A 57,055-nucleotide genomic window follows, 5' to 3' on the forward strand; every position below is an offset into this window, starting at 1 on the left:
GGCCAGACCTTCCCGACGTCGACCACCGGCGGGACGTTCTGCACCGTGATGAGCCGCGCGGCCGGGCGGACACCCCAGTCGGTGTACCAGCGCCGTACGGTCGTGTCCCGATGCACCATCGAGAACTCGATCTGATAGTCGACACCGGCCGGAGTGCCGGCGAGCCGGCCGACATTGACATCGAGATTGATCTTGCCGCCGTGCGGAACGCTCGTCGTGACCGGAGTCTGCAACTGGTTCACGCTCACGGCCTGACCGTTCTTGAAGACCCGGTAGCTCATGTAGTCGTCGCTGGGGATCCACGTGCGACCACCAAGGTTGGTGATCGTCATCGGGAACTTGCCGTCCTTGTCCTGCGTGACGTAGTCGGCCGGCTTCTGCGCCCGGAAAGCGTACGCCGCGTGGTACGGCGAGTGCGTGATCGCAAGCTTCGGCGGGTTGGCACCCCCGGTACCTACCAGCGTCTTCCAGGAGTACTTGTCCGCCCGCTGCCGGGCGAACAGCGCGAACCCGTAGTTCGAGATCCGGTCGTCGACGATCCCCTGCAGCCAGGAAAGTCCTGCAGCATTGAACGGGAGCGCGTCATACCGCGGGGCGCAGGCCGTCGTCGCGTTACTTCCCACATAGCCACGGGAGAAGCCCTTGGCGGCGAGAATCGAGCGGCCCGTCGCCGGTCCCGGGTACTTGATCTGGTCCAGCGGCGTTTCCCGCCAGTTCTGCGTGACGCCGTAGACATCGAGGTCGCGTGCCGCGCAGGTGTCAGCCTTGTAGTTGTACACCTCAAGCTGCGCGGCGACGATCGTGTCGTACATGAACGGCGCTCGCTCGAGGATCGGGAAGTCCAGCAACGTGGTGTACGCGTTCCATCCCGAGGTGGACGAGCAGTTCGCTCCACCCGCAGGCGGACGGCAACCGATCTGCAAGTCGCTCGCGCCGCTGATCGCGCCATTCAGTCCCGCACTCACAGCTCGCCCCGCCGTCGCGCGGTCGGTGGGGATCACCGTCGGGTCGATCCGCACCGGATATACCCGGGCCGGGTCGTCCAACCACGCGTCGTCCGCTGTCACCTTCAGCGTCTGGCGGCCGTTGACCGTGAGCAGCTCGTACGTCACGGCGTTCGAGGTAGCCCGCACCTGGGTCGTGTTGGAATCCTCCATCGTGCCCGCAGGGATGCGGGCACGCTCGATCCCGTCGACGTCCTTCAACACGATCTCGCGGCCTTGGAGCGCAGCGGTCAGGTTGCTGAGGCTCAGCGGGAACGTGTACGACCGCGCGGCAGCCGGCGAATTCAGGATCACCGTCTCTTTGATCCCGCGAGGTTGCGACACCAGCTCCAGGTCTGCGTTCGGCAGGAATCCGGGATAAATCACCGTGCTGCCCGACATCTGCCCTGCAACGGCGGACGCGCCAGAGACGCCCCAGCCGATGCTGCGCCCGTCGCCCAGGTCGATCCGCGCTACCGGGTCGGCGTCGGCGTGCGGCGCCATCCACGAGTACACCTCGGTGGAGATCGTCTCCCAGCCGCCCGGGTCCGCCGGCTGCAGGTTCGCATTGATCTGCGCCCAGGATCCGTCCGCCTTCTGGAAGTTCAGCGGTGCCACGGACGTCACGGTCGTCTCGGTGCTGTCGGCGTTCGTAAAGGTCTGCGTGAACCGATCACGCTTGCCGGGGACCTCGCGGCTGGTCTTCGCGTCGAATCCCTTGACCGGTGCCTGGTCCGACGGCAGCGCCTCGGCGGGCTTCGGGGCCGGCTGCTCGCTTGCGGCGTCCTCCGGCTTCGTCTCACCCACCGGGAATCTTGACCGCAGCGACGGCGGCTTCACCTTGTTCCCGCCCGGCACCGCGGCCGGCAGCTTCCCCGAGCCCAACTGCTGCTTCGGAGCCGACGCCTCGCCCTTGCCCGACATGGCAGCCGGCGGAACAGGCGGCACAGCCGCCGCGGCAACCGTCACCGGCGCGGCCGGACCGATTCCGGCCAGCGGCACCGCCAGCGCGGCAGCGATTGCCACCGCCTGCGCGATGCGGATCCGCCGCTTGCGGGCACGAGAAGACAACCGGGACATAGGCATGCGAAATCCCCCTGGGGCGTGGATGACCTGACCACAGACCCTGGAGTCCCCCGACTCCGCCAGCGCCGCCGGGACCCTAACATCCGGTGACCACCGAAATCCACAAAGTTGCACGAAGCTGCAACGGGGCGGAGTCGGACGCTCCTGGGAACTCACCGGATCTATATGTTGCGTAAGGCAACTGTCACGGGGAGCTATCGACTCCCTGTGCCTGAAGGGGCATTGAGATATTCCTGTACTGGCAATCGCGCCAGAACTCGCAACATCGGCTGTGGTTCTCCGGTACCGTCGAACGGCAGGACGACCAGAGGGCCGGTGAAAGGGTGGCAGTTCGCGGGCGGATGACGCTGCCGGGCGCGGCAGTGGCCGCAGCGGCTGCGGTGATCCTCGGCGGTCTGCTGCGCGGGACCTATCCGTTCGGGTCGCAGGGCCGCAACATTCTCGATCTGCGCCAGCAGTTCATCCCGATGCACGCCTACTTGCGTGACCTGATCACCGGGGGCGTGCCGGGCGACTTCTTCTTCAACTGGTCCAGCGGGTACGGCGTCCCGTACATCGGCGACTTCATGGCGTACAACGGGGCCGCGTTGTCCTGGATCGTGCTGCTGTTTCCGCGGGACAAGATCGACCTCGCGCTGTACGTGATCATGCTCGCGGCGATCGCAGCCGCGGCCGCCGCGATGACGGCGTACCTGCGGAAGCTGCGCCCCAACGCGCCGGGCTGGCTCGCAGCGCTCGCGGGTGTCTCGTACGCGACCTGTGGCTGGGCGCTCGACGACGGCGGCTACATGACCGGCTGGCTGTACGGGCTGATCGCGTTTCCGCTGATCTGCCTGCTCTGCGAGTGGACCCGGACGAAGCGAACCGTCGTACCGATGCTGGTGGCGCCGTTCGTGATCGCGCTGTTCTGGTACTCGCATTTCTACACCGTCTACATGGCCACGCTCGGCGCGGGACTCGTCCTGATCGCGCGCGTGCTGTCCGACCCCGATGGCGGCTCGTGGTGGAACCGGTTCACCGGCGCCCTGCGCTGCCTGGTGGTGGTCGTGATCGGCATCGCACTGTCCGCTCCACTGCTGGTGCCGACGTTCAAATCGGTGGGGTATGCCCGACCGAGTCCCGACGAGACCTTCCACCCGATCGGTTGGCTGTCGTTTCTGGGCCGGCTGCTGCCGGCCTCCGAGGGCGTCGGGCAGACGCCAGGGCTCGCGATCGGAACGGTCCTGCTGCTCGCCGCGTTGAGCTTCCCCTTCAATCAACGGATCGTACGGCGGGAGCGAATCGTCTGGTCGGTTGTCGTGCTGCTGACGCTGAGCAGCATGCAGCTCCGGATCACCCACGAGATCTGGCACGGCTTCGACGCGCCGAACGGCAACCCGTTCCGGCAAGCGTTCATCGTCGCCGGGATGTGTGTGATCACCGGCTGGCTGTCGCTGGCCGCGGGAGTGCGGAACGTGCTGGCAGTCGCCGTACCGGTGGTCCTCGTCAGCGCTCTGTACGGCGCCGCCTTCGGCGCGTCGTCGACGACTGCGGTCACGCACGTGGTTGTCCCGGTGATGGTGGTCGTGACCGCGCTGGTCTGGGCTGCCTGGCGCTGGCGGCCGTCAGACCTGGTCAGCCGGGTGGCCGCGGCAGTCCTCGTGGTGGCAGTGCTGGCCGAGGTGGCTGCCTCCACCTATGCGGTCGACCAGGCGCGGGGGGAGCGGTACACCGCCGCCCAGCCCTGGGGGCCGAAACAGGCGCAGGCCCGCGCGCTGGTCCTGTCGGCGCAGGACTGGCCCCGGCAGCGGGTGTCTCCAGGTGCGTTCAGCACCGTGAACGATCCGATGCTGATCGGTGGCCAGGGGCCGGAGTACTACAGCTCGACGATCCCGGACGAACTGTCGGACGAGCTGATCAACCTCGGCTTCGGCGTCTCGGCGTTCGGACGAGCTGTCGTCGATCCGGTCAACCCGGTGATCGACGCGACCTTCTCGGTCGGTGCACGCCTCCGGGCCGACGACCAGGGTGAGCTGTACCTGACGCGAAGCCCGGCGTCGCCGTTCGTCACGGTCCGGCCGGGCAAGACCTGGATATCGGCAAATCCCGGAGCCTTCGGATTGCAGGAGACTGCGCTCGGCGCAGACGTTTACGCGATCCCGAAGCTGACTGTCACGCCTGCCGTCGGTTCCCGGCTGGCGATCAGCGACCGGCGCCCCGGCCTGCTCACGATCGCGTTGCCTGCGGGAGCGCCGGCTCCGGCAGAGTTCCGGCTCGCCGGGCGCTGCACGCCCGGGTCCCAGCTTTATCTGTCCGGGCCCCGGTTCGCCGGGGAAGCCTTGGTGAATGGGCAATGGACATCGCTCCTGCCGCCACAGGGTAAGCGCCTGGGGACGTATATCGGTGCGCTGATGTCGGCCGGCCCCGCCGACGCGAACGGTGCCTTCGACCTACGGCTCCGAACGTCGGTCTCGACTCAGTTGCCGGTCGGAGCCATCGGCTGTCTCGACCGCGGCAAACTCGACAAGGCCATCGCCCGGCTCGGACAGAGCCAACCGGCCGCCGTACACGTCGGTGGGCACAGCATCGACGTCAAGCTGACGCCGGGCACCACGGGGCGGGTCGTGATGGGAGTCGTGCCGACCCCCGGCTGGCGGTGTCAGGTCGATGGCCAGACGGCGCGCAAACCTACCCAGGTGGGCGGCCTGATGGCTGTCACTGTCGGCCCGCGGGCCACCGAGGTCACCTGCGCTTACCGGCCGGCGGGACTCCGGCTTGGATTGCTGGTGGGAGCCGCCGCCCTGTTGTCGCTCCTGGGGGTGGCAGCCCTCCTCATACTTCGCGAACGCCGTAGTTCCACGCCTCCGCCGCCGGTCGACCAGGGAACGGTCCGGTAGGCTCCCGCCGTCCGCGAGCGGTCGCGGCGGTAGGAGAGGGCAACCGGAGATGCACGCACACGCTGCGACGGCGCCGAGTGGTCGGACGTGGGCTGTTGCTGCGCGGCTCGCGTGGCCGGCGGTTGCTCTGTACGCCGTGACACGCGTGCTGACGTTCGTCGTACTGGCTATCTGGAGCCGGAGCACTCCGGAGAGTCTCGGCAAGGTGCTCGGCGACTTCGACGGCGCGCACTATGTGTTGATCGCCGACAAGGGGTACGACGCGGTTGCCGGTGGGAAGGAGATGGCGCTCTTCCCGCTCTATCCGATGCTCGTTCGGGGGCTGGGGTGGGTGTCGCCGCTGTCGACGGCACAGAACGCGATTCTGATCAGTGTGGTGGCCTCGCTGGTTGCGGCCTGGGGGATCTTCGCCGTCGGCAACCACCTGGCGGACCGGCGTACCGGGATCTTGCTTGCAGTGCTGTGGGGCGTCGTACCGCATGCGTTAGTCCAGTCGATGGCTTACACCGAGTCTCTGTTCACTGCGCTGAGCGCGTTTGCGTTGCTGGCGCTGCTGCGACGCAACTGGGTGACTGCGGGCGTTCTGACCGCGGTAGCGGGATTGACGCGGCCCTCTGCGATCGCACTGGTCGGCGTGGTCGGACTGGTGGCGCTCATTGCAGTCGTACGACGACAGGACGGCTGGCGGCCGTGGGTTGGCGGACTGCTCGCGCCCCTGGGGTGGCTGGGCTACATCCTGTGGGTCGGCAACCAGACTGGGCGCATCGACGGCTGGTTTCAGATCCAGAAGACCATCTGGCGCTCGTCATTCGACTTCGGGAGCTCCGCGTTCCGGGTCGCCAAGAAGACCCTCAGTACCGCGTCAGCGCTCGACTTCACGGTGGTCACGTTCGTCCTGGTCGCAGCGATCCTGTTGCTGGCCCTGAACGTGGTCGACCGTCTCCCCTGGCCCCTGATCCTGTACAGCGCGCTGATCTTGATCTCGGCGATCGGCGCCTCGAACTACTACAACGCCAAGGCCCGCCTCATCCTCCCGGCGTTCCTTCTCCTGCTCCCGGCAGCCCGCGCATTGGCGCGAACGCAAGCCTCCAAGGCAGCGCTGATCCTGACGTTCCTCGCTGCCACCTCGGTGACCTTCGCGGGCTACCTGGCCTTCATTTGGAAGCTGTCGCCCTAGGCGCGCCAGGGCATGTGTTGGAGGGCCCAGGTGTTGCCGTCGGGGTCGGCGAAGTGGGCGTAGAAGACGCCGCCTAGGTCTTCGATCTCGCTGACTTCTACGCCGCTGTCCACCAGTTGCTGGCGGGCGGCTTCGAGGTCTTTGACGACCAGGTGGAGGCCTCGTTGGGAGCCGACTGGCATGTCCACCTGGGGTAGGCCGGTGGAGAGGAGGATGGAGCAGTAGGAGCCTGGTGGGGTGAACTGCGCGATCCGTACGCCGTCGGACGGGTTGATGTCGACGTCGCAGATCCAGCCGAGTTGGTCGCCGTAGAAGGCTTTGGCGCGGTCTATGTCGGCTACGGGCATCGGGATCAGTTCGAGCAAGAATGCCCCGGGCACCACCAGGGGGTGGGCCGGGTCTACCGGGATCTCGGAGAGGTCCTTGGGTACTTCGGTTCGTTCGGTCATGGTGGTCCCCCCATGCCGCGCTAGGCGGACTTTTTGGTGGCTTTCTTGGTGGTTTTCTTGGCTGCCGTCTTTTTGGCGGCGGTCTTCTTGGCTGGAGCTGCCTTTTTGGCCGGGGACTTGGCGGCGGCCTTCTTGGCGGGGGTTTCGGTGGCGCCGGCTCGGCGGGCCTTGGCTGCTTCGACCGAGGCTCGGAGGGCGGCTACCAGGTCTACTACCTCGGCGCCTTCGGTCTCTTCCTCGTCGGACTCGGGGAGGGGGACGCCGGCGGCCTTGGCTTCGACGACCTGTTCGAGGGCGTGGCGGTATTCGTCGTGGTACTGCTCAGGGTCGAACTCGCCGCGGAGGGTGTCGATGTACGACGAGGCCATCGCCTTCTCCTGGGTGCGGATCTCGACGTCTTCGGGCGGGGCGGCGAAGGAGGCGTCGCGGATCTCGTCGGGCCAGAGCATGACCTGGAGGATCAGGATGTTGTCGACGGTACGGAGCAGTCCGAGGCTTTCACGCGACCTCAACGCGACCTTGACGAGGGCGTAGAGCTCCGAGCCTTCGAGGGCGTCGCGGAGCAGCACGTAGGGCTTGGCGCCGGGGCCGCCGTCGGCCTGGAGGTAGTAGGACTTGCCCAGGTAGAGCGGGTCGACCTGGTCGGCAGGGACGAACTCGAGGACGTCGATGACCTTCTTGCTGGTCAGCGGGAGGTCGGCGAAGTCGTCGGGTTCGAGCACGATCATCCGGCCGTCCGGCATCTCGTAGCCCTTGCCGATGTCGGAGTACGGCACTTCTTCGCCGTCGATCGAGCAGATCCGCTTGTACCGGATCCGGCCGCCGTCGGCGACGTGCACCTGACGGAAGGAGATGTCCTTCTCCTCGGTCGCCGAGAACACCTTGATCGGGATCGTCACCATCCCGAACGAGATGGCGCCTTTCCAGATGGCCTGCATGGTCATCAGCTCCCTAAAGGTCTGCCGCGGGGTCCGTCCGCGGCGAGCAGATCGGGGATCTCCTGGGTCGCGTACCACATCAGATCTTCACCCTCGCACGAGTCGAGGGCAAAGAGGGCGTCGTCGTCGCCGTTCTGCGCCGCCGACCACAATTCTGCGGCCTTTCCGACGATTTCGGCGGCTCCGGTTTCGTCTAGATGCACCGAGGCCACCGAGCGCCACGGGATCACCACGCTCAGCTGCAGGCGGGCGTCACCGAGCTCGGCGGCACCGTCGGCCGGCGGTACGGCGCTCACTTCCGCGGAAACGACCACGCGGCGGCGCGGCGTACCGGGGTCGTCGGCGAGGAGGCCGACCGAGGCTCGGGCGGCCTGCGCCATCGCGGCGTACTCGAGCTCTTCATCGTCGCCCTCGGCGTACCACTCTCGCAGGGCCGGGGTCACGGCGTAGACCGTGAGCGGCTGCGGGCCGAACTCGCCCGCGTGGCAGGCGTCGTCGAGCAGCCGCAGCGTGGATGGAATGTAGACCCTCATGTTCCCGCCTTTTTCGTCGTGCGGGGCTTCTTCCGCCCCCGGGAAGCCCGGTTGCGGCTGCCCTTGGTGGTGTCGACCAGCTCGTCCAGCGCATCGGTCACGCATTGGGCGAAAACGGCCAGATCGGGCATCGCGGTGCGGTCCGCGTTCAGCCCGTAGAACACCTTGCCGTCGTACGACGTGACGCCGACGGACAGGCCTTGTCCGGGCATCAACGGCACGACCGGGTACGACGCCAGCATCGGAGCGCCCTGAGCGTAGAGCGGGAACTGGGGTCCGGGCACGTTCGTGATCACCACGTCGTCGATCGGGCGGACCGTGGCAGTCGCAACCCGCGCGGCGAGCGCGTGCAAGGTGGTCGGCGCGAATCCGGCGATGCCGACCAGCGAGCGAGCGCTGACCGCGCGACCGGTGTCCTTGTGCACCTTGGTCTGGTACGAGATCTGGTGCAGCCGCATGACCGGGGAGTTCTCCCCCACCGGGAGCGTCACCGCGGAGGCGATCACCCGGGAGCCGAGCGAGGTCGGCTCCTCGTCATCGTCGTCACGGATGCTGACCGGTACGACGGCGCGCACGCTCCGAGTCGGGCCGACGCCCTCGCCGCGCGTCATCATCCAAGCCCGTACGGCGCCCGCGACGACCGCGAGGACCACGTCGTTGACCGTGCCGCCGTGCATCGCGCGGACGGTCCGGTAGTCCTCGAGGTTGGTTTCGACCGTGGTGAAGCGGCGCTGGCCGGAGGTCTTCACGTGCAGCGAGCTCTCCTGGGCGTGCCGCTGCGCGGCCAGCGAACCGACCACACCGCCGAGGACCTCGCGAACCGAGGTCGATCCGGTCAGGCTGGCCATCTCGGCTCGCGCCAGCTCCAGCGCTGCGGTCGGGTGCCGGGTTGCGTCGGCGAAGACGCCAGCCAACAGCTCCAGGGCGGACGGCGGGTGCTCGGGCTGCCACGTGTCGGTCGGCGTCTCCTTCGGCTCGGCGGTCGCGTCGAGCACGACCTGACCGATGTCGACCGTGCTGTTGCCGTCGACAAGCGCCTGGTGCGACTTGGCGATGATCGCGAACCGGTCGCCCTGCAGCCCCTCGACCAGATACATCTCCCAGAGCGGCCGGGCCCGGTCCAGTCGCCGGGACATGATCCGGGCGACCAACTCGAGCAGCTGGGCGTGCGTCCCCGGTCGCGGCAGCGCAGAACGCCGTACATGGAAGGTGATGTCGAACTCTTCGTCGTCCACCCAGACCGGCCCGGCGAACCGGCCGGGCACCTGCTGCACCCGCTGCCGGTACCGCGGTACGAACGCGATGCGGTCCCGGATCAGCGCGACCAGGCTCTCGTAGTCGAACTCGTCGTCACCGTGCACCGGCGGCTCGAAGATGTCGACGGTGCCGACATGCATCGGGGTGGCCGGTGACTCGGCCTTGAGGAAGGTGAGATCCAGCGATGACAGGCGGTCGGGCATTTGGACATCACCTTTCCCTTCCGGCGGCACAGTCTCTCTGGCGGATAGCTTTCCGTCACCCTAGCCGCCTCCACGGACAGTGGGCTGCGACACTGGCCATACGGGAACACTGAGTCTTCGGTGTTCGTCAGGCAAGAGGGTGCATCCCGCGCCCTGAGAACTGAACAGACCCTTTTGAAAGGCCCCTCGACCCATGCGTTCGACGATCGCTCGCGGCACCGCCACCGCACTCCTGCCCGCTCTGGCCGTGTTCGTCCTGGCCGGCTGTGGCAGCGACTCCAGCAGTGGCGGCTCCCCCAGCACCCCGACGACCGCGCCGACGACGGCACCGTCCGACGTACCGACGAACACACCGACGCCCGGCAAGCCGAACAGCGAAACTCCCTCGAACACCACGGACCCGTCCGGTGACCAGGCTGACGTGACGCTGGCGATCACCGTTGCCAACGGCAAGGTCAACCCGAGCGGCGCGACCGTCAAGGTCAAGGCCGGTCAGTCCGTGCTGGTGACCGCGGTCAGCGACGCCGACGAGGAACTGCACATCCACGGGTATGACAAGGAGCTCGAGCTCACCCCGGGCAAGCCTGCGCAGGTGAAGTTCACCGCGGACATGAAGGGCACCTTCGAGGTCGAGACCCACAAGAGCGGCAAGCTGGTCGCGAAGCTCGTAGTTTCGTGATCCCGCTTCATGGGATCGGCGGTCGCCAAGACCTGCCGATCCCCTTCGGCCTGGCCGTCGGCGGCGCGGCGGTTGCTGTCGCGGTGTCGTTCGTCGTGCTCGGGCTGGCCTGGCGGTCACCGAAGTACCAAGGCAACAAGTCCGGGAAGCCGTTGCCTAGTGCAATCACCCGGACGGTCGACGCGGGCTGGTTCCGCTGGATCGTCCGGCTGGTCGGGCTGGCGATCTTCCTGTACGCGATGGTCGCGCTGGTGTTCGGTGTGGACCGGCTGACGAACCCGATCTTCGGCTTCATCTACATCCTGCTCTGGGTCGGCCTGGTACCGATCTCGATCGCGCTCGGCCCGGTCTGGCGGACGCTGAACCCGCTCCGCACGCTGCATCTGCTGCTCTGCAAGTTGCTGCGGCAACCGCCGTCGAAGGGCATCCTGACGCTGTCCCCGCGCCTAGGCCTCTGGCCGGCCGCGCTCGGCATCTTCGCATTCACCTGGCTCGAACTCGTCGCACCGGATCGCGCCACCATCCCAGTGCTGCAGGCGTGGATCGCGCTCTACGTGGTGATCACCTTCTTCGGTGCGGTCCTGTTCGGCGACCGATGGTTCGAGACCGGCGACCCCTTCGAGGTCTACGCGACGCTCATGTCCCGCCTGTCCCCGTGGGGCCGCCGTACCGACGGCTCTTTGGTGGTACGACGACCACTCGAGAACCTGGACGGCCTGAAGGCCCGGCCGGGTCTCGTCGGCATGGTCGCCGCGCTCCTGGGATCGACCGCGTATGACGGCTTCTCGAACTCGTCGGCGTGGGTCGGCTGGGCACAGAACCAGGACATCTCGATGACCTGGCTCGGTACGGCGGCCCTGATCGTGTTCATGCTCTTCGTCTTGATCACGTACTCCGCCGCCACCCTGGTCGCCGGGCGGTTGTCGGACAGCTCCCGTACGACGTTGCCGGGCCTGTTCGCGCATTCCGTCGTACCGATTGCCCTGGGCTACGTGATCGCGCACTATCTGACGCTGTTCATCCTGGAAGGGCAGCGGACGCTCATCTACCTGAGTGATCCACTGAGCAACGGCGCCAACGTGTTCGGCACTGGACTGCTCGCGGTGAACACCGGAATCACCAACCACAGCACGGCAATCTCGGTCATCCAGGTGCTGGCCGTGGTCGGCGGTCACCTGCTCGGTGTCATCTCCGCGCATGACCGTGCGGTCGCACTGTTCCCGCGTCACAAGGCTCTGGCCGGTCAGCTCCCCCTGCTGATCGTCATGGTCAGCTACACCGCCGGCGGCCTGCTCCTGCTCTTCTCCAGCTAGTCGCTGGCGCGAGTGAGACCTCGGCTCGTGATCGCGAGCACGATGAACGCGATCAGGCCGAGGATCAGGTGCGAGTTGCCCGGGATCGACTGCCAGAAGGTCCACGCCAGCTCGCGATCGTCGCGGTACGGGACCCACCAGATCGAGCGCAGTACGAACAGGCCGTACCAGAGGACGCCGGCGACGACGGCCGGGTTGAGGCCCCAAACGCGGTTGACGCCGCGGATCACGCTGATGCCCAGCGGGATGACCCAGACCCAGTGGTGGCTCCACGAGATCGGCGAGGCGTAGAGGACGGCCAGCGCCATCACGGCGATCGCGGTGACGCGCTCATCGGCCAGCCAGTACTTGCGGGCCAGCCAGAGGACCGCGAGGCCAACGATGACCGAGGCAACGAACCAGGTCGGCTGCACCCAGCTCGCGGTGTTGCCGAGGCGGTGTAGGAAACCGTTGATGGACTGGTTGCCGGTGAACGCGATCCCGCCGACGCGGTTGGCGTCGAAGACGACCTCGGTCCAGTAACGCCAGGACTGGCGCGGGGCGAAAGCGAAGCCGATCGCGATCGTGGCGAGCAGGCCGAACACGGCGTTCCGCAAGGCCTTCCACTGCTTGGTCACGAGGAGCAGCGCGAGGAACGGCAGCGGGGTGAGCTTGACGCCGATCGCGACACCGAGCCAGAACCCGCGCAGGCGGGCGTCGTTCGGCCGGACCAGATCCACCAGGATCATTGCGGTCAGCAACAGATTGATCTGGCCGAACGAGATGGTCTCCCAGACCGGCTCGAGCGCCAGCGACAGGATGGTCAGCAAGATCAGGACCGCGGTGCGCTTGCGCTGGGTGACGAACGACCAGAACGTCTTCGTCAGGCTGGTGCGCCAGAGCGCGGTGATGCAGAGCACCGAGGCGGTCGTCCAGAGGACCAGGGCCACGCCCCAAGGCGCGAGCGCCAGCGGGACCATCGCGATCGCCGCGAACGGCGGGTACGTGAACGGAAGCCCGACCCCCGGCAGCTTGGCGTCGTACAGGGCCGGGCCGTGCAGCAGGGCGTCCCCACCGAGCCGGTACACGCGCAGGTCGATCATGCCGCCGTACATGCTGCCGATCCACGCGCCGAGCGCGACCAGGACCGCCGCGGCGACGATCCAGAGCAGGGTCCGGCGCCGGTCGAGCGGCTGGGATGCGGGGGTGGTGGTGGAGGTCACGCTCACGTCAGGTCTGCTCCGAACAGGGACTCCAGCTCGCGCCGGGTCTCGTCGTACGAGGTGTGCAGGATGCCGGTCATACCGACGGCTCGGGCGCCGTCGACGTTCACTTGCAGGTCGTCAACAAAGACGCAGGCCGCGGGTGGAAGGTTCACCCGGTCGGCCGCGAGCAGGAAGATCTCCGGCTCGGGTTTGCGCAGCCCGACCTCACCGGAGATCACGATGTCGTCGAACATCCCGTCCCAGGTGTCACGCGGGTAGGTGTTGCCCCAGGAGTTCGACAGCAGGGCAGTGCGGATGCCGAGCGCCTTGGCCCGGCGGACCAGCGCGTTCATCGCCGGCTGGTGCTCGAAATGCGCGAACATCCGTTCGATCAGGCCCTCGGCCGGCACCTGGCTGCCGTCCGGCCGGATCAGGATGGTGGCGAGCTTGCGCTCGAAATCCGGTACGGCGATCTGTCCGCGCTCGAGGGCGTGGACCGGGTTGAGCTCGGCCGCCTCGGCGGTCTCGACCGGCAGCCACGCCATCACGGCCTGCACGTAGGAATCGAAGTCGAACCCGTCCAGCTCGGCCCAGCGCCGCAACGCCGGATCCAGTCCCGAGGTCAACACGCCACCCCAGTCCACCAGCAACCCACGGGGTACCGCGTCGACCTCTGCCATGGCGGCAAGACTACTCAGGACAAGATCGCGTCACCGACGTGGTCCTGGTCGTCACTGTCAGTGGCTGTACTCCAGGTCGATGTCGCCGGAGGAGGTCTTCACGTGGATCGTGCGGGTGGCGGACGGGTCCTGCCGGAGCTCCGGGCTGTAGTCACCTGACGAAGTGTCGGTCTCGATGAGATAGGTCTCCGGCCCCGACGGAACCGTGATCTTCACATCACCCGAGCTGGACTTCGCGTCCACCGAGGCCGGCGCGGTGGCGAAGGCGAGCTCCGCACTGCCCGAGCTGCTCTTGGTCGTGACCGAGCTCGCGTTCAGCCCGTCGCCGTCGATGCTGCCGGAGCTGGACTCCAGCCGGACGATGCCGCCGAGGTCGTGCACCTCGATGTCGCCCGAGCTCGTCTTCAGCTCGGTGTCGGCGGTCATCCCGGAAACCTTGATCGGGCCGCTGTTGTTCTTCACCGTCAGCTTCACGTCGCGCGGCACAGTCAGCACGTACGTCGTCTTGCAGCCGAAGGAGAGGAATCCGCAGTTGGTGTCCTTGAGCTGGAGCTTGCCGTCCTTGAACGTGTCGGTCGGGTCGGACCCGAGGGCATTGCGCTCGAACTGCCGATCCACCTTCAGCTCGGTGCCGTCACCCGGCCGGATCTCGACACTCGTCGAACCGCCCTCGACCACCAGCGCCTTGTCGTCCAGCTTGTAGGTGCTCTGGCCGCTCCGGGTGCCCTCGGTCAGCCCGGTCAGCGCCCAGTAGATCCCACCCAGGATGAGCGCGACCGAGATCGCGATCCCGTACCTACGCTCGGCGCTCATCGTGCTCGCCGGCCGCCGCTGCCCGTCGGACATCAGACTCCTCCCTCTCCCCCAGCAGCCTGACACATCGCCGGGCCGCTGTCGGTGGGGTTAACCCCCATATCCCCCTGGGCCGACCCCTGGCTACCGAACTCTGGGCTACCTCACGACCGGCTGGCGATCGAACGTCCGGTCGATCGAGGTGGCGAGCTGCTGCAACGACTTGCGGAGCTTGCTGGACTTCGCGGCCTCGGCGAGGCTGCGGCCGTGCGCCATCGCCGCGTCGACCGCGCCCAGGTCGTACGGAAGCAGGGCGGCCGCCTGGAGACCGGCGTACTGACCGAGGGCGTCGGCGATGGCGTCGGCCGGTGAGCTGCCGAGGGAACCGGAGCGGACCCGGTTCACCACGACGCGGAGGTTGACCGAGGGCACGAGCCCGCGCACCTCGTGGATCGCACGGATCAGCCGGGTCAGGCCGACCGGGTCCGCCGACCCGACCACGATCACCTCGTCGGCCTCCTCGAGCGTCGCGACCGTCGCGCCGTTGCGCCGCGGAGCGAGCGAGTCGAACGAGATCTCCTCGTCGGTCTCGATACAGAACCCGAGATCGACGATTGTGCACGGCGACAGCAGCCGGGCGGATGACCAGATCGACTCGACCGCGGCTGGTCGTAGCTCTGTCCAGCGGTCGGCCCGGCTCAGGCCGGTCAGCACCATCAGGTGCCGCTCCACCTGCCGGGCGTGTTTGGCGAGCGTCATCATGTCCAGCGTTCCGCTTGAGGCGGAGCGGGCCGCGGCGGCCAGGCCGGAGGTCTCATCGAGCATCCCGAGCTGCTGCGCGACAGTGCCGCCGTACACATCGCAGTCAGCGAGCAGCGTGGGCAGGCCCTTGGCTGCGAGCTCGGAGGCCAGGCCGACCGCGACCGTCGTCCGGCCGGGTGCGCCGGTGGGGCCCCAGATCGCGAAGATGCGGCCGGTGCCTGGCGCGTACTCCGTTTGGGTCGTCCTGTGCTCGGGCGGTCCGCCGGTCGGTACGAATCCGCCGGCGAAGTGCGACATCGCGATCGGCGGACCGGCGTCGACCGCGTCGCTGATCGCGCGGCCCAGGTCCTCCGGGCTGACATCGGCCGGCAGGATCCGCTCGATCCCCATCCGGCCGAGCCGATCCTCGGGACCGAACGCCTCGCCGGTTTCACTCGGATCGACCAGAGCCAGTACGGCGATGCCTCGGGCGTGCAGCGCGGCTACCGCATCGGAGGTCAGCCGCGCGAGGTCATCGGCGACCAGGACCGCCCGGGCCTGACCGCTCGCCGCGGCCGCCATCACATCGGCGATGTCGACACAGCGCCGGACGACGCGAATCCCCGGTGCGCGCTCGGTCCGGCGTACGACGTCTGCCTCCCACGGCGCGCCGGTCACCGCGAGCAGGACCGGAATCGCCATCAGGCCGCCCGCCGTACCAGAGTCGGCTCACCTTGACTCATCGCGGTCAGCGCGGCCGGGAGCTTCGGGAGGTCCTTCGGGGTCAGCGCGACGAGCACCTGTCTGCGTGCGGAACCGCCTGCGACGCCCTTGACCGAGTCGATCTGCAGGACGCGGACGTTGCTCCAGAGCAGCTTGGCCGCCTGCCCCTCGTCCTTCGGGACCACCCAGATGTCGACCTTGTCGCCGTTGGCGGTGTCCGAAGGGAGTCTGCCGGTCGCCACTGACAGGGGCAGCTCGGTGCGGTCGCTCTCGGCCTGCGGTACGGCGGCGTCGCGCGGAACGAACTCACCGGCATCGATTGCGCGCGCCACGACCAGGCCCTTCAGCTCCGCGTCAGCAGCGACGTACTGCTCCGCGTCCTGACCGCTGGTGAAGCGGACGCGGACGGTGGTGAGGTCCTCGCCGGTCAGCTTGGTGCCGGCGGGCAGGTCACGCTTGGCCGCCCAGATGGTGGTGGTGTCGTCGGCGGAGGACAGCAGCTTCGCACCGACCAGTGCGGTGATGGCCACGAGCAGAACGCCCAGAACTAGGCGGCCGTCCTTCCAGCGCGCCCGCCGGGTGCGCTGCGCCGGGACCGACGGTGCCCCGAACCCACTCCGCACTGCTGTGTCCACCACGTCGGCTCCCCAGTCGTCGATCGCTTGCTCCGTGCATTCTGCCGTGTCCACCGACTCGGCGTGCGCAGTCATCCACAGGCTGTCACAGCCTGGGGACAAACGTGATCACCCTCGGGCGAACCATGGCAAACTGAAGCAACCCGCGGGCTGTGTCCTTGGTTCAGCGCCGTAGCGAGCATGTGCTCGGTGCGGTAGCTCGGTGTGCTGGAGGGGAGGCCTCGATGCTTTTCCATCGTGGCCTTTCCTCCAGTGCGGCGAGGTGCCGTGCCGAGTGCAGCGCAGTAGGCGGGGAACCAAGGACACAGCCCTCACTAGTCGAAGGAGTCCCCCCGATGCCGGCACCGCGTTTTCTCCAGCTCGCCGACGTCGCTGAGGTTCTGAACATCTCCGCGAACCAGGTGTACGCGCTGGTCCGCCGGGGTGACATTCCCGCGGTGAAGATCGGCGGGCGCGGTCAGTGGCGGGTCGAGGCGACTGAGCTCGAGAAGTACATCGAGCGGCTCTACACGGAGACGAAGCAGTTCATCGACACGCATCCGTTCGGGGAAGAGGCCGAGCAGGACGCTCAGCTCTAGCGTCGGCGCACGGCCTGTAGCGCCTGGGTGGGGATCAGGCGGACGTTATAGACCTCGGTACGACGCCTCGGCGCGTCGAGGGGGTGTTCGGCGACCTCGAGGAAGTCGGCGCCGACGCGGTCGATCGTGCCGGTGATCGGGATGCCACCGCAGAACACCGTCACTGGTGAGCGGTCCCGGGCGATGCCGCGGAGCAGGTGAGCCAGACCGAGCTTGCCTGCGACCGCGCCGACCGCGGGTTCGGCCCAGGGTCCGAGGCGGTGGACTGCGACGAGGGCGCCGACTGGTACTAGCCATTCCTCGCGACCTGCCTCGATCAGCAGGCAGTCCTTGCCTACGCGGGTGAGTAGCCCCTGAAGCGGCTCGGTCGCGGCTAACTCGATTCGGACGACCGTGTCCACGGCACCGCGGAGGCGGTCGAGCACGGTGATTTTGCCGACCTCGGTGCGGATCCGGTCCGCAACTTCGCCGTACAGGTCGCCCTCCTGGAGCGCGTCGAACTGCGATTCCAGGTCTTCGAACAGCGCATCCCACTGCATGGGCGCCAACTTACCGCGCACGCTCGGTGACGTATCCACTTGCAAACTTCCGCTAGTTGCGGTCTATAGTGGTCAAGCCAACGCAAACTCAAGCAAACTCATAGGTTAGGGGCGAAGTGAGGTGAACGGGATGCTTCGAGGGGTCAAGAGCCTGCTGGCGATCGGCGCGCTGATCGCCGTCGGAGTCGCTCTGCGCTGGGTGACGGCCGGCACGATCACCACCGCCAACAGCCACGACCTGGACTCGCTGACCGTGCTCGCGGTCGGCGCAGTTGCCTGGGTCGCATACACCTGGCTCGTCCTCGCGGTCCTCGCGACCGCTCTCGAGCAACTCCCCGGTGTGGTTGGAGCCGCAGCCGGCGTGTTCGCCGCCCGGATCACCTCCACAACCTCCCGGGCCCTCCTGCGCTCCGCCCTAGGCGTAGCCGCAGTAACCCCACTCACGGTCGGAGTCGCCCACGCAGCGTCGCCACACGGCTGGCCAGCACCCCAATCAGGCGCCGCCCACCCAGCCACCACCTGGCGCACCACCGAGCCGCGGTCATCGGTGCAGATCGCCGTCGACCTCCGCGCAACCGAGCCACGCTCATCCGTTCAGCCCAGCGGCGACATCTGGCGCGCCACCCAGCCACGGTCATCCGTGGACATCACCGCTGACCGCCCCCACCAGCGCCCGGCCGCGCCGCGCTCCACCGTGGAAGGCGACGCCAGCGGCTCCAACCACCGCGCTACCCAGCCACGCTCATCCGTTCAGCTCAGCGGCGACACCTGGCGCACGACCGAGGCGCGGTCGAGTGTGCAGTTGGGTGCTACTGGCGAGCGCTCCGGCGCGGACGTCGGTCGGCCGGAACAGGCGGGTGGGCCGCGGAACGGCGTACGGGCTGGGGCTGGTGTTCCGACTGTGCGGCCTCGCGGGGTGCCGGTGCCGGATCGGCCTGAGGTGGGGGCGGCTACTCGGTACACGGGTTTGCGGTCGGGCGTGGCTTCGCGGGTGACTGTGGCGGCGGGCGACTCGCTGTGGGGGCTGGCGGCGCGGGAGCTTGGGCCGCGGGCTACCGAGCACGAGATCGCCGCGCGATGGCCGCAGTGGTATGCCGCGAACCGTCAGGTGATTGGCAGCGACCCGAACCTCATCCTTCCCGGCCAAGTACTGCGAGTGCCGCCCACCGACAAGGAGCAGTGACATGAGCAGTGCGTACCAGGAGATCAGCACCTCGATTCAGCAGCAGCGGGTTCGGCTGGATGTGGTTCCGGCGATCGACGGGACTCAGCCGGTTGTTCCGGAGGCACGGGCTTGGGGTGGGCGGTTGGCGCAGGCGGTGTCGGAGGTTTTGGCGGGAGATCGTCCGGTGGCGCAGCTGGTTCGGTTCACCGATGAGGAGGTGTTCATCGAGCTCAACCGGCGGGTGCGGTTGCTCGGGCTCACCACCACGGCCAACGGGCGCGGTACGAAGGAGCGGTGCGCACTGCGGTCGGTGCGCGTCTGCCGGCCGAACTCGCAGGTCGCCGAGGTCGCTGCGCACGTGCGGCACGGCGGGCGGTCCCGGGCGATCGCACTGCGGATGGAAATCCGCCGCAACCGCTGGGTGTGCACCGCACTCGAGGTCGGCTGATCGGGCACATCAAAAGTCCGTTCGGGCGCGAAGCGAACAAACAGCCGACTCCGTGAGTCCTTAGAGCGCAATGTGATCGTGTGGTTGTCGTCATGTGGCTGGTGGTCCCCCGGCGTACCGTTGCCGAGGCGGTCGCCAGGCCGGAGTCGTTCGGGGGAACGAAATGCGTGAGAGCAATATCAAGGTGGCACGTCCGGCATCCACTGGGGTGGTGCCGGCTCGTGAACCCGGTGAGGTGGCCTTCGCCTGGCGAATCGGTCTCGACGAGCTCAGCCCAGCAGAGCGCGCCCGCGTCGCTCCCGGCGCGCGCAAGCGACGCTGGGCCGAGCGAGTGCCCGCGCTGTACCCACTGGCCGTGCGCTACCACCGCGCCCGCAAACGCATTGAGTGGCTGCGATCCAGTACGGCGTACGCACGAGAGCGGCGAACTGGCGATCTACCGGTGCGAGTCAAGCAGCACAAGTCGCTGCTGCTGCGCCAGCTCGGCGAAACCGAGATGTGGATGCAGCACAACAAAGTGACCAACCTGCGGCTCGCATGCGAGCAGGTCGACGGTCTGGTGATCCGACCGGGCGAGACGTTCTCCTTCAACAAGCTGGTGGGGAACGCGACGCGCCGCAAGGGTTATCTCAAAGGAATGCGACTGTCGAACGGCCAGGCGCGACCAGGGATCGGCGGAGGCATCTGCCAACTGGCGAACCTGCTGCACTGGATGGTCCTGCATTCACCGATGACAGTGACGCAGCGATCCATCCACAGCTTCGACCCATTCCCCGACAACGGCCGCGTGCTGCCGTGGGGCGTCGGCTGCAGCATCGTCTACAACTACGTGGACCTGCAGTTCCGCAACGACACCGACCAGACGTTCCAGCTCCGGGTCAGCGTCAGCGACCGGTACCTCGAGGGTGAGATCCGCGCCGACGTACCGGCCGCGACGTCGTACCGGGTATTCGCGCAGGGCGAGCGGTTCCTGCGGATCGGGTCGGACTACTTCCGGCGGAACGAGATCTGGCGGACGGTGATCGACCGCCGTACCGGCCGGACCACGGGTGAGGAGCTTGTCCGAGAGAACGTTGCCCTGGTCAAGTATGTGCCCACCGGCGTGACCGTGTACGACGTCGCAAGCTGACGCCACCGGATGAGCAGTTCCCGGTCGGCGCCGGCATGCGGATGCGGCCGGGGACGTACGGCGGTGGTTGCTCGCCGCTGCGGCCGGCTTACAGAGGGGGTGTGGCTGGCCGGGCGCGTGGCTGGGCGAGATGGCGAGGCCGCGACCGAGGTGTACGTTGCCTGGGGCTGACGGGCTTTGGTTGCGGTACGAGAGCTGTGTGGAATGAATGTGCCTGCAGGTGACGAACAGTTGCCCCAAACCCAGCAACCGAAGGCGAAACGGCGCTTCGCGGATGATTACTGCCCGCAGGTGATGAAGGGTTTCCCCAAACCCAGCAACCGAAGGCGAAACGGCGCTTCGCGGATGATTACTGCCCGCAGGTGATGAAGGGTTTCCCCAAACCCAGCAACTGGAGGCAAAGCGACGCTTTGGGGAAGCTCACTGCCGCTTGCGTGGCAGTGAGCTTCCGTGGATCGGCGCCGGGAGATGGAGTGGGGTGCATCTTGGGCCGCTGAGGCCCACTACCCTCCCCGCAGTGGCCGAGCCGGCCATCCGAGCGTGCCCCGGCCACTGACCCCGCTGTACCAGAAAGGTTGGATTGTCGGTGGGGCGTTGCAGACTGGGGTGGTGACTGTTGAACGCGCCGCGCTGCTTGCTGGGGCGACTGTGTGGACCCGTACTGCGGCGGGTGGGGACTACCTGATCCTGCCTGACGGGTGTATGGATCTGCTGTTGATGGATGACGACCTGGTGGTGGCCGGGCCGGACTCTGTTGCGTGGACTGGGACGGCGAAACCAGGGACTCGGTACGCCGGGTTGCGGTTTGCGCCGGGGGATGCGCCGGCGTTTCTTGGGGTGCCGGCTCATGCGCTGCTGAATGAGCGGGTGCCGTTGAGTGAGCTGTGGTCTCGGAGTCGTAGTCGGAAGTTGGCTGATCGGGTTCGCGGTGCGGCGGATCCGGCGGTTGAGTTGGATCTTGCGGTAGCGGAGTTGATGGAGACGCCCGGTGATCCGCTTGCTCGGCAGGTGTTTCAGCATGTGCGCGCTGACACGTTGCGGGCGGGGCGCGGGGTGGTGGGGCTTGCGCGCAAGTTGGAGATCTCGGAGCGGCAGTTGCATCGGCGGTGTCTGGGGGCGTTTGGGTATGGGGCGAAGATGCTGGATCGGGTACTGCGGATGAACGCGGCACTGGATCGGGCGCGGACTGGGCAAGCGCTGGCGGAGGTTGCGGCGGTGAGTGGATATGCGGACCAGGCGCATCTCACGCGGGATGTGAAGGCACTGACGGGCCTCCCGCCGAGCACACTGCTGCGATGAGCCAACCTCAGGTGACGACGCTCCGGCACAACCCGTTGAACGCCGTGACGGAGACGGTGGAGCGGCTGACCTATGACGACGGTCGTACGGCGATCCGTAAGCGGTTGCGGCGGCCGGACGGGGTGAGCGGGGATCCGTGGGGAGCTTCTTTGGACCCTCGGCACTGGAACTACTGGCGGCGGGAGGTTGAGGTCTACCGCGACGAGGAGTTGCGGGAGCAGCTCGCCAGCGCCGGGCTGGCGCTGCCGGGAGCCGAGGTCGTGGAGGACGACGGCGGGGCCGTGCTGATGCTGGAGGATGTGGCGGGCTTGGCGGGCACGGAGTTCGGGCTGCCAGAGCACGAGGCACTGGCACGCGCCTGCGGGCGCTGGCAGGCCGCAGCGGTCGGTGAGCGCGGGTGGACGTCGCGGGGGTTTCTGCGGGACTACTCGACGACGCGGCAGGTGCCTTGGGAACTGGTGGACGACGATGACGCGTGGGGGCAGCCGCTCATTAAGGAGACTTGGCCGGGCGGGCTCAGGGCGGCGTGGGTCGAGTTGCTGGCTAACCGCGAGAAACTGCTGCAGCTGGTGGAGAGTTCACCGCGGACGCGCTGTCATCTCGACCTGTGGGTTTCCAACGTGATTCAGCGTCCGACCGGCGAATTCGCCTTGCTGGACTGGGCTTTCACGGGGGACGGCGCCTTGGGCGAGGACATCGGGAACCATATTCCGGACGCCGTGTTCGATCTGTTCTGGCCGGCTGAGCGACAGGCGGAGCTCGCCGACACGTGCATCAGCGGCTACCTCGCCGGGCTCGACGAAGCGGGCTGGCGGGGCGACAGCGACGACGTACGGCGGGCTGTGCTGGCGTCCGGCGTTAAATACGCCTGGCTACTCCCCCACCTGCTTGGTCGGGCGGGGCTTGAGAGTCACCAGGCGTACCACCAGCAGGCGGACAGTCGGCACCTCTACCACCAGCGCGGCCAGGCGCTCGCGTTCGTGGCCGGCTGGTGTGCTGAGGCGCTCAGGTGAGGATGGCGAAACCACCGGGCGGGATGACGGGAGCATTGGAGAGGTGCCCGGAAGCCGTGTAGCAGCGCGCGGGCTTGGTCACAGCTTGGGAGTGCGGGCTGAGGTTGGTGATCAAGGTGGCGGGGCCAGCTTGCAGGCTGCTGAGGACGGGGATGAGGAGTACGGCATCCAGTTGAGCAGGGCCAGTGGCGGTGGCGGTCAGGCGAGTCTTCACGCCGGAGACGGGGATGGGCAGAGTGACGGGCTGCAGCACGCCTGGGGCGGCTGAGATGCCTTGGGGACCTGCGGTGCCGTGGTCGACGGTGCCTAGGGTTCCGTTGGAGGAGGTCCAGGTAGTGGTTCCAGCGGCCGGATCGTCGACCAGGTTGACCACTGGCAGTACGTAGCGCGGCTGGGACGCCGCAGGCAGGGTCCACTCAGCGGACTGCCCTTCGGACAGCTGCAGGTAGGCGTTGCCGCTCCACTGGGACTCCCCGGTCCAGGCGGACGGCGGAGTCACCACCTGACCGGTACTGGTCGCCGACTCGGCTTCGATCAGACGCAGACCGTCGTACGTCGGTTTGGTCAGCCGCCGGGCCAGTCGGGCGACAGCCGGAGACGCGTCCAGGGCGAGCATCGAGAGCTGACCGTGGATGGTCGACTCGGCGCCTGAGTTTCGGTTGACCGTGCCGTCGCCGGCCAGGCCGTCGTACGTGCGACCCGTCGAGGGGTCGTACATCGGGGTGCCGGCGCGGTTGGCGCCGAAGTACCAGCCGGCCACGAACGACGCCAGGTGCCGAGTACCGGCGCGGTTGACGGCGAGCAAACCCTGCAAGCGGGCATCGACGCCGTACGCGATCTGGGTGCGGTCGATCGGCGTCGGCAGCCAGCCGTTGTCGGGGCCGCCGGCCGTCAGCAGCAGCGGAGTAAACCCGGCAGTGTCGCCGACCGCAGGCTCCAGGAGCTCCGGAGACTTCAGGACAGCCGAAGCCGCGGCCAGCGCGGACGGCATCTGCGCACCCCACGCATGCCACATCGAGATCGTCTCGGCTGACGGCAGCAGCGCACGGAACGGCCAGCTCCGAGTCGACCCAGCACTCAGTGCAGCGATCCCCTCAGCGAACTGCGCGAGCATCCGGCGGACGCGGGCAGGCGCACCAGCCCTCAAATACGCGGCCAGGCCGAGCACAGCCTCAGACGTAGCGTCGGCGCCGTTCACGATCAGCCACGCGGGCAGGCGACGGCCGTCGACGACATTCCACTGGCCGTAGCGCACCAGCACCTGCCGCTCCAACGCACTGACCGCCAGCTCGAGACGGGCCTTGAGGAACGCGGCGAAAGCCCGGTCGACGTGCTGGAAGACCTCATACCCCTCCCCCAGCGCCCAGACGGTTCGGGCCAGCCAGAACGACGGTCCGGAGTCGGACGGGTCCGGGAGCTCGACAGGATCCGCACTGGGGTTGAGAGTCCCGTCAGGTTGCATCCACAGCACCACATTGCCGTTCGGCGACTGCAGATAGGTCAGACCGCGCAGCAGCTCACGAGCGGTCGTCAATGAGGAGCCGAACAGGCAGTGGTGGCGCAGGTAGACCACAGCCGCGCGGCCGATGTCGTCGGCGTTGTACGCGCCCTGGCTGTAGGTGTCCGTGGCCGCGTCGTACGGGCCGCCGCCGATGCGGCGGTACGAGCCGTCGGCCTGGCGATCGGCGTACGTCCAGAGCACGCCGATCGGACCACGACCGTAGGTGCTGTGCCCAGGTGCCGAAGGCGGGGTGACCGACGTACGGAGGTAATCGAGGTGTGCGAGGTTGGTCAGCGACTGCCGACTCCCGGCGGCGGCTGGTACGGCGGTGCTGCCGGCGACCGCGGCGGCCGCAGCGAGGACGGTACGGCGGGTGGGTCTCATGAGAGCCGGTCCAGACGGGCGACTCCGATGGCGGCGTCGGCCATGCCGTAGAAGACGTACCGGACGCCGTCCACCTCTTCGATCGCGGTCGGGAACACCACGTTGCCGACCGTTCCGACCTTCTCCTCCGCGGTTTCCGGGACGAGGATCGGTTCGCTGGTCCGAGCGATCACGCGAGTCACGTCGTCCGGGTCCAGCAGCAGCGCACCGGCCGCGTAACAGACCTTCTGGGTGGTCGGATCGAACCCTTCAGGCTGCTCGCCGGTGACCCCGTGGTGGATCACCAACCATCCCTCGGGCACGCGCAGCGGCGCCGGCCCGGCCCCGATCTTCAGCTCCTCGAACGGGTACTCCGACATCGCCACCAGCCGGTGGTTCCGCAGATGCACGAGGTTGCGGACATCTTCCGCCACTGAAGCGACCGGCACGAACGACACCCAGATGCCCGGCCGATCGTCCGTCACTCCGGCCGGCAGATGGACACCTTCGCCGTCCCGGAACCAACCGAGGTCCCACATCGGCCGATGCAGCATCGCGTACGACGGTTCGCCGTCCGGACCGCGAACGGGCTCGGGGAAGAACACCGTGTCCTTGTTGGGAAAGAGGTTCAGGTCGGTGTCCAACGAAGGCTGGTATTCGAAGTGCAAGGGACCCAGCCGCCGCCACTCCCGCAGGTCGGACGACACCGCGAGCGCCGGTTTCGGCCCGAGCGGCCCATAGGCGACGTACGTCATCACGTGCAGTCCGAGCGCCGGCACATACGTCACGCGCGGGTCCTCGACGCCGGCGTTGTTCAACCCGCGTTCCCAGCCCTCGTCCGGAGCCAGTACGACGCCTTCGCGCCGTACCGAGACCGGGACGCCGTCGACCAACTCGACCGCGGCCAGGCCGACCCGCGACACGTTGCCCGCAGCAACCAAGCGCGGCAGCAGGTAGAGCTGTCCGTCAGGGGTGTGCCCGGAGGCCGGGTTGAGGACCCCTTCGGACTCCAGCGCATTGCCGGGCTCGGGCGTCATCAGCACGCCGACACGGGTGAGCGTATAAGGAACAGTCACAGCAAAGCCTTTCAGGGAAGGAAGATTCAGCCCTTGACGCCGGACTCGAGGTTCGACGCGATGAACCGGCGTTGGAAGATCACGAACAACGCCACCGCGGGCGCGGCCAGCACACAGGCTCCGGCCAGTACGGCGCCGAACGGGTTCGCCGCCCGCGCCGCAACCGTGGTCAGGTAGTTGGACAGCGACACGGCCAGCGGCTGCAGATCCTGCTGCTTGGTGATCAGGAACGGCCACAGGAACTCGTTCCACGGACCGATGAATGTCAGCAGCACGCCGGTCAGCAAAGCCGGTCGCACCAGCGGTACGGCGACGCGCCACAAGATGTTCAGCTCCGACGCACCGTCGATCCGGGCCGCGTCGAACAGCTCGGCCGGTAGTTGCAGGAAGTACTGCCGGAACACAAAGACCGCAGTCGAGTTGATCAGGAACGGCAGGATCATGCCCAGGTACGAGTCGGCGAGCCCGTAGCTGCGAACGATCAACACATACAGGGGAATCGTCAACAGTTGAAACGGCACGACCTGGATCAACAGCATCAAGTTGAAGACCAGCCCACGGCCGCGGAACTGCAAGCGGGCCAACGCATACCCGGCCAGTACGCCGAACACCAGCGTCCCGAGGATGACGCCGCCGGTGAAGATCCCGGAGTTGATCAACGACCGGGCGAGGTTGATCGCCTTGTCGATCTCGACATAGTTGTGCAGCGTCAGGTTGCCCGGAGAGGGGAACGCGCCGCCGACCGACGGATCCGGCTCGGCCTGCAAACTGCCGATCAGCATGTAGTAGAAGGGAAACAGGAAGACGAACGCACCGATCAGCAGCACCACGAAGCGTCGCTTCATCAGTTCTCCCTCGCGACAAAGCGGCGTTCGATCAGAGCGAGCAGCAGTACGCCGATCACCAGCAGCACGCCGATCGCGGACGCGATGTCCGGGTTGCCCTGCTCGATCCCGCGCTGGTACATCACCAGCACCGGCGATGCGGACGCGCCGTCCGGGCCGCCTCCGCCGGTCAGCAGGTACGGCTCGGTGAACAGGTTCGCACCAGTGACCGTGGCCAGCAGTACCACCAACGTGGTCGCCGGCCGGACCCCTGGCACGGTCACATTCCGGAACGACTTCCAGCGACCGGCGCCGTCCATCGAGGCAGCCTCGTACAGGTCCTTCGACACGTTCTGCAGTGCGGCCAGGTAGAGCAGGATGAAGAACCCGAGCTGTTTCCAGGTCACGTAGACCGCGACCGTCGGCATCGCCAGCCCGGAGTTCACCAGCCAGGACGGGTCCGGCGCCAGCGGCCCGAGCACCGAGTTGACCAGCCCGTTCGAGTTGAACAGGAACAGCCACACCCCGACCACGGCCACACTCGCCGTCACGTACGGCACGTAGTAGCTGACCCGGAAGAACGTGCGCCACCGGATCGCCGCGTTCAGCGCGGTCGCCAGTCCGAGCGCGAGCACCACGGTCAGCGGCACGTTGATCACCAGGAACACCAGTACGTTGCCGAACGCCCGTCGTACGGCGGGATCCGACAGCACCGTCACGTAGTTGTCGAACCCGACGAACGGTCGGTCCACGATCGCCCCGGGCGCCGCGAAGAAGTAGTCGTGGAAGGACATGTACACCGCGAACCCGAGCGGATACGCGAACACCGCGGCCAGGAAGACGACGTACGGAGTGACGAACGCCGTACCGATCGGATGTTCGCCGAGGATCCGTCTCATGACTGCTTGGCGAGCGCGTCGACCTTCTGGGCGGCGCCGTCGAGGGCGGTGCCGGTGTCCTCCTGGCCGAAGATCACGGACTTGGAGTAGGCGTCGCGGAAGGTCTGCCAGATCGTGATCGAGTTGGCGACGTTCGGCACCTCGACCGTGCGGGCGGCCTGGTCGGCGAACACCTTGTAGTCCGGGTTCTTCGCGAAGTAGTCCGGGTAGGCCGCGGAGACGTCCTTGCGCAGCGGCATCTGGCCGGTCGCGGTCAGGAATTTGCCGTCCTGCTCCTGACTGGTCGCGAACTTCAGCACGTCCCAGGCGGTACCGCGGTTCTTGCAGGCGGAGTACATCGCGACGTTCTTGGCATCGCTGAAGGTGTGGATCTCACTGGCCGGCTTGGCGCTCGAGGTCGGCACCGGGACGACGCCCCAGTCGACCTTGCCCTTGTACGTCGCGATGGCCCACGGACCGACCACGGCCATCGCGGCGGTGCCGTCGACGAAGGCGTCACCGGTGTACTTCTCCTGCGAAGCGAGTTTGTCGGCGTACATCGTCCGCCAGAAGGCGGCGACCTTCTTACCCTCGTCGGATGCGAACTGCGCCTTGCCATCGGCAACCAATTGCTTGCCTCCGGTCTCGGCCGCGAAGAACGGGTAGAAGTCGAACCAGGACTGGAAGAACTCGTTGCTGGGCGCCGGGTAGATCGCGAACTTCGCAGCCTTCGCGGCCACCACCTTGCGCGCAGTCGCCAGGAATTCGTCGTACGTCGCCAGCGGGGGCTTGGTCGTGTCGATACCAGCCTTGGCGAATGCCTTCTTGTTGTAGAAGACCATCACCGGGTTCGACTTCCACGGCAGCTGGTAGTACTTGCCGTCGGTGGACTTGTACTGCTGCGCGACATCACCGGACCGGTCCTCGACGTACTGCTTCCCGTCGGGGAAGCTGTCCAGCGCGACCAGGCCGCCCTGCTTCTGGAACTGCGAGACCGAGGCCGGCGAGGTGTTGAAGATCAGGCACGGCGCGTTACCCGCGGTGATCGCGGCGCCGATGACCTCTTCGGAGCTCTTACCGGCCGGGACCTCTTGCGCGTTCACCTTCTGGTCCGGGTGGGCGGTGTTCCAGGCCGAGACCATTTGCTTGCCCCAGGCCACTTCTTCGGCGTTGTTCGAGTACCAGATGTCGATCGGTCCGCGGGCCTTGGCCGCGGCGTCGGCGTCACCAGCGCCGCCGCTGCCACCACAGGCTACGAGCGAACTGGCCAGGATCAGCGCCAGTGCTCCGGCGTACAGCTTCATGGGTCCTCCAGGGGACTACTCAGGGGGCGGTGCAGTGGAACGACGTACGACGAGTTGTGCCGGCGGCAGCTCGACATCGGGTACGTCGATGTCCCCGTCGACGACCTGGTTGAGGGTCTGAGCGGCCGCGATCCCGAACCGGAACGGATCGGCGCGGACGGTGGTCAGGCCGGGGTGAACATGTTCAGACAGCTCGCTGTCGTCGAAGCCGGCGATGCTCAGGTCGTCCGGGACACGCAGCACGGCCGCTTGGGCGGCACCGAGACCGGCAATCGCCATCCGGTCGTTCGCGTAGACGATTGCGGTCGGCGGCTGGGGCAGCGCGAGCAGGCGCTGCGTGGCCGCAATACCGCCCACGGCGCTGAAGTCACCGGCCTCGACAGCGACGGGCTCCAGACCGGCCGCAGCCAGGGTCTCGACGAAGGCCGTGGACCGGGCGGTCGCGTGCACGAACGCTGCCGGACCGGCGACGTGCGCGATCCGCGTGTGGCCGAGCTCCAGCAGGTGCTCGACTACCGCGACGGTCCCCGGCCGGTCATCGAGGACCACCGCGGGAAACGGTGAGTCACTGTCCGGCCGGTTCAGCGTGACCGCGGGCAGACCCAGCTCGACGAGCAGGTCGATCCGCGGGTCGTCGTGCCGCAGGTCGGACAGGATCACACCGTCGACCCGCCCGTCCTGCGCGAGTCGCCGGTATCCGGCCGCCTCCTCCGGGCCGCCGGTGACGACCTGCAGGACGAGAGCCTGCCCACGGGTCGACAGCACGCTCTCGACACCCCCGATGAAGGCCGGGAAGAACGGGTCCGACGACAGCACGGCCGGGTCCCGGGTGATCACCAGGCCGAGCGCGAAGGCCTTCGAGACGGACAGCGATCGGGCCCGGTTGCTCGGCCGCCAGCCCAGCTCGTCGGCGGCCGCCAGGATCTTGTCGACGGTCGCCTGCGCCAGGCCGGGCCGGCCGTTCAGCGCGAACGAGACCGATCCCTTCGACACCCCGGCGCGGGCCGCGACATCGGCGATAGTCGGCCTGGCTTTGCTCACGGACACCCTCGCTCGTCTCTTTAAACCGGTTTAACGAGACATTAAACCGGTTTAAACGCCACCGTCAAGGGTTCGACTCCTTGCGCAGTACCGCAATCTGCTGGCGTTTCCGCGCACTCGTTTGCAGTTGGACCTTGACTCCCAGCGGGCGTGCTGGCTTAACTTGGTCGCCAGTGACGCACCCAGCCGGTAGCGGATCAGTGATCCGGAGTCCGGTTTTCAGGCGCCAGGGCGGCCATGACTGTGGCCGGCCCGAGGCGGGGTAGCGTCCTCGGGACCGATGGAGCAATCGTGTCCAAGCCTCGTTCAGTCATCCGCCGCGTGCTCCTGGCCAGTCTGGCCACCGCCCTCGCGGCCACTGCCCTCCACTCCGCCCTCAACCTCGGCTCCGATGCCGAGGCGGCTGCGACGCTGCCGCCGACTCATGCCAAGTTCGACTATCAGATCGGTGGCGCTTACACGCCGCCGTCCGGCGTTCAGGTGGTCACTCGCGATCGCACTGCTGCGCCGGCTGCCGGGCTCTACAACATCTGTTACGTGAACGCGTTCCAGGTTCAGCCGGGCGAGCAGGGCTCGTGGGCTTCCGACCTGCTGCTGCGGGATGCTCAGGGCAACCTGGTCATCGACGAGGACTGGGGCGAGCCGCTGCTCGACCTGCGGACGGCTGACAAGCGCACCCGGGTCGCGGCCAAGGTGAACGGGTGGATCGACCAGTGCGCCGCCAAGGGGTACAAGGCGATCGAGCCTGACAACTACGACAGCTACGAGCGCTCGAAGAACCTGCTCACCAAGTCGCAGGCCAAGGCCTACCTGACATTGCTGGCCACGCACGCGCACAGCAAGAACGTCGCGATCGCTCAGAAGAACACGGTGGAGCTGGCCGCTGACCGGCAGTCGGTCGGCCTCGACTTCGCGGTGGCCGAAGAGTGCGGCCAGTACGACGAGTGTGGCGACTACGTCGACCACTTCGGCAACAACGTGATCGTGATCGAGTACACGAACGCCGGTCGGCAGAAGGCCTGCAGCGGGTTCGGCAGCACACTGACGATCGTCCAGCGCGATGTGGACGTCTCGACGCCGGGGTCCTCCGGCTACGTCCGCAAGACCTGCTGACACCTCTCAATTCACCCCGTACCTGGAGACCGCTATGTCTCAGCATGCCCCAGTCCTGACCCGCCGCGGCGTCCTGCGTGCCGCCGCGGCCGTTACCGCCACCGGCGCGCTCGCCGCCTGCGGGAAGAGCGATGACCAGGCCACCAACGGCGTCGTCGATGTCGAGCTCTGGCACGGCCAGGTCGACACCGGCAAGGCCGCGATCGATGCCTTGATCAACGAGTTCAACCGGACCCATCCGGGGATCCGGGTGAACGGCGGTGGCGGCGGGGTCACGGCGGACAGCATGCTGCAGAAGGTCACCGCGGGTCTGGCGGCGGGGTCCTATCCGGATATCGCGTACATCTTCGGATCGGACCTCGCCAGCCTGACCCGCAGCCCGAAGATCGCCGACCTGTCCGGCGCTCTGCACCTCGACGACTACTGGCCGGCCGCGCGGGACTCGGTCACGGTGAAGGACAAGATCCGCGCCGCACCCGCGCTGCTCGACTCGCTCTGCCTTGTCTACAACAAGAAACTCTTCGCAGCCGCCGGTCTGCCCGCTCCCAAACCCGGCTGGACCTGGGACGACTTCATCAGTACTGCGAAGGCGCTCACCAACCCCGCCAAGGGCATCTTCGGGACCGGTTGGCCGGGTGTCGGCGACGAGGACACGGTCTGGCGGCTGTGGCCGATGATCTGGGACCTCGGCGGCGATGTCGCCTCCCCCGACGGCAAGAAGGTCGCCTTCGACCAGGTCGGCGCTCAAGCCCTCGGCACGCTCGATCGCCTGCGCACCGACAAATCCCTGTACATCGACCCGAAACCCGGGAGTGAGCAGCTCTACCAGGTGTTCCTCGGCGGCCGAATGGGCATGGTCGCGACCGGACCATGGCAGCTCCCCGACATCGCCGACAAGGGACTCGAGTACGGCGTGGTCCCACTCCCGTCGTACTCGGGGAAGCCGGTGACGATCTCGGGGCCGGACACCTGGACGGTCTTCGACAACGGCAAGGCCAAGGTGAAGGCCGCGACCGAGTTCGTGAACTGGCTGATCCAGCCGCAACAGGACATCAAGTGGGATGTCGAGGGCGGCAGTCTGCCACTCAGCAAGGCGACCGCGGCCACCCCGGCGTGGACGAAACACGCGGCCGCGACGAACGGGCTGAAGGTGTTCGTGGACGCGCTGGAGTCGGCGCGGGTCCGCCCGACCATCAGCGGGTACCCGAAGATCTCGCAGTTCCTCGGTGAGGCGATCGTGTCGGTCCTGCTCGGCAAGAAGAGCCCGGACGACGCGATCAAACAGGCCGTCGACCAGTCGAACGCCGTACTGGCTGTGCCGAACTGATGGCCAGCGTCGTCGGCACGTTCACTCTCGATCCGCGCGCGAAACCCAAGCGCCGGATCATGAGTGACAGCGCGATCGGGTGGGCGTTCGCCAGCCCATCGGTGTTGCTCATCCTCGGACTGAGCGTCGTACCGGTGGTGTGGTCGTTACTGCTCTCGTTCCAGGTCAACGACTTGGTATCGCCGAGCGAGTGGGTCGGGCTGGCCAACTACAAGGCGCTGGTGCAGGACCCGACATTCGGCGCGGCGGTCAAACACACACTCCTGTACGCCGTTCTGTACGTGCCGCTGAGCGTCGTCGGCGGTCTCGCAATCGCGATCGCCCTCGACCGGAAGATCAAGTTCATCGGGCTGTACCGGACGCTCGTCTTCGTACCGTTCGTGGTGTCCGCGGCCGCTCAGGGAGTGCTGTTCTCGTTCGTCCTCGACCCGGAGTTCGGTGTCGCGAACTCGGTGCTGCACAAGCTCGGATTGCCCGCGCAAGGCTTCTTCAGCGATCCCGCTCAGGCGCTTCCGCTGCTCGTCGTGATCTCGTTGTGGAGCGGCACTGGGTTCTGCGTGATCGTCTACTTGGCCGGTCTGCAAGGGGTTTCGGCCGAGCTCGTCGAGGCTGCGCGCATCGACGGTGCGGGACGGTTCGCCGTACTGCGGCATGTCGTCCTGCCTGCGTTGTCGCCGGTCACGGTGTTCCTGCTGCTCTTTCAGACGATCAACGCGTTGCAGCTGTTCGACCTCGTGTTCGTGACGACCAAGGGCGGGCCGCTCGGGTCAACGACAGTGATCGTCTACTTCATCTGGGAGAAGGCGTTCAAGAGTTTCACCGCCGGGTACAGCGCGGCCGCGGCGTACGCGCTGGCCGTTGCGCTGCTCGTGATCGGGATCGCGCTGCAGATCTCGCGACGGCGGGCCGCCCGATGAAGCGACCTAGTGCGTGGCATCTCGTGCTGGCTCCGCTGGCGTTGTTGTTCGCGTTGCCGTTGCTATGGCTGCTGCTGAGCTCGGTGATGAGCAATGCGGAGATCAACCGGTTCCCACCGGCGCTGATCCCGTCGCATATCGATCTGGGCGGCTATCGGTATGTGCTAGGCAATGCGTTGTTCCCGCGCTGGTTTGTGAACTCGATGATCGTGTCGGCGGTCGCGGTGACGGCGAATCTGGTGCTCGGATCGCTTGGCGGGTACGCGTTTGCGCGGATCCGGTTCGCCGGGTCGAAGGTTGTGCTCGGGATGATGCTGGCCACGATGGTGATCCCGTTCCAGCTGACGATGATCCCGACGTTCCTGGTGATGAAGCGGCTCGGGCTGATCGACACTCTTGGCGCGCTGATCGTGCCGTCGTTGGTGACGCCGCTCGCGGTGTTCCTGTTTCGGCAGTTTTTCGTGAGCTTGCCGCGGGAGCTTGAAGAGGCGGCGGTGATCGATGGTTGCGGGCGGCTCCGGATCCTGGTGTCGATCGTGTTGCCGCTGGCGCGACCGGCACTGAGCACGGTCGCCGTACTGACTTTTCTCGCTACGTGGAACGACCTGACCTGGCCGTTGATCGCGATCAACAGTGACACCAACTACACGCTCCAGCTCGGACTGACCACCTTCCAAGGCCAGCACCACACTCAGTGGGCGGCGGTGATGGCGGGCAATGTCATCACGGTGCTGCCGGTACTGCTCGGATTCTTGCTGGCCCAGAAGGCGTTCATCCGCTCGCTGGCTTCTACTGGACTCAAAGGTTGACCTTCATGACATATGACCTGCTCGTGATCGGCGACGCGAACCCTGACGTGGTTGTCGGGCCTGTCGATCAGCCGATCCTCTTTGGCCAACGGGAGCGACTTGTTCCCCACGGGGCGCTGCTGCTTGGTGGTTCGGGCGCGATCATGGCCTGTGGTGCCGCCCGGCTCGGGCTGCGCGTTGCCTTCGTCGGCCGGGTCGGCGCCGACGCGGCCGGCGACTTCGTCCGTACGGCGCTCGCCTCGCACGGGGTGGACGTGTCGGCGATGATCGTGGACGCTTCGTTGCCGACGGCACTCACCACGGTGCTGACGTCCGGCGACGATCGCGCGATGATCACGTCGCCCGGATGTCTACCTGCTACGACTGCGAACGACGTACCGACTGCTTTGTTGCGATCGGTGCGGCATGTGCATGCTTCGTCGTTCTATCTGATGCCGGAGTTGGCGGCGGGGCTGGCGGGGTTGTTCAAGGAGGCGAAGGCGGCGAAGGCGACCACTTCGCTGGATCCGAATGACGATCCGTCGGGACGCTGGGATCGGATGGTTCTTGATCCGGTGCTGCGGGTCACGGACTACTTCCTGCCTAACGCTAGCGAGGCTCAGTTGCTCACTGGGCATCCGTCGACGAAGGACGCTGCCGGGATCTTGGCTCGGCGGGGTCCGCTGGTGGTGGTGAAGGATGGGGCTGCGGGCGCGTTGGCGCATGACGGGACCAAGGTTGCGAGTGCTCCTGCTTTGGCCGTGGAGACCGTTGATGCGGTGGGGGCTGGTGACAGCTTTGATGCGGGCTTCGTTGCCGCTCGGTTGAACGGGTTTGGGCGGGCGCGGGCGTTGGCGATGGCTGCCGCGTGCGGGTCGTTGTCGACGCGGGGTGCTGGGGGCACGGCTGCCCAGGCCGACTGGGAGCTGGCGCTGGGGAGTGTGACCGCATGACGAAGGTCGTGTTCATCGGGGCGGGGAGTGTGGTGTTCACTCAGGGATTGCTGGCGGACCTGTTCGGGTTCGACCTTGGGCCGGTGCACATCGCCTTGCACGACATCGATCCGGAGCGACTCGACACGGCGGCCGGAGCGGCGTCGTACATCGCCTCTGCTCGTGGGGTGAAGCCGCGGATCACCACGCACCTCGATCGGCGGGCCGCGCTGGAGGGTGCGGACTTCGTGATCAACATCGTTCAGGTCGGGATGAACGCGGCCACCCGGATCGACTTCGAGATCCCCGCCCGGTACGGCGTTCGGCAGACGATCGGGGACACTCTCGGCGTCGGCGGGGTGTTCCGGGCGCTGCGGACGTTCCCGGTGCTGCGTGAGCTGGCCGCAGATATCGCCGAGGTGTGCCCGGATGCGTGGCTGCTGAACTACACGAATCCGATGGCGATGAACGTCTGGTACCTGCACGCGCTCGGGCTGCAGAAGGTCGTCGGCCTGTGCCACTCGGTCTACTGGACGATGCATGATCTGTCCGCGCTGATCGGCGTACCGCTGGATGAGGTCAACTACCTCGCCGCCGGGGTGAACCATCAGGCCTGGGTGCTGCGGTTCGAACGCGACGGCGAGAATCTGTACGACCGGTTGGATGCCGCGATCGAGGCGGATCCGGAGCTGCGGCGGCGGGTGCGGGTGGATATGTACCGGCGGCTGGGGTTCTATCCGACCGAGACTAGTGAGCACTCGTCGGAGTACGTGCCGTGGTATCTGCAGCACTCGTCGGAGATCTCGCGATTGCGACTGCCGGTGGGTGCGTATCTCGATATCGTCGCGGAGAACCTCGCGTCGTACGAGCGGACGCGGGATGCGCTCAAAGCCGGTGAGCCGGTGCCGGTTGAGGGGACGATGGAGTACGCGCCGCAGATCATCCACAGCATGGTCACGGGGACGCCACGGACGATCTATGGGAACGTGCCGAACACGGGTTTGATCAGTAACCTGCCTGGCGGTGCGGTGGTCGAGGTTCCTTGCCTGGTTGACAGTTTGGGGGTGCAGCCGACTGCTGTTGGGGCGTTACCGGCTCAGTTGGCGGCTTTGAACAAGGGGTATTTGAATGTCGCCGAGCTTGTGGTGCGGGCGGCGATCGAGGAGGACCCGCGGTCGATTCGGCAGGCCGTGATGGCCGATCCGGCGACTGCGGCGGCGCTACCCGTATCGCAGATCTGGGAGTTGTGTGACGAGCTGGTCGATGCCCACCGCAACTACTTGGCACCGCCGTTGAGAGCGGCCTTGAGGTAATCCCGGTAGCCCGCGAAGCCGTCGAGAACCTCGGCGGCCATGGGCCTCCCGTTGATCGCGCCGACGCCTTGGCCGGCGTAGATCGAGGCTCGCGTAACGTCGGCGGCTTTCGTACCGTCGACATAGTCGGTGTGACCGGTGTCGTCGGCTTTGAGCTCCTGCTCGCGACCTTCCCATTGGTCGAAGTAGGCGTTTCGCAGCGCCCGGCCGCCGAACTCGTCGGGCCACCCTGCGCGTGATGCGGCGTCGAAGACCGTGCCGTAGACGGTGTCGGTCTCGTCGGCTTCGATCACACGCTGGGCGATTGGGTCGCTGATCAACCCCTCGACGCAGGTGAGGAACGCCGTACCGATCCAGCCGCCTGCCGCGCCGGCAGCCAGTACGGCGGCCAGTCCGCGCGCACCGGAAATCCCGCCACCGGCCAGCACCGGGAGGTCCGTCAACTCGAGAATCGCCTGCAGGAGTGGGAGGGTGCCGACCGCATTACGCCCGTGCCCACCGGCCTCGGCACCACGAGCGACGATGACATCCACCCCGGCGTCGATCGCCTCGCGGGCGTCCGCGACAGTACCCGCCTGGGTTGCCACTGTTATGCCTTCGGCTTGCAGCGGGGCGACGTACGGCGTGTAGTCCCCGAAGCTCAGCGAGACCAACGCCGGCCTCAACTCCAGCACCGCCTCCAGATGCTCCGGCCGCTCCCGCACCGACCAAGCCATCAACCCAATCCCGTACGGCCTACCGCCCGCCGCCGCGATCGCACCCTCAGCCCGAATCCACTCAGCACTAACCGCCGACCCGGCCCCCAGCATCCCCAACCCACCCCCAGCCGAGATCGCCGCAGTCAGCCTTCCGCCACTCACGTTAGCCATCGGCGCCCCGACAACCGGAACAGTCACCCCGAACTTCTCCGCCAGCCACATACCCCCAACACACCACACTCCCCACCCCACCCGCCATATCCCACACCACACCTCCCGTCTGATGGGTATGCCAGGCAGATGGTGGGTTGGCCCACCGGAATCGCGCTGGCCAACCCACCACCGCGTGGGTCTACCCACCAGATGCGGACTGAGGGGGTGGAGACGCGACAGCGGCCGGTCCCTGGTGGGCCGGCCGCTGGGGTGGTGCGGTTAGAACTTGTAGGCGTCTGAGGCGGGGTCGCCGTGGCAGCGCTTGTACTTCTTGCCGGAGCCGCAGGGGCAGGCCACGTTGCGGGGAGTGCCGGCGTAGAGGAGGGCTCCCTCGTCTACTGCGTCACCCATGACGGAGACCTCGTCGTCGCCGTCGATGGTCGGGGCCGAGTAGGTGAGGCGTTGGGGCTTCTTGTCGCCGGTGAGGCCCTTGGCGCGGAGGCGCGGGGTGTCGCGGGGGCGCTCCTCGTCCTGGACTCGGCCGGGGAACTCCGCCACCGGGGCGCCGGGGGTGAGGATGTCCTCGACCCGGCGGCCTTCGAGGCCTACGCCGTCGAGGTCGAGATTGACGCCGGCGGCTTCCGCCTGGGCAGCCGCGGCCATCTCGGCCTGCATGGCCTCGATGTCGACCTCGACGTTGAAGATGAAGGCGACCGACTCTTCCTTGATCGACTCCATCATCGCGGCGAACATGTCGTAGCCCTCGCGCTGGTACTCGACCAGCGGGTCGCGCTGCGCCATCGCGCGCAGGCCGATGCCTTCGCGCAGGTAGTCCATCTCGTAGAGGTGCTCGCGCCACTTGCGGTCCAGGACGCTCAGCACGACGCGACGCTCGAGCTCGCGCATCGCGTCCTCACCGAGCAGCTGCTCGCGGCGCTCGTAGGCCTCGTGGGCATCCGCGATGAAGCGCTCGATCAGGAAGTCCGAGGTGAGACCGGCCCGCTCGCCGCCGGCCTCCTCGACCAGCTCGTCCTCGGTGAGCTCGGTCGAGTACAGCGTCTTCATCGCGGTGAACAGGGCGTCCAGGTCCCAGTCCTCGGCGAAACCGTCGGCGGTCGCGCCCTGGACGTAACCGGTGACGGTCTCGTCGAGCATGTCCGACACCTGCTCGCGCAGGTTCGCACCCTCGAGCACGCGGCGACGCTCGTCGTACACGACGTGGCGCTGACGGTTCATCACGTCGTCGTACTTGAGGATGTTCTTCCGGGTCTCGAAGTTCTGCGACTCGACCTGGGACTGTGCGGACGCGATCGCCTTGGTGACGATCTTGTTCTCCAGCGGCTGGCTGTCGTCGTCGTTGCGCGACATCGCCCAGTCGACCATCTCGCGCTTGAACAGGCGCATCAGGTCGTCCTCCAGCGACAGGTAGAACCGGGACTTGCCCGGGTCGCCCTGACGGCCGGCGCGACCGCGCAGCTGGTTGTCGATCCGGCGGGACTCGTGCCGCTCGGTGCCCAGCACGTACAGACCGCCGGCCTCGCGGACCTCGACCTGCTCGTCCTTGACCTGCTTCTCGAACTGCTCGAGGACCGACGGGTACTCCGCCTCGTACTCGTCCGGGAACTCGGCCGGGTCGATGCCGCGGGCCCGCAGGTCCTTGTCGGCCAGGTGCTCGGGGTTGCCGCCGAGGATGATGTCGGTACCACGGCCGGCCATGTTGGTGGCCACCGTGACCGCGCCCTTGCGGCCGGCCTCGGCGACGATCGCCGCCTCCCGCGCGTGCTGCTTCGCGTTCAGCACCTCGTGCGCGATGTTCTCCTTGCGGAGCTGGGCGGACAGCCGCTCGGACTTCTCGACGCTCGTCGTACCGACCAGGATCGGCTGCCCGGTCTCGTGCACCTCGACGATGTCCTTGACCACCGCGTCGAACTTGGCGTCCTCGGTGCGGTAGATCAGGTCCCGCTCCTCCACCCGGATCATCGGCTTGTTGGTCGGGATCGGCACCACGCCGAGGCCGTAGACCTTGGAGAACTCGGCCGCCTCGGTCATCGCCGTACCGGTCATGCCGGCCAGCTTGTTGTAGAGCCGGAAGTAGTTCTGCAGGGTGATCGTCGCGAGGGTCTGGTACTCCTCCTTGATCTCGACCTGCTCCTTGGCCTCGATCGCCTGGTGCAGACCCTCGTTGTAGCGCCGGCCGTGCAGCGTGCGGCCGGTGTGCTCGTCGACGATCAGCACCTCGTTGTCGACGACCACGTAGTCCTTGTCCTTGCGGAACAGGTCCTTGGCCTTCAGCGCGTTGTTCAGGTAGCTGATCAGCGGGGTGTTGGCCGACTCGTACAGGTTGTCGATACCGAGCCGGTCCTCGACCTTCTCGATACCGCGCTCGAGGATGGCCACGGTGCGCTTCTTCTCGTCGACCTCGTAGTCGGCGACCGGGCGCTGCTCCTCGGGGATCTTGTCGTCGGCGATCCGCGGCTTCAGCACGGTGGCGATCTTGGCCATCTCGACGTACCAGCGCTGGGAGTCCTCGGCCGGTCCGGAGATGATCAGCGGGGTCCGGGCCTCGTCGACCAGGATCGAGTCCACCTCGTCCACGATCGCGTAGTTGTGCTCGCGCTGGACGCAGTCCTCGATACTGGAGGCCATGTTGTCGCGCAGGTAGTCGAAGCCGAACTCGTTGTTCGTGCCGTAGGTGATGTCCTTGGCGTAGGCCACCCGGCGCTCGGCCGGCGACATGTCCGGCAGGATCACGCCGTAGTCGACGCCGAGGAAGTGGTACACCCGGCCCATCCACTCGGCCTGGTACTTGGCCAGGTAGTCGTTCACCGTGACCACGTGCACGCCCTTGCCGGACAGCGCGTTCAGGTACGTCGGCAGGGTACCGACCAGGGTCTTGCCCTCACCGGTCTTCATCTCGGCGATGTTGCCCAGGTGCAGCGCGGCGCCGCCCATGATCTGGACGTCGTAGTGCCGCTGGTGCAGGGTCCGCTTGGCGGCCTCCCGGACCACGGCGAAGGCCTCCGGGAGCAGCGCGTCCAGGGACTCGCCGTTCTGATGGCGTTCCTTGAACTCCGCGGTCTGGCCCCGCAACTCGTCGTCGGACATCCCGACGAAGTCGTCCTCGATGGAGTTGACCACTTTCGCGATGCCCTGGAGCTGACGCAGGATCTTGCCTTCGCCGATCCGCAGGACCTTGTCGATCACCTTCATGGTGGGGAGTTCTCTCCTTGCTGCTGTCGCCTGGTTGCGGCCGATCGATACAGTCGGGCACGGCCCGCTGGAACGGCGTGCGACCCCCATCGTACGGGGCGAGGTGTGCCAAGCCACGCCCGCAGCGTGCCCCCGCCTGTAACACACCCACGCTCAAGCGTGCCCGAAAGTTCCCGTTGCCGCGTCAAGAACCTCGCAGGGCGTCACTGAGCGCTGGCGCGAGGTCACCGCCACCGGCCACCCGAACCTGGTCCAACTCCAGCCAGCCGGCCAGTTGGACCAGCTCGGCGGCCAGCTCCTCAGCCGTCTCGGCCGGTGCCTTGAGCTCTGAGTGCGCCGACTGGACCAGCAGTACGCCGGCCGCCCGGTCCGCCTTGAGGTCGACCCGCGCCACCAGTTTGTCGCCGAGCAGGAAGGGCAGCACGTAGTACCCGTGGATGCGCTTCTCCGCCGGCACGTAGATCTCGATGCGGTAGCGGAAGTCGAACAGGACCTCTCCCCGGGTCCGCTCGAACACCAGCGAGTCGAACGGGCTGACCAGGGCCCGCGTGTTCACCCGCCGCGGCAACCGCGCATCCCGGTGCAGGTACGCCGGGCGCTTCCACCCGTCGATCTGAACCGGCAGCAACTCCCCCTCCTCCACCAGCTCCGCAATCGCCTGCGCGGTCGGAGCAGGCGACGTACGGAAGTAGTCCTTCAGACACTGAGCGGTCGCAACCCCGTGCGCCTGGGCCGCGATCGACACCAGCCCGCGGTGCGCCTCGTCCAGGGTCGGCGTCGGAGTCTCCAGTACGGCGCGAGGCAGCACCCGCTCCGGTACGTCGTACTCGCGCTCGAACTGCTGGTTCCGCCGAGCCACCGTGACCTCGCCCGCGAAGAACAGGAACTCGAGCGCCCGTTTCACATCCGACCAGTTCCAGCCCCAGTTCTCCTTGGACCGCTCCACGTCGTCGTCGATCTGCCGCGCCGTCAACGGACCGTGCTCCCGCACATCCGCCAGCACCTGCTTGACCAGATCCGGCCGCTCCTTGGCGATCGACCGCGGCCCACCCCAGGCCTCGGTAGTCGCGCGGTCCATCCGCCACCGCATCAACGGGTGCGTCTCGACCGGAATCAGCGACGCCTCGTGCGCCCAGTACTCCACCAGCCGCCGCGGCGCCTTGCCCGACGCCTTGTCGAGCAGAGTCCGCGGATACTGCCCGAGCCGCGAATACAGCGGCAGGTACTGCGCCCGGCTCAATACGTTCACCGAGTCGATCTGCAGCAACCCGATCCGCCCCAGCACCCGCGCCAGAGCGCGCGCATCCGGAACACCCTTCGGCCGTGGGTCCATGAACCCCTGGGCAGCCAGCGCCACCCGCCTGGCCTGGGCCGTCGACATCACCTCAGTGTTCACCTCGCCGATCGTGCCAGGTGCCTCCGACAAAATCCGATCAGCCCGGTTCCCGCAGCAGACTCTGGTCCCAGGCAGCGATCCGCCGGGCCAACTCCTGCAGCTCGTACGACGGCTGCCGGCCGTTCAGCCGCCACAGCCGATCCCGGATCTCGACGTACTGCTGCATCGCGTCGAACTGCCGCCCAGTGCGGTACAGCGTGAGCAGGAAGGTGGCGCGCAGGTTCTCCCGCAGCGGGTACCTGGCGACGTTGGCAGACAGGTCCGGCAGGATCGCGTGGTGGAAGCCGCGCTTCAGCTCGATCTCGTAGTACAGATCCAGCACATCCAGCCGACCTTCCTCCAACCGCGCCCGGACCGGGTCGAACAACGGCCCGTTGTGCCCCTCGAGCAGCGGCCCGCGCCACAGCGCCAGTGCGCGGCGGATCCGGTTGGAGGCCTCCAGCAGGTGATCGCGTGCGCGAATCTCCGGCACGCTGGCGATCAGGTCCTCGAACACGAACAGATCGACGTTGTCCCGAGCCGCGCACAACATGTAGCGCCCATCGGACAGCTGAATCAGCGTCCCGTCGGTCCCCGGCACCCGGTGCGGATCGAGCAGATCGCGCAAAGCGGTGATGATCTCCCGCGTCAGCTCCGGTCCGTCATCCGGCGTCGCATACTGCCAACCCGCCTCAAGCAGGTCAGTCATCGGCACCGGCCCATTCGGATGCAACAACAGCCCAGCCAGCAACCGCTGCTGCAGCGGCGAGCCCAGGTCGAGCTCAACGCCACCCCGCCGAACCACCAGCGGCCCCAGAACGTCGTACCGGACCTCGCTCATCGATCCCCCTGCCCTGTCCAGAGCCGGAGTGTAGGTCGCGCTGGGGTTTACCCCGGGAGAAGAACCAGGTACGTCGCCACCGCGGGCGGTAGCGGGGCAGGGAAGAGGCCTCGGTCGGTGAGATCTTCGAGGGTGGTGAAAGGGCCTTGGTGTTCGCGGCTGTGGACGATGAGGGCGGCGTGCTGGGCGGTGACTCCGGGGATGCGGGTCAGGACGCCGGGCGGTACTTCGTTGGGGTCGATCAGGCCGCCGTCGTCGTACTCGCGGTGCAGGTGTGGGCGGCCGATTCCTAGGGAGCGGGCGAAGTCGGGGTCGCGCTCGATGATCTGGCGGGCGCGGAGTCGATCGTCCAGGGCGGCCAGGCCGCGGAGTCGGCGTACGGAGACCGGGGCGATGGTGAGGGCGAGGTGAGCCGCGCTGGTCACCAGGACTAGCAGCATCAGGAGTAGACCGATGGTGTTGACCGCGCTGATCTGGTCAGCCTGGCCGATCAGGGCGAGCACGATGCCGAGGAGCCAGGTGGCCAGGTAGCCGGCGGCGATCCAGCGGAGGAAGCGGTTGTGCCGTAGGTAGGCCACGACGAGCATCAGCACGCCACCGCCTAGTCCCAGGGTGGCAATGGTGATCAGTACGGCGACGGTCTTCATCAGGACGCGGCCGACGAGGGGGCGCTGTGGCGGGATCAGATCGGACATGTCGACCGGCCAGCCGCGGCCGAGTGACCAGTCGCGGCCGCCTCGGCGCATGAGTGCCACCTGGGTTGCCGCGGTTGTCTGCTGGCCGGGTAGCAGGGCCGGGTCGTTCTGCGAGATGCGGGACTGGAGCTGCTGCAGCTCGGGACCGGGCTCCACGCCGTACTCCTCGACCAGGTGGTCGTGCAGCTCCCGGTACGCCGCCAGTGCGTCGTCGGAGCGTCCGGCGCGGTACAGGGCGAGCATCTGGACGCCGCGGAGTCGTTCGCGCAGGGGGAAGGCCTCAGCCAGGGCAGGGAGTTCGAGAGCGAGGGGCTCGTGGTTGCCGAGCTCCAGCTCGATCTCGGCGCGGTCCTCGATCGCACCGGCGCGCAGTTCGGTCAGGTGCCGACGGGCGTCGTCGAAGATCGGACCGGTGAGTCCCTGGAACGGTTCGCCACGCCAGAGGCTCAGCGCCTGCTGCAATTGCTGCGAGGCCTCGGCCAATTGACCGGACTGCCGGAGAGCACGAGCTGATTGAACCTGTGCCTCGAAGTCGTCGGCATCCGAGCTTCCTGGTTCCACCGCCACCCGATAGCCACCCGCTTCCAGGACAAGCAGTTCACCGGCGGTCCGGGGTGCCCGGTCCGGCTCCAGAACTCGCCGCAGGCCGGCGACATACTTTTGTACGACGTTGGGCCCGTTGACCGGCGGTTCGCCGTCCCAGACCGCGTCGATGATGCGCGCGGTCGGCACCACCTGGTTCGGGGTGGTCAGCAGGGTCGCGAGGACCGCCTGCTGTTTGGCGGGCCCCAGCTGCTGTTCCTCCTGCCCGCGAATCACTCGCAAGGGACCGAGCATCTCGAACCGGACTGCACTCACCGGCGCTCCTCCTTGGGGGCGTCCTGAACTGGGATCACCAGGACGACGTCAGCGATCTGCCGCGGCACCGGCCAAGGGAACATACCCCGTGCGGCCGCATCCTCGAGCGACCGGAACGGTCCCCGGGCGTTGCGCTCGGCGATGATCAGCGCACCGAGCAACGGCGGAACCCCCGGCAGCGTGCGCAGAACCTGCTCCGGAGCGCTGTTCAGATCGACCATCACGCGCGGCGATTCCGCCACCGGGGTTCGGAGCGGGACGAGCACCGCCGCGTGGATTCCGGCCCCCACTGTGGTCAGCAGCAGCGCAGCCAGCGCCACTCCGTCGACAAACACGAAGTCCTCCGAGTCGTACCTCTTGTCGACGATGAGGAAGAACACCACGGTCGCCAACAGGTAGCCGAGCGCCGCCAAGGCCAGCTTCCAGCTGCGGCGCCGGAGGGCCAGCACACCCATCAGCGGACCGGAGGCGATGCCCATGGTTGCCACGGCCAGCGCAGCCACCACCAGCTTGAGAATCCACCCCGTCCAGCCCGGCGAGCGTTGCGGCGTCGAATCGGGCCACCAGCTCATCGGCTGTTGAGTGTGGAAGACAGGCACAGGGCGTTCGTTCAGAAGAATCTGGCGGTGAGCGGCCTGCAGCTCGGGTCCCGGCCGGCCGCCGTGCAGCTGCTGGGCCTGCTGGTACGACGCGAGCGCCTCGGCCTGGCGTCCGGTTCGGTGAAGCGCGAGCAGGTGAGTGGCGCGAAGGCGCTGGCGGTGCGGGTACTCCGCCACGAGGCGGGACAGCTCCGGGAGCAGAGTCTGCTCGCGGCCTTGCTCGAGTTCCAGCTCAGCCCACTCCTCCAGAGCAGCGGCGCGGTCCTCAGCGAGTTGCGTGCGCATCGCCTCGAAGTACCCACCCGTCAGACCAGCCAGCGGCTCCGACCGCCACAGCACCAGAGCGCTCCGGAGTTCGACAGTCGCTTCCGGGAGGTGACCGAGCGCCCGTAGCCGACGTGCCTCGGTGACGTGTGCGGTGAACACGTCCAGATCGACGCCACCGGCCGCCACTGACAGCAGATAACCACCTGGGGTCAGAGCGAGCAGTTGACCGGCCGCTCGGGGTAGCCGCTCCGGTTCGAGGATCCGGCGCAGCCCGGCGACATACTTCTGTACGACGTTCGCCCCGTTCTCAGGCGGGTCGTCGCCCCACACCTGGTCCACGATGTCGCTCGCCGGTACGGCGTGGTTCGCGGCAAGCAGCAGTGTCGCCAGAACCGCCTGCTGCCTAGCCGGACCCAGCTTGAGCTCCTGGAGACCCCGGTACGCCCGCAGCGGCCCGAGCAGCTCGAACCGGACGGCGTCCTCCACCGGAGGAGTCTATCGAGCCTGAGGGCGCTCACCAGACCGGAATGAGCAGCCACTGCGGTCCGACGGCAGTGCGGGCGCAGCGGAACGGCAGCGGTCCGCAGCGAGACCGCAGCCGCGCGGCTCCCGGCCGGGTCACAGTCGGAACCAGAGGACGCCGGCCGACCGGGCCGCCGTACAGAGAGAAAGCACATCACCATGTCCTTCCCCTGGATCCGCACCATCGCCACCACCGCTCTCGTCGCCGCTGCCACCACCGCCTGCGGCCCAGACCAGCAACAGCCCGCGAGCCAGAGCACGCCGACCCCCTCCACGAAGGCCGTCGTCACCACATCGACGCCGACCCCCACCCCGACCGGAGTCGCGGAGCTGGACGCCAAGGCCCTGTTCGCCAAAGCCAAGGCGGCCATCCTCGCGGCCGACAGCGTCCGGCTGCGTGGCTCGGTCGTGGAGGAGGGCTCCAAAACCGCCATCGACATCCACCTCACCAAGACCGGTGGGCAGGGCACGTTCACGGTCGACGGCAGCCCGATCGGGATCACCGTGATCGGCAAGACCGCCTACCTGCAGCTCAGCGAGAAGTTCGTCCGGGCCCAGGGCAAGGCGGAGAAGGACACCGCGGCGGAGATCAACGCGACCGTCGAGCTGCTCAAAGGCCGGTGGGTGAAGCTGACCAAGAAGGACAGCGACTTCCAGGACATGATCGACCTGGTCACCCGGGAGACCTTCGTCAAGAACGTCTTCCAGCCCTCCGGAACGCTGACGAAGAAGCCGCTGACGACGGTCGACGGGGTCGCCTCGATCGGGCTGTTCGACGGTGAGGGCACCCTCTGGGTGGACAGCCAGACCGGCAGGCCGGTCCGGATCGAGGCGGGGACCGGCGGGCCGGCCTTCGGGTTCAGCGACTACGACCGGCTGAAGGCTCCGAAGGCACCGGCTCCGGACAGCGTGATCGACGGGAAGCAGATGGGCCTCTGACCGGTCATAACTCCGGTATTACCGCAAGTGAGAGGTGTGCTACCCCCGGTAGCCGGGAGAAGCTCGGCGCGGAGGTCGTGCCGCCCGCACGGCCCCTGAGCCCTGGAGTGTGAGGCATGACAGGAAGACTGCAGCTGGTACGCGCCCTTCTCGCCGCTGGAGCCCTGACGGCCGCGTCCGTCGGCGCGGTGGCGGCCACGGCGAGCGCAGCGCCGGCGCCGGACGGCCCGAAGACCCGCATTGTCGGTGGCACCATCGCGCACACCGCGGACACCCCGTGGGCGATCGCGCTCAACAACAGCGGTTCGCCGTCCCCGAGCGGTCAGTGGTGCGGCTCGACGCTGGTTGCGGCGAACAAGCTCGTCACTGCCGCGCACTGCGCGCAGGAGGCTGCGTCGACGTACACGGCCATCCAGGGCCGCGATGTCCTCACTGAGTCCGGTGGCAAGGAGTCCAAGGTCAGCAGCATCTGGGTCGACCCGGAGTACGGCAAGCAGCCCGGCCACGACGTCGCCGTGATCACACTGGCCACGCCGTTCACCGGCGTACCGACGCTGGCGCTCGAGACCAGTAAGGCGGCCGACGCTGTCGGTGCGGCCTCCGTCGTCTACGGCTGGGGTGCCACTGAGGGCACCGGGCCGGACGACACCTTCCAGAAGGTCGACGCGCCTGTCCTCGGTGACGCGTACTGCGAGAAGGCGTACGCGAGCCAGAACTACGCGCCGGACGGCGAGATCTGCGGCGGCTTCGAAGAGGGCGGCAAGGACTCCTGCCAGGGCGACTCCGGTGGGCCGCTGGTCCTGAACGGCAAGCTGTTCGGCGTCGTGTCGTGGGGCGTCGGTTGCGCCGACGCCGGTAACCCGGGTGTCTACGCCGAGGTGGCGACGTACGCGACCGAACTGCAGGCGCAGATCGGCTAGCACCACCACAGACCTTCACAGGGGAAGGCGAAAGGGCCGGGTTCCGAGGAACCCGGCCCTTTCTGTGCTCCTCCCGAGGCTCAGACCGCCAGTCGGATCACGCCGTAGTCGTAGCCGCGTCGCCGGTAGACGACGCTGGGCTGGTTGTCGTCGGCATCGACGAACAGGTAGAAGTCGTGCCCGACCAGTTCCAGCTCGTAGAGGGCCTGGTCGAGAGACATCGGCTTGGCGGTGTGTGTCTTCTCGCGCATCACCAGCGGACCGTCACCGGTGACCGTCAGCGAGCCGACCTTGTACGTCGCCACTGCGTCCTCGGCGACGGTGTCGTCCTCAGCCGGCGGGTGGCCGTTGACCGGCTGCCGGGCGTTGACGTGCCGCAGTCCTTCCGGGCTCCGCTCGCCGCGGTGCACGCGGCGGCGGTCGGCCGCCTTGCGGACCTGGGCGCGGAGCCGGTCCAGGCAGACGTCGAACGCAGCCTGCTTGGTCTCACCGCACGCTTCGGCGCGGACCACCGGACCCTTGGTGTACATGGTGAGCTCGACACGCATCGCCCGATCGTGCTGTCGCGGGTTCTTCTCCTGGCTGACTTCCACCTCGCACCGCAGTACCCGGTGGTCGACCTTCTCGATTCGCTCGAGTTTTTCCTCGACGTACTGCCGGAAGCGGTCACTGACCTCGCAGTGATGACCCTTGACAACGACGTCCACGGAAACCTCCATCGATCGGCGACTTCTTGCTTACGTCTCCGGACACCCGGGCTTTTTGCTGAGAACTCACTCCCTGAACTGGGCTACGGATACTGGGGCGCCCGAAACGAGAGACACCCGTCGAGGAGCCGGTCGGAGCCCGTGGCGAGGATTCCGGCTGATCCGGTCCTGCGCCACTTCACTGCCCGACAAGCCCAAGCGGGTGTCATAGGCCAACGCTAGTCGGCTTCGGCGAAAACCGGTAGGGAAGTTCTCATGAACCAGACGGCAAACGTCTCGGGGTCGCGGCCAGCACGGCACAGCCGAGCACCGGAATTCCCTGTGATTCCAGGGCCCGGCAGGCTTCGGCGAGCGTGGCGCCGGTGGTGATCACGTCGTCGACGACCACGATCGGTTGATGCGTCAGCGGTTCAGCCCAGCGCGAACGGAGCCCGAAAGCCCCGGCCAGGTTGGCGGTACGGCGTTCCGCGGACAAGCCGGCCTGGTCGTCGGGACGCCGTACCAGCCGCAGTGCCGGAGCGATCCGGACGTCGATCCCGTGTCTCCGCAGGGATCGCGCAGCGGCCCGGGTGATTCGCCCGAGCGGATCGTGCCCGCGCTTGCGGACGGTCGACCGCGCCGACGGCACAGGCACCAGCCACGCGGTCCGGTGCTCGCCAAGAGCAGCCAGTACGGCGGTCGCCAGCGCGGCGCCGAGCGGATGAGCCAGCGGGTACCGCGCGTGCTCCTTGTGCGCGATCACCAGCCGCCGGACCTGATCGCCGTACGGCGCGGCCGCGGTCGGCGGCGGTAGTCCGGGCGGCCGCGGATCCGGCCAAGCACGGAACGGAGTCAGTCGACACAGGAGCCCTCGGCAACCATCACACAGCGTGACGCCGGGCCGTCCGCAGCCGGCACAGCCGCCTCCGAGCAGCAGGTCGACCGCGGCACCCCACACCCCACCACCTTGGGCACTGCGCACCCGCTCCACAAGCGGCATCCGGCCGCCTGTGGATAACCCGGGAGATCAGCCGGGGTACGTCGGGATCAGGCCGTCGCCGAGTTTGTCGTCGTTGGGGGTGACCCAGGCCAGGTCGCGGCCCTGCCAGTGGATCTTGCCCTCGGGGTCCTCGAAGACCGGCAGGGTTTCCGGGTTCGCGTTGGAGGCGACGTTCTCGATCCCGAAGATGGGGCTGCCGCCGGGCAGCGGCTGCGGGGTCGAGCCGTCCGTGTTCACCAGCCAGGGCTGCGCGGTAGGGCTGCCGTCAGGCTTGCCGGCCACCAGGATGACCTTCTTGGACCAGGCCGCGTCGGTGATGTCGTTCAGTGGGACCTGGAGGTCACGCAACTGGTCGAGGACGAGCCCCTTGCCGTTGTCCGCAGGCCGCACGGTAGCGGTCTGAACGGTGTTCTTGCGGGTCTTGGCAGACTTCAGCACCAGCAGCGCCCGGACGCCGTCAGGCGCCATCCGCAGCACCTGCGGCACGTCCCCGTGGAAGTCGACGGGGACGTTCTGGACGTCGCCGTCCCTGGTCCGGACCCGGAGTCGCGGCGCCGAACTGTCGGCCCGGTCCAGGATCCACAGGTTGTCGGCGTTGTCGTAGCTGGGGCGCAGTGTCCGGCCCTCGACGCCGATCGTCTTGACCTTGTCACCCTGGCCGTTCTCCGCGTCGACGAGCTTCGCGTAGGCGACCACCCGCTTCCCGTCCTCCGTGGTGACGATCGCCCCGGAGTCGCCGCGCAGATTCACGGCGAACGACTTCGCGTCGTACGCGTAGAGCTGGCTCGAGTTGAGTGCCCGGGCGGCCTGGTCGGAGGCGCCGTCGAGCCCCTCGACCCGGTGCACCTTCCCACCGAGCAGGCCGTAGAGGACCGTCGACCCGGGTGTGGGCGCTCCCGGGTCGTACCCACTCACGGACGAGAACTGGATGACGCCCGTGTTGTCCGACAGCAGCGGAGCGCCGTTGACGGTGATCTTGGCCTTCAGACTGATCTGGTTGAGCGTCCAGACGATCTGCGCCGCCAGCTTGCGCCGGTCCTCGTCCACCAGTTGCCCGGCGGCGTCGTTCAGCGCCACGGTCGCCTCACCGAGCTCGACCGGGACGGAGACCACCACTGCGGTTCCCGGTGGCGCGATCGAGACGGCACCGTTGCCGAGCCGCTTGGTCGGCCCTTTCAGCAGCTCCTGGATCAGCTGGGTCGCGGCCTGGCCGGCGGACAGGTTGTTCTGCGGCAGGTAGACCGGATCGGGGATCAGGGTCTCCCGGTCCCGGGCGAAGAAGAACAGCTCGCGCGGCGCCAGCTTGGCCTGGACCTGGTTGGCGTTCAGCAGCACACCCGGCGGTACCGAGTCGACCCGCCACTGGCCGTTCACCTTGATCATCTTGAAGAGGAAGTCGGCCTGCTCCTTCGGTCCGGCCGGGAGCCACTCACCCCGGTCGTCGATGGTGGCGATCTTCCGCGCGGTCAGTTGGTAGTCGTCGCCCTTCGCCGCCGGCGGGGCGGCGCCCTGGTCGTAGACGACGGTCCGGACCTCGGGCTTCCACTTCGCCGCCGCCTGCGGGGTCATGTACAGCCGCGCCTGGTCGAAGGAGCGCCGGGAGTCCGACATCGCCTCCAGGAAGCCGTTCACGATGTCGTCCCGGTCAGCGTTCTCGCGCGGCGGCTTCGCCTCGACATTGACACCGCCGGAGTCCGCAGCCAGGCCCTTGCGGTCGCTGTTGCGGATCGTGCCCTTCGTCGGCACCGTCGCACAGCCGGTCACCAGCAGCGTGCCGGCCAGCAGCACGGCGAGCAGGCGGCGCCTCACTGCTCCTCACCACCGGTCAGCTTCTGGTACGGCGCTCCGACGTCCACCAGCGACTTCTCCGTGATCACCCGTACGGCGTCGGCCGGGCGCGCCGGAAGCGGTGAGCCGGCCAGTGCGACGTCCGGGCGGCGCGGAATCGTCAGGCGGAAGTACGCGCCCTCCCCCGGTGAGCCCCAGGCGTCCAGACGACCGCCGTGCAGGCGGGCGTCCTCCAGTGCGATCGACAGGCCGAGTCCGGTACCGCCGGTGGTCCGGGCACGGGCCGGGTCGGCCCGCCAGAACCGGCTGAACACCATCTCGGCCTCCTCGGCGCGGAAGCCGACACCGTGATCCCGGACCGCGACAGCCGCCGCATCGTCGTCGTACGCGGTGCTGATCAGGATCGGTAGGCCTTCACTGTGCTCGATCGCGTTGCCGATCAGGTTCCGCAGGATGCGCTCGATCCGGCGCGCATCGACCTGTGCACGGCACGGCTCCGGCATGTCCAGCTGCACCTCGCAGCCCTTGCGCTCCAGTAGCGTCTCGTGGTTCTCCAGCACGCGGCTGACGATGTCGCGCAGGTCCACGTCCTCCAGGTCGAGCGCGGCCGCACCGGCGTCGAACCTGCTGATCTCCAGCAGGTCGGCGAGCAGCTCCTCGAACCGGTTGAGCTCGTTCTGCAACAGCTCCACCGAGCGGCGGGCCATCGGGTCGAACTCGTCGCGATTCTCGTGCAGGAGGTCAGCCGCCATCCGGACCGTGGTCAGCGGCGTCCGCAGCTCGTGCGACACGTCGGAGACGAACCGGCGCTGCAGCCGGGACAGGTCCTCCAGGCGGCGGATCTGGCGCTGCAGGTTGCTGGCCATCTTGTTGAACGAGACCGCCAGCCGGGCCAAGTCGTCGGTGCCTCGGACCTGCATCCGCTCCTCGAGCTTGCCGGCCGCGAGCCGCTCAGCGATCCGCCGGGCCATCCGGACCGGTGTGACCACCTGTCGGGTGACCAGCCAGGCCACTGCGCCGAGCAGAACGACCAGAAGCAGGCCGGCCGTGACCAGCGCCCGCTGTACGACGTCCAGCGTCTCCTGCTGCGCAGTGAGCGGGAAGAGGAAGTAGACCGCGTACTTGTCGCGGGTGCTGTCGACCCGCAGCTGGGAGCCGATCACCAGTCCCGGTGCGGTCCGGCCGTCGGTGTACTTGATGACGGTGTAGGTGTCCCAGAGCTTGCTGTCGTTGCTGTTCACCGACGACTGCAGGACCTGCGGCACCGAGTCGCTCTCGACCAGTCCGGTACGGCGGGTCGCGTTCGAGCCGCTGTTGCCGATCGGGGACAGCACGACGTCGTACAGGCCCGGGCGGTTCGAGCCGAGGACCAGTTGGGACAGCTGCTGGTTGACGGCGGTCGAGTCGGCCGCGTTGATGTTGCGCGTCAGCGAGGCCAGCTGGGCGAACGCCTCGGCCTGCGCACTGAGCCGACGGGACTCCAGGACACCGTCGGTGACCTGACTCATCATCACCCAGCCGACCAGCAGCAGAACCACGGTCGACATCAGCAGCGTGCCGGTGACGATCCGGGCCTGGATGGAGCGCCGCCAGATGTCCGGCCAGTACTTCGGGTGCGTCCGCCAGAGCGGTTGTGGGTAGGCATGCCACTCAGCCGCGGCGGCCGTCAGCTCCAGCTCCGTGCCGCGCGGCTCGGCCACCTCCTGCTCGGGCGGGGCCGACTGCTCCGACGCTGCCGGTACGACAGGGTCGGAGACAGCCTGCGACTCTTGGTCGCGTCCGTACTCGATCAGTCCGCACCAGCCTTGTAACCGACACCGCGGACCGTCACGACGATCTCCGGGTGCTCAGGGTCCTTCTCGATCTTGGAGCGCAGTCGCTGGACGTGCACGTTGACCAGGCGGGTGTCGGCCGCGTGCCGGTAGCCCCAGACCTGCTCCAGCAGCACCTCGCGGGTGAACACCTGCCAGGGCTTGGACGCCAGGCAGACCAGCAGGTCGAACTCCAGCGGCGTCAGCTGGATGGTCTCCCCGGCCCGCTTCACCGAGTGGCCGGCGACATCGATGGTCAGGTCGCCGATGGTCAGCGACTCCGGCCCCGGCTCGTCCATCCGGCGCAGGCGGGCCCGGATCCGGGCCACCAGCTCCTTGGGCTTGAACGGCTTGACCACGTAGTCGTCGGCCCCGGACTCCAGGCCGAGCACCACGTCGACGGTGTCGCTCTTGGCGGTCAGCATCACGATCGGCACGCCGGACTCGGCCCGGATCGCCCGGCAGACGTCGATACCGTCCATCCCGGGCAGCATCAGGTCGAGCAGCAGCAGGTCCGGTTTGAACTCCCGGAACGCCGGTACCGCTTTGTCACCGGTCGCACACAGATAGGTGTCGTAGCCCTCGTTGCGCAGCACGATGCTGAGCATCTCCGACAACGCGGTGTCGTCGTCGACGATGAGAATGCGTCCCCGCATCGTCCGGTTACCATCTGCCACGCGCTGCTCCTTGCCGTCCGACTCGTCGTGCGCCCGGTGCATGCCGTCCGTACGCACTACGGATAGTGTCCCATTCCCTGGGTAGTGCACACGCCGGATCGCCGATTGACCCCGGTTTGGGCTGTGATCATGGTGCACGGCCCGGCTGTGCGACAACTCGGGGTGCACCCACAGGCGGAGGGGAGGCGGACATGAGCGACGACATCAGGCTGCACGAGGACCCGGCGGCCGAGCCGCTGCGGCCCTGGCTGCCGGCCGATCTGCTGGACAACGCGGCCCGCACCATCTCCGACAACAAGACCATCATGCTCGGCCTCCCGGTGCTCGCAGCGGTCGCCCTGCTGGCCGTCCAGGCCGCGCTGACCGAGGTCGCCGTACCGGGTGGGATCACTGGGTTCTTCGGGGCCAGTGACCCGTTCGAGCAGGCCGGTGGGGCCTTGCTGCTGACGTACGGCGTTCAGCTGGTGCTGTTCGCGGTCGTGTCCAGCACGCTGGCCGGGATCATCGCCCTGGCCGCGGTCCGCAGCCAGCTGGGTCATCGGGTCAGCGCCCGCGAGCTACTGCGGCTGGTCCGGCCCACACTGCCCGCACTGGCGGCCGTGGGGCTGCTGCAGTCGCTGTCGTTCCTTGTACTGATCGGTGGCTGGCTGCTGGCTGTGTTCGGGATCGGCGCTGGAGCGGAGTCGGCAGTCTCAGGTGCGGTGGCCGGCGGAGTCGCCGTCGCACTGATGCTGCTGGGCGGACTGCTCGTGCTGATCTTCGGAGTCCGGCTGGTGCTGGCCGGGACCGTCGTACTGATGGAAGGCAAGCACGCACCGGACATCGGGCTGTACATACCGTCCCGAGTGGGGATTGTCGGCGCACTGCGGCGATCCTGGCAGCTGGTGAAGGGCAAGTTCTGGCGGGTGTTCGGCATCCTGCTCTTCGCGAGTGTGGTCGTGAACATCGTCAGCTACGCCCTGCAGTTCGGTGTTACGACGCTGGTGGTCACGGTCGGCTCCTGGGCCGACGCCAGTGACAGCAGCGGCGGCACTCTGATCGCCATAGTGGTCGGAGCGGCGGCCGGGATCGCGACGGTGATGACTCTGATCGCCAGTCTGGCCTTCATGTCCGCCGTACAGGCTCTTGTCTACCTGGACCTGCGCGTACGGCGTGAGGGCCTCGACCTGTGGATGCGTCCGGCCCTGCGTTCGGGAGGTACCGCGTGATCTTCGCCGAACCGCCGGTCGACATCACTCGCGACCAGGCTGCCCGTGAGGCGGCTGAGGAGTTGTCGAAGTCCGCCTACCGGCAGTCGGGCGGTTCGCTGATCGAGCGTGCCGTGAACAAGATGCTGGAGTGGATCGCCGATCTGCTGGACAGCGTCACCGGCGCCTCCCCCAACGGACACCTCGGGCTGATCCTGCTGGTGGCGCTGATCGCTCTGATCGTTGTCGTGGTGCTCTGGCGGGCCGGTGTATTGCGGACCAGCAAGCGTGGCCAGCGGCAACAGTCCGTGTTCGACACGTCCCGGCCGCGGAGCGCTGCGGAGTACCGGGCGCAGGCCGAGAAGGAAGCAGCCTCCGGCGACTTCACCCACGCGATCCGCAGCCGCTTCCGGGCCTGTGTGGCCGAGCTGGTCGAGCGGACCATCCTCGACGACCGCGCTGGCCGGACGGCGTACGAGGTGGTCGCGGATGCGGGACGCATCGCCCCGACGCTGCGCGACTCGCTGCAGCCGGCCGCGCTGGCCTTCACCGAGGTTGTCTACGGCAACCGTCCGGGTACACCGCAGCGGTACGCCGTGGTGGTCAAGGCGGACGAGTCTGCACGCGTCGCGCGGGTCAAGGTGAGTGGATGACCGCCACGAGTGTGCCGGTCGGCCGGGGCGCCGCGGAGAGCTGCCGGGTGCTGCGGCGACCGATGCTCATCACGGGCATCATCGTGCTGGCGGCGATCGTCGTACTGATCTTCAGCACTGCAAGCACTTCAGGACCGTTCAGCCCGGACTCCACCGAGCGGGACGGTGCACGGGCTTTGTCCAACCTGCTGAAAAACCACGGGGTGAACGTCAACGGGACTGAGCTGCTGTCGGATGCTGTGAAGCCAGGTGCAGGTAAGGCCCTGCTCATCGGGCCGAACGGCCAGCTGGATCGAGCCGACTGGCAGCGCATCGCGGACGCCGGCTGGAGCCACCTGATCCTGATGCGGCCCAGCGCTCGTCAGCTGGCGGTGCTGGCGCCGGGTGTGAAGAACGCCAGTCAGGGGCTCAGCTCTGAGAGCCGCGAGCCAGACTGCGACCTGGTGGCCGCGGTGAAGGCTGGGACCGTGACGGTCGGCGGGCCGACGTACTCCGCGCCTCAGGGCGCCAAGACTTGTTACGGCGATGGAATCAACCACACCGTGGTCCGGATCGAGACGGGTTCCCAGACCGTCGACGTCATCGGTACGTCGCGGTCCTTCACGAACAGCGAACTTGCGGACGACGGAAACGCCGCACTGGCACTCAACCTGATCGGCACCCACCAGGAACTGACCTGGTACCTGCCGCAGTTTGAGAGCAACGGTGTGGACGAGAAGGGCGACGGCGGGCCGCCGCTGGTCCCGCCGGACATCCGCTACATCGCCTGGGCGCTGGCGTTCGCCGTACTGGTGGTTGCGCTGTGGCGTGGGCGTCGACTGGGACCTGTGGTGGTGGAACGCTTGCCGGTGATTGTGCATGCGGCCGAGACCACTGAGGGCCGGGCGCGGCTCTACCGCCGGTCTCGCGCACGCGACCGCGCTGCGGCGGCGCTGCGCGAGTCGGCACTCGGCAAACTGCACAAGGCGCACGGCATCCCCCGACGGGCCGAACCGAGCGCAGTGGTTGCCACACTGGCCGCTCGGACCGGGTGGGACCCGCACACGCTGTACGAAGCGCTGTACGGCACGCCTCCTCTCGACGACGCCGCACTGTTGAACTTGTCCGACGTACTAGATGTACTCATGCAGGAGGTACGACACCCGTGACCACTACTGAGGTCAGCGCCGACCAGGCCAGGCAGGCGCTGGTGGCGCTGCGGACCGAGATCGGGAAGGCCGTTGTCGGTCAGGAGACCGCGGTCACCGCGCTGGTGCTGGCGCTTCTCTGCCGTGGCCACGTCCTGCTCGAGGGCGTCCCGGGTACGGCGAAGACACTGATGGTGCGGGCGCTGTCGATGGCGATGCGGCTGGACACCAAGCGGGTGCAGTTCACTCCGGACCTGATGCCGGGTGACGTCACCGGGTCGCTGGTGTACGACGCGAAGACGAGTGAGTTCGAGTTCCGGCCGGGTCCCGTGTTCACCAACATCATGCTGGCGGACGAGATCAACCGGACGCCTCCGAAGACGCAGGCCGCGCTGCTGGAGGCGATGGAGGAGCGGCAGGTCACTGTCGACGGGGTGTCGCGGAAGCTGCCGGTGCCGTTCGTGGTTGCTGCGACGCAGAACCCGATTGAGTACGAAGGGACCTATCCACTGCCGGAGGCGCAGCTGGACCGGTTCCTGCTGAAGGTGACGCTGGACATCCCGCCGCGCGACGCCGAGATCGCCGTACTGGCTCGGCATGCGCAGGGGTTCGACCCACGTGATCTCGAGGCGGCGGGTCTGCGGCCGGTGGCTGGGCCGGAGGACTTGCTGGCCGGACAGAACGCCGTACGGCGGGTTGCGGTTCGGGAGGATGTCCTGGCGTACGTGGTCGACCTGTGCCGGGCGACGCGGCAGTCGCCGTCGCTGCAGCTCGGGGTGTCGCCGCGTGGTGCTACTGCGCTGCTGGCGGTGTCGCGGGCGTGGGCGTGGTTGTCGGGTCGGGACTACGTGATTCCGGATGATGTGAAGGCTATGGCGCGTCCTTGCCTGCGGCACCGGGTGCAGGTGCGGCCGGAGGCTGAGCTGGAAGGCGTCAGCGCGGATGCGGTGCTGGAGAGTGTCCTCGCGACCGTGCCAGTGCCACGCTGATGGTTCTCACGGGCAGGGCTGGGCTGCTGGCTGGTCTCGGGGTGGTGTTCGTCGCCCTGGTGATGCCGAGCTGGTCTGGTGTCGGAGTCGTTATTGGTGTCGTGTTTTTGGTGTGCCTGGTCGACCTGTTGCTGGCGGGGTCGCCGCGGCGGCTGCAGCTCAGTCGGGAGGGTGATACCGCCGTACGGCTTGGTGAGCAGGCGGTTGTGCAGTTGCTGGTGACCAATCCGGGCCGGCGGGTCCGCGGGCTGCTGCGCGACGCG

General features: G+C 67.6%; 51 protein-coding genes (2 of these 51 running past the window's edge). 23 read left to right on the plus strand and 28 right to left on the minus strand.

Annotation, left to right across the window (positions count from 1 at the left end):
• Window positions 1–2,069, minus strand: partial view of a LamG-like jellyroll fold domain-containing protein gene (locus ACFTSF_RS20475; RefSeq protein WP_380155225.1) — the beginning only. It extends 7,159 nt beyond the left edge of the window; 2,069 of the gene's 9,228 nt are visible here — the first part of the coding sequence; it begins with the start codon at window positions 2,067–2,069; the stop codon falls past the left edge of the window.
• Window positions 2,070–2,392: 323 nt separating this feature from the next.
• On the opposite strand from ACFTSF_RS20475, the gene ACFTSF_RS20480 reads away from it, so the two are divergent.
• Both ACFTSF_RS20480 and ACFTSF_RS20485 read left to right on the plus strand, forming a co-directional pair.
• Window positions 2,393–4,945 (plus strand): YfhO family protein, encoded by a 2,553-nt coding sequence (locus ACFTSF_RS20480; RefSeq protein WP_380155226.1) that lies wholly within the window; start codon window positions 2,393–2,395, stop codon window positions 4,943–4,945.
• Window positions 4,946–4,994: 49 nt separating this feature from the next.
• Window positions 4,995–6,122 carry a hypothetical protein gene (locus tag ACFTSF_RS20485; RefSeq protein WP_380155227.1) on the plus strand — a complete coding sequence of 376 codons (1,128 nt, stop codon included), beginning with the start codon at window positions 4,995–4,997 and terminating at the stop codon, window positions 6,120–6,122.
• Here ACFTSF_RS20485 and ACFTSF_RS20490 read toward each other — a convergent pair.
• The 4 genes from ACFTSF_RS20490 to ACFTSF_RS20505 are packed head-to-tail and all read right to left on the minus strand — an operon-like array spanning window position 6,119 to window position 9,502.
• Window positions 6,119–6,571 (minus strand): VOC family protein, encoded by a 453-nt coding sequence (locus ACFTSF_RS20490; protein WP_380155228.1) that lies wholly within the window; start codon window positions 6,569–6,571, stop codon window positions 6,119–6,121. The two genes, ACFTSF_RS20485 and ACFTSF_RS20490, sit on opposite strands and share 4 nt — an antisense overlap.
• Before the next feature lie 20 nt (window positions 6,572–6,591).
• Window positions 6,592–7,509 (minus strand): Ku protein, encoded by a 918-nt coding sequence (locus tag ACFTSF_RS20495; RefSeq protein WP_380155229.1) that lies wholly within the window; start codon window positions 7,507–7,509, stop codon window positions 6,592–6,594.
• Window positions 7,510–7,514: 5 nt separating this feature from the next.
• Window positions 7,515–8,042 carry a DUF6912 family protein gene (locus ACFTSF_RS20500; RefSeq protein WP_380155230.1) on the minus strand — a complete coding sequence of 176 codons (528 nt, stop codon included), beginning with the start codon at window positions 8,040–8,042 and terminating at the stop codon, window positions 7,515–7,517.
• Window positions 8,039–9,502, minus strand: a complete 1,464-nt coding sequence (locus ACFTSF_RS20505; protein ID WP_344157705.1) for a wax ester/triacylglycerol synthase family O-acyltransferase — start codon at window positions 9,500–9,502, stop codon at window positions 8,039–8,041. The genes ACFTSF_RS20500 and ACFTSF_RS20505 overlap by 4 nt, the downstream gene beginning before the upstream one ends.
• Before the next feature lie 193 nt (window positions 9,503–9,695).
• Here ACFTSF_RS20505 and ACFTSF_RS20510 point away from each other — a divergent pair, with 193 nt between their 5' ends.
• Window positions 9,696–10,181 (plus strand): cupredoxin domain-containing protein, encoded by a 486-nt coding sequence (locus ACFTSF_RS20510; RefSeq protein ID WP_380155231.1) that lies wholly within the window; start codon window positions 9,696–9,698, stop codon window positions 10,179–10,181.
• A complete protein-coding gene (locus ACFTSF_RS20515; RefSeq protein ID WP_380155232.1) occupies window positions 10,178–11,494 on the plus strand; it encodes a hypothetical protein in 1,317 nt (438 codons plus the stop codon). The genes ACFTSF_RS20510 and ACFTSF_RS20515 overlap by 4 nt, the downstream gene beginning before the upstream one ends.
• Here ACFTSF_RS20515 and ACFTSF_RS20520 read toward each other — a convergent pair.
• The 5 genes from ACFTSF_RS20520 to ACFTSF_RS20540 all read right to left on the minus strand — a co-directional run bounded on the left by ACFTSF_RS20520 (window position 11,491) and on the right by ACFTSF_RS20540 (window position 16,324).
• Window positions 11,491–12,702, minus strand: a complete 1,212-nt coding sequence (locus tag ACFTSF_RS20520) for a glycosyltransferase 87 family protein (RefSeq protein ID WP_380155233.1) — start codon at window positions 12,700–12,702, stop codon at window positions 11,491–11,493. The genes ACFTSF_RS20515 and ACFTSF_RS20520 overlap by 4 nt on opposite strands.
• On the minus strand, window positions 12,699–13,358 hold the full coding sequence (locus ACFTSF_RS20525) for an HAD family hydrolase (RefSeq protein WP_380155234.1): 660 nt from the start codon (window positions 13,356–13,358) through the stop codon (window positions 12,699–12,701). Before ACFTSF_RS20525 ends, ACFTSF_RS20520 begins: the two co-directional genes overlap by 4 nt.
• Before the next feature lie 57 nt (window positions 13,359–13,415).
• Complete coding sequence (locus ACFTSF_RS20530) at window positions 13,416–14,204, minus strand: DUF4097 domain-containing protein (RefSeq protein ID WP_380155235.1); 789 nt, start codon at window positions 14,202–14,204, stop codon at window positions 13,416–13,418.
• 105 nt (window positions 14,205–14,309) lie between these two features.
• Window positions 14,310–15,593, minus strand: a complete 1,284-nt coding sequence (locus ACFTSF_RS20535) for a CpaE family protein (RefSeq protein WP_380155236.1) — start codon at window positions 15,591–15,593, stop codon at window positions 14,310–14,312.
• On the minus strand, window positions 15,593–16,324 hold the full coding sequence (locus ACFTSF_RS20540) for an SAF domain-containing protein (RefSeq protein ID WP_380155237.1): 732 nt from the start codon (window positions 16,322–16,324) through the stop codon (window positions 15,593–15,595). The genes ACFTSF_RS20535 and ACFTSF_RS20540 overlap by 1 nt, the downstream gene beginning before the upstream one ends.
• Window positions 16,325–16,584: 260 nt before the next feature.
• Here ACFTSF_RS20540 and ACFTSF_RS20545 point away from each other — a divergent pair, with 260 nt between their 5' ends.
• On the plus strand, window positions 16,585–16,827 hold the full coding sequence (locus ACFTSF_RS20545) for a helix-turn-helix domain-containing protein (protein WP_344157682.1): 243 nt from the start codon (window positions 16,585–16,587) through the stop codon (window positions 16,825–16,827).
• On the opposite strand, the gene ACFTSF_RS20550 is transcribed toward ACFTSF_RS20545, so the two are convergent.
• On the minus strand, window positions 16,824–17,366 hold the full coding sequence (locus tag ACFTSF_RS20550; RefSeq protein WP_380155238.1) for a hypothetical protein: 543 nt from the start codon (window positions 17,364–17,366) through the stop codon (window positions 16,824–16,826). The two genes, ACFTSF_RS20545 and ACFTSF_RS20550, sit on opposite strands and share 4 nt — an antisense overlap.
• Window positions 17,367–17,496: 130 nt before the next feature.
• On the opposite strand from ACFTSF_RS20550, the gene ACFTSF_RS20555 reads away from it, so the two are divergent.
• The 5 genes from ACFTSF_RS20555 to ACFTSF_RS20575 all read left to right on the plus strand — a co-directional run bounded on the left by ACFTSF_RS20555 (window position 17,497) and on the right by ACFTSF_RS20575 (window position 22,420).
• The gene (locus ACFTSF_RS20555) at window positions 17,497–18,549 is read left to right on the plus strand and encodes a LysM peptidoglycan-binding domain-containing protein (RefSeq protein ID WP_380155239.1); all 1,053 of its coding nucleotides are present in this window, start codon (window positions 17,497–17,499) and stop codon (window positions 18,547–18,549) included.
• A 1-nt stretch (window position 18,550) separates the two neighbouring features.
• Entirely contained in the window at window positions 18,551–18,979 is a 429-nt protein-coding gene (locus ACFTSF_RS20560; protein WP_344157673.1) for an Rv3235 family protein, read from the plus strand.
• A 163-nt stretch (window positions 18,980–19,142) separates the two neighbouring features.
• Window positions 19,143–20,108, plus strand: coding sequence for a VanW family protein (locus ACFTSF_RS20565; RefSeq protein WP_380155240.1), 966 nt, complete (start codon window positions 19,143–19,145; stop codon window positions 20,106–20,108).
• A gap of 609 nt (window positions 20,109–20,717) precedes the next feature.
• On the plus strand, window positions 20,718–21,407 hold the full coding sequence (locus ACFTSF_RS20570; RefSeq protein WP_380155241.1) for a helix-turn-helix domain-containing protein: 690 nt from the start codon (window positions 20,718–20,720) through the stop codon (window positions 21,405–21,407).
• Window positions 21,404–22,420, plus strand: coding sequence for an aminoglycoside phosphotransferase (locus ACFTSF_RS20575; RefSeq protein ID WP_380155242.1), 1,017 nt, complete (start codon window positions 21,404–21,406; stop codon window positions 22,418–22,420). The genes ACFTSF_RS20570 and ACFTSF_RS20575 overlap by 4 nt, the downstream gene beginning before the upstream one ends.
• Here ACFTSF_RS20575 and ACFTSF_RS20580 read toward each other — a convergent pair.
• Genes ACFTSF_RS20580 through ACFTSF_RS20605 form a run of 6 tightly spaced genes read right to left on the minus strand, consistent with a single transcriptional unit; the run spans window position 22,413 to window position 29,407 of the window.
• Complete coding sequence (locus ACFTSF_RS20580; RefSeq protein ID WP_380155243.1) at window positions 22,413–24,305, minus strand: hypothetical protein; 1,893 nt, start codon at window positions 24,303–24,305, stop codon at window positions 22,413–22,415. The genes ACFTSF_RS20575 and ACFTSF_RS20580 overlap by 8 nt on opposite strands.
• Window positions 24,302–25,360: a glycosidase gene (locus ACFTSF_RS20585; protein WP_380155244.1), complete on the minus strand. Its 1,059-nt coding sequence runs from the start codon at window positions 25,358–25,360 to the stop codon at window positions 24,302–24,304. The genes ACFTSF_RS20580 and ACFTSF_RS20585 overlap by 4 nt, the downstream gene beginning before the upstream one ends.
• 26 nt (window positions 25,361–25,386) lie before the next feature.
• Entirely contained in the window at window positions 25,387–26,205 is an 819-nt protein-coding gene (locus ACFTSF_RS20590) for a carbohydrate ABC transporter permease (protein WP_380155245.1), read from the minus strand.
• Window positions 26,205–27,083: a carbohydrate ABC transporter permease gene (locus tag ACFTSF_RS20595; RefSeq protein WP_380155246.1), complete on the minus strand. Its 879-nt coding sequence runs from the start codon at window positions 27,081–27,083 to the stop codon at window positions 26,205–26,207. The genes ACFTSF_RS20590 and ACFTSF_RS20595 overlap by 1 nt, the downstream gene beginning before the upstream one ends.
• Entirely contained in the window at window positions 27,080–28,366 is a 1,287-nt protein-coding gene (locus ACFTSF_RS20600) for an extracellular solute-binding protein (RefSeq protein WP_380155247.1), read from the minus strand. Before ACFTSF_RS20600 ends, ACFTSF_RS20595 begins: the two co-directional genes overlap by 4 nt.
• Before the next feature lie 15 nt (window positions 28,367–28,381).
• Entirely contained in the window at window positions 28,382–29,407 is a 1,026-nt protein-coding gene (locus ACFTSF_RS20605) for a LacI family DNA-binding transcriptional regulator (RefSeq protein ID WP_380155248.1), read from the minus strand.
• Window positions 29,408–29,698: 291 nt separating this feature from the next.
• On the opposite strand from ACFTSF_RS20605, the gene ACFTSF_RS20610 reads away from it, so the two are divergent.
• The 6 genes from ACFTSF_RS20610 to ACFTSF_RS20635 are packed head-to-tail and all read left to right on the plus strand — an operon-like array spanning window position 29,699 to window position 35,797.
• Window positions 29,699–30,520, plus strand: a complete 822-nt coding sequence (locus ACFTSF_RS20610) for an endo alpha-1,4 polygalactosaminidase (RefSeq protein ID WP_380155249.1) — start codon at window positions 29,699–29,701, stop codon at window positions 30,518–30,520.
• A gap of 34 nt (window positions 30,521–30,554) precedes the next feature.
• Entirely contained in the window at window positions 30,555–31,847 is a 1,293-nt protein-coding gene (locus ACFTSF_RS20615) for an ABC transporter substrate-binding protein (protein WP_380155250.1), read from the plus strand.
• Window positions 31,847–32,764: a carbohydrate ABC transporter permease gene (locus ACFTSF_RS20620; RefSeq protein WP_380155251.1), complete on the plus strand. Its 918-nt coding sequence runs from the start codon at window positions 31,847–31,849 to the stop codon at window positions 32,762–32,764. The genes ACFTSF_RS20615 and ACFTSF_RS20620 overlap by 1 nt, the downstream gene beginning before the upstream one ends.
• Complete coding sequence (locus tag ACFTSF_RS20625; RefSeq protein WP_344157655.1) at window positions 32,761–33,573, plus strand: carbohydrate ABC transporter permease; 813 nt, start codon at window positions 32,761–32,763, stop codon at window positions 33,571–33,573. The genes ACFTSF_RS20620 and ACFTSF_RS20625 overlap by 4 nt, the downstream gene beginning before the upstream one ends.
• Window positions 33,574–33,578: 5 nt before the next feature.
• The gene (locus ACFTSF_RS20630) at window positions 33,579–34,505 is read left to right on the plus strand and encodes a carbohydrate kinase family protein (protein ID WP_380155252.1); all 927 of its coding nucleotides are present in this window, start codon (window positions 33,579–33,581) and stop codon (window positions 34,503–34,505) included.
• A complete protein-coding gene (locus ACFTSF_RS20635) occupies window positions 34,502–35,797 on the plus strand; it encodes an alpha-glucosidase/alpha-galactosidase (protein WP_380155253.1) in 1,296 nt (431 codons plus the stop codon). The genes ACFTSF_RS20630 and ACFTSF_RS20635 overlap by 4 nt, the downstream gene beginning before the upstream one ends.
• On the opposite strand, the gene ACFTSF_RS20640 is transcribed toward ACFTSF_RS20635, so the two are convergent.
• The 6 genes from ACFTSF_RS20640 to ACFTSF_RS20665 all read right to left on the minus strand — a co-directional run bounded on the left by ACFTSF_RS20640 (window position 35,761) and on the right by ACFTSF_RS20665 (window position 44,979).
• Complete coding sequence (locus ACFTSF_RS20640) at window positions 35,761–36,693, minus strand: NAD(P)H-dependent flavin oxidoreductase (protein WP_380155254.1); 933 nt, start codon at window positions 36,691–36,693, stop codon at window positions 35,761–35,763. The genes ACFTSF_RS20635 and ACFTSF_RS20640 overlap by 37 nt on opposite strands.
• 234 nt (window positions 36,694–36,927) lie before the next feature.
• Window positions 36,928–39,858, minus strand: coding sequence for a preprotein translocase subunit SecA (secA, locus tag ACFTSF_RS20645; RefSeq protein ID WP_380155255.1), 2,931 nt, complete (start codon window positions 39,856–39,858; stop codon window positions 36,928–36,930).
• Window positions 39,859–40,042: 184 nt separating this feature from the next.
• On the minus strand, window positions 40,043–41,239 hold the full coding sequence (locus ACFTSF_RS20650) for a winged helix-turn-helix domain-containing protein (RefSeq protein ID WP_380155298.1): 1,197 nt from the start codon (window positions 41,237–41,239) through the stop codon (window positions 40,043–40,045).
• 52 nt (window positions 41,240–41,291) lie between these two features.
• A complete protein-coding gene (locus ACFTSF_RS20655; RefSeq protein WP_380155256.1) occupies window positions 41,292–42,074 on the minus strand; it encodes a BTAD domain-containing putative transcriptional regulator in 783 nt (260 codons plus the stop codon).
• Window positions 42,075–42,121: 47 nt separating this feature from the next.
• Complete coding sequence (locus ACFTSF_RS20660; protein WP_380155257.1) at window positions 42,122–43,627, minus strand: BTAD domain-containing putative transcriptional regulator; 1,506 nt, start codon at window positions 43,625–43,627, stop codon at window positions 42,122–42,124.
• A complete protein-coding gene (locus ACFTSF_RS20665) occupies window positions 43,624–44,979 on the minus strand; it encodes a BTAD domain-containing putative transcriptional regulator (RefSeq protein ID WP_380155258.1) in 1,356 nt (451 codons plus the stop codon). Before ACFTSF_RS20665 ends, ACFTSF_RS20660 begins: the two co-directional genes overlap by 4 nt.
• A gap of 195 nt (window positions 44,980–45,174) precedes the next feature.
• Between ACFTSF_RS20665 and ACFTSF_RS20670 the strand changes: the two genes are divergently transcribed.
• Complete coding sequence (locus ACFTSF_RS20670; RefSeq protein WP_380155259.1) at window positions 45,175–45,954, plus strand: hypothetical protein; 780 nt, start codon at window positions 45,175–45,177, stop codon at window positions 45,952–45,954.
• Window positions 45,955–46,070: 116 nt separating this feature from the next.
• Complete coding sequence (locus ACFTSF_RS20675; RefSeq protein ID WP_380155260.1) at window positions 46,071–46,874, plus strand: S1 family peptidase; 804 nt, start codon at window positions 46,071–46,073, stop codon at window positions 46,872–46,874.
• A gap of 80 nt (window positions 46,875–46,954) precedes the next feature.
• On the opposite strand, the gene hpf is transcribed toward ACFTSF_RS20675, so the two are convergent.
• The 5 genes from hpf to mtrA form a co-directional block, all read right to left on the minus strand.
• Complete coding sequence (gene hpf / locus ACFTSF_RS20680) at window positions 46,955–47,581, minus strand: ribosome hibernation-promoting factor, HPF/YfiA family (protein ID WP_380155261.1); 627 nt, start codon at window positions 47,579–47,581, stop codon at window positions 46,955–46,957.
• Window positions 47,582–47,834: 253 nt separating this feature from the next.
• Window positions 47,835–48,560: a ComF family protein gene (locus ACFTSF_RS20685; RefSeq protein WP_380155262.1), complete on the minus strand. Its 726-nt coding sequence runs from the start codon at window positions 48,558–48,560 to the stop codon at window positions 47,835–47,837.
• A 27-nt stretch (window positions 48,561–48,587) separates the two neighbouring features.
• Window positions 48,588–50,369 carry an LpqB family beta-propeller domain-containing protein gene (locus ACFTSF_RS20690; RefSeq protein WP_380155263.1) on the minus strand — a complete coding sequence of 594 codons (1,782 nt, stop codon included), beginning with the start codon at window positions 50,367–50,369 and terminating at the stop codon, window positions 48,588–48,590.
• A complete protein-coding gene (gene mtrB / locus ACFTSF_RS20695; RefSeq protein ID WP_344157617.1) occupies window positions 50,366–52,048 on the minus strand; it encodes an MtrAB system histidine kinase MtrB in 1,683 nt (560 codons plus the stop codon). The genes ACFTSF_RS20690 and mtrB overlap by 4 nt, the downstream gene beginning before the upstream one ends.
• 89 nt (window positions 52,049–52,137) lie before the next feature.
• On the minus strand, window positions 52,138–52,815 hold the full coding sequence (gene mtrA / locus ACFTSF_RS20700; RefSeq protein ID WP_141859693.1) for an MtrAB system response regulator MtrA: 678 nt from the start codon (window positions 52,813–52,815) through the stop codon (window positions 52,138–52,140).
• A 212-nt stretch (window positions 52,816–53,027) separates the two neighbouring features.
• Here mtrA and ACFTSF_RS20705 point away from each other — a divergent pair, with 212 nt between their 5' ends.
• The 5 genes in view from ACFTSF_RS20705 to ACFTSF_RS20725 are tightly spaced (each overlapping or abutting the next) and all read left to right on the plus strand, a layout consistent with a single transcriptional unit that may run on beyond the window.
• Window positions 53,028–54,044, plus strand: a complete 1,017-nt coding sequence (locus ACFTSF_RS20705) for a hypothetical protein (protein ID WP_380155264.1) — start codon at window positions 53,028–53,030, stop codon at window positions 54,042–54,044.
• Window positions 54,041–54,676: a DUF4129 domain-containing protein gene (locus tag ACFTSF_RS20710; RefSeq protein WP_380155265.1), complete on the plus strand. Its 636-nt coding sequence runs from the start codon at window positions 54,041–54,043 to the stop codon at window positions 54,674–54,676. Before ACFTSF_RS20705 ends, ACFTSF_RS20710 begins: the two co-directional genes overlap by 4 nt.
• A complete protein-coding gene (locus tag ACFTSF_RS20715; RefSeq protein ID WP_380155266.1) occupies window positions 54,673–55,824 on the plus strand; it encodes a DUF4350 domain-containing protein in 1,152 nt (383 codons plus the stop codon). Before ACFTSF_RS20710 ends, ACFTSF_RS20715 begins: the two co-directional genes overlap by 4 nt.
• Window positions 55,821–56,792, plus strand: coding sequence for a MoxR family ATPase (locus tag ACFTSF_RS20720; RefSeq protein WP_344157604.1), 972 nt, complete (start codon window positions 55,821–55,823; stop codon window positions 56,790–56,792). Before ACFTSF_RS20715 ends, ACFTSF_RS20720 begins: the two co-directional genes overlap by 4 nt.
• On the plus strand, window positions 56,792–57,055 hold the beginning of the coding sequence (locus ACFTSF_RS20725) for a DUF58 domain-containing protein (RefSeq protein ID WP_380155267.1). 1,029 nt of this gene lie beyond the right edge of the window; the window shows 264 of its 1,293 coding nt (coding positions 1–264); it begins with the start codon at window positions 56,792–56,794; the stop codon falls past the right edge of the window. The genes ACFTSF_RS20720 and ACFTSF_RS20725 overlap by 1 nt, the downstream gene beginning before the upstream one ends.

The sequence above is a fragment of the Kribbella sp. NPDC056951 genome (genome assembly GCF_042674205.1).
GTDB lineage: Bacteria > Actinomycetota > Actinomycetes > Propionibacteriales > Kribbellaceae > Kribbella > Kribbella yunnanensis.

Coding starts and splice junctions, on each gene's coding strand:
- ACFTSF_RS20715 (WP_380155266.1), top strand. CDS start 54,673: ATGACCGCCACGAGTGTGCCGGTCGGCCGGGGCGCCGCGGAGAGCTGC.
- ACFTSF_RS20550 (WP_380155238.1), bottom strand. CDS start 17,366: ATGCAGTGGGATGCGCTGTTCGAAGACCTGGAATCGCAGTTCGACGCG.
- ACFTSF_RS20500 (WP_380155230.1), bottom strand. CDS start 8,042: ATGAGGGTCTACATTCCATCCACGCTGCGGCTGCTCGACGACGCCTGC.
- ACFTSF_RS20615 (WP_380155250.1), top strand. CDS start 30,555: ATGTCTCAGCATGCCCCAGTCCTGACCCGCCGCGGCGTCCTGCGTGCC.
- ACFTSF_RS20625 (WP_344157655.1), top strand. CDS start 32,761: ATGAAGCGACCTAGTGCGTGGCATCTCGTGCTGGCTCCGCTGGCGTTG.
- ACFTSF_RS20510 (WP_380155231.1), top strand. CDS start 9,696: ATGCGTTCGACGATCGCTCGCGGCACCGCCACCGCACTCCTGCCCGCT.
- ACFTSF_RS20545 (WP_344157682.1), top strand. CDS start 16,585: ATGCCGGCACCGCGTTTTCTCCAGCTCGCCGACGTCGCTGAGGTTCTG.
- ACFTSF_RS20595 (WP_380155246.1), bottom strand. CDS start 27,083: ATGAGACGGATCCTCGGCGAACATCCGATCGGTACGGCGTTCGTCACT.
- ACFTSF_RS20530 (WP_380155235.1), bottom strand. CDS start 14,204: ATGTCCGACGGGCAGCGGCGGCCGGCGAGCACGATGAGCGCCGAGCGT.
- ACFTSF_RS20565 (WP_380155240.1), top strand. CDS start 19,143: ATGCGTGAGAGCAATATCAAGGTGGCACGTCCGGCATCCACTGGGGTG.
- mtrA (WP_141859693.1), bottom strand. CDS start 52,815: ATGCGGGGACGCATTCTCATCGTCGACGACGACACCGCGTTGTCGGAG.
- ACFTSF_RS20525 (WP_380155234.1), bottom strand. CDS start 13,358: ATGGCAGAGGTCGACGCGGTACCCCGTGGGTTGCTGGTGGACTGGGGT.
- ACFTSF_RS20655 (WP_380155256.1), bottom strand. CDS start 42,074: ATGAGCGAGGTCCGGTACGACGTTCTGGGGCCGCTGGTGGTTCGGCGG.
- ACFTSF_RS20485 (WP_380155227.1), top strand. CDS start 4,995: ATGCACGCACACGCTGCGACGGCGCCGAGTGGTCGGACGTGGGCTGTT.
- ACFTSF_RS20490 (WP_380155228.1), bottom strand. CDS start 6,571: ATGACCGAACGAACCGAAGTACCCAAGGACCTCTCCGAGATCCCGGTA.
- ACFTSF_RS20675 (WP_380155260.1), top strand. CDS start 46,071: ATGACAGGAAGACTGCAGCTGGTACGCGCCCTTCTCGCCGCTGGAGCC.
- ACFTSF_RS20505 (WP_344157705.1), bottom strand. CDS start 9,502: ATGCCCGACCGCCTGTCATCGCTGGATCTCACCTTCCTCAAGGCCGAG.
- ACFTSF_RS20560 (WP_344157673.1), top strand. CDS start 18,551: ATGAGCAGTGCGTACCAGGAGATCAGCACCTCGATTCAGCAGCAGCGG.
- ACFTSF_RS20650 (WP_380155298.1), bottom strand. CDS start 41,239: ATGTCGACGGCCCAGGCCAGGCGGGTGGCGCTGGCTGCCCAGGGGTTC.
- ACFTSF_RS20535 (WP_380155236.1), bottom strand. CDS start 15,593: ATGGCGATTCCGGTCCTGCTCGCGGTGACCGGCGCGCCGTGGGAGGCA.
- ACFTSF_RS20620 (WP_380155251.1), top strand. CDS start 31,847: ATGGCCAGCGTCGTCGGCACGTTCACTCTCGATCCGCGCGCGAAACCC.
- ACFTSF_RS20705 (WP_380155264.1), top strand. CDS start 53,028: ATGAGCGACGACATCAGGCTGCACGAGGACCCGGCGGCCGAGCCGCTG.
- ACFTSF_RS20670 (WP_380155259.1), top strand. CDS start 45,175: ATGTCCTTCCCCTGGATCCGCACCATCGCCACCACCGCTCTCGTCGCC.
- ACFTSF_RS20635 (WP_380155253.1), top strand. CDS start 34,502: ATGACGAAGGTCGTGTTCATCGGGGCGGGGAGTGTGGTGTTCACTCAG.
- ACFTSF_RS20540 (WP_380155237.1), bottom strand. CDS start 16,324: ATGACTGCGCACGCCGAGTCGGTGGACACGGCAGAATGCACGGAGCAA.
- ACFTSF_RS20590 (WP_380155245.1), bottom strand. CDS start 26,205: ATGAAGCGACGCTTCGTGGTGCTGCTGATCGGTGCGTTCGTCTTCCTG.
- ACFTSF_RS20495 (WP_380155229.1), bottom strand. CDS start 7,509: ATGCAGGCCATCTGGAAAGGCGCCATCTCGTTCGGGATGGTGACGATC.
- ACFTSF_RS20580 (WP_380155243.1), bottom strand. CDS start 24,305: ATGAGACCCACCCGCCGTACCGTCCTCGCTGCGGCCGCCGCGGTCGCC.
- ACFTSF_RS20685 (WP_380155262.1), bottom strand. CDS start 48,560: ATGCCGCTTGTGGAGCGGGTGCGCAGTGCCCAAGGTGGTGGGGTGTGG.
- ACFTSF_RS20555 (WP_380155239.1), top strand. CDS start 17,497: ATGCTTCGAGGGGTCAAGAGCCTGCTGGCGATCGGCGCGCTGATCGCC.
- ACFTSF_RS20600 (WP_380155247.1), bottom strand. CDS start 28,366: ATGAAGCTGTACGCCGGAGCACTGGCGCTGATCCTGGCCAGTTCGCTC.
- ACFTSF_RS20630 (WP_380155252.1), top strand. CDS start 33,579: ATGACATATGACCTGCTCGTGATCGGCGACGCGAACCCTGACGTGGTT.
- ACFTSF_RS20575 (WP_380155242.1), top strand. CDS start 21,404: ATGAGCCAACCTCAGGTGACGACGCTCCGGCACAACCCGTTGAACGCC.
- secA (WP_380155255.1), bottom strand. CDS start 39,858: ATGAAGGTGATCGACAAGGTCCTGCGGATCGGCGAAGGCAAGATCCTG.